The organism is Actinocorallia populi, assembly GCF_002995495.1.
GTDB lineage: Bacteria > Actinomycetota > Actinomycetes > Streptosporangiales > Streptosporangiaceae > Actinocorallia > Actinocorallia populi.
In genome coordinates, this window is sequence record NZ_PVZV01000005.1 from 570,878 (window position 1) to 628,113 (window position 57,236).

At 68.9% G+C, this 57,236-nt stretch carries 49 protein-coding genes and 9 pseudogenes; 30 read left to right on the forward strand and 28 right to left on the reverse strand.

The window, feature by feature from the left end; genetic code table 11:
• Nucleotides 1–237: 237 nt before the first annotated feature.
• Genes C2865_RS22725 through C2865_RS22745 form a run of 5 tightly spaced genes read right to left on the reverse strand, consistent with a single transcriptional unit; the run spans nt 238 to nt 5,554 of the window.
• Complete coding sequence (locus C2865_RS22725; RefSeq protein ID WP_106400562.1) at nt 238–996, reverse strand: SDR family NAD(P)-dependent oxidoreductase; 759 nt, start codon at nt 994–996, stop codon at nt 238–240.
• A 38-nt stretch (nt 997–1,034) separates the two neighbouring features.
• Nucleotides 1,035–1,442 (reverse strand): nuclear transport factor 2 family protein, encoded by a 408-nt coding sequence (locus C2865_RS22730; protein ID WP_106400563.1) that lies wholly within the window; start codon nt 1,440–1,442, stop codon nt 1,035–1,037.
• A complete protein-coding gene (locus C2865_RS22735; RefSeq protein WP_106400564.1) occupies nt 1,439–2,596 on the reverse strand; it encodes a serine hydrolase domain-containing protein in 1,158 nt (385 codons plus the stop codon). Before C2865_RS22735 ends, C2865_RS22730 begins: the two co-directional genes overlap by 4 nt.
• On the reverse strand, nt 2,593–3,567 hold the full coding sequence (locus tag C2865_RS22740) for an alpha/beta hydrolase (protein ID WP_106400565.1): 975 nt from the start codon (nt 3,565–3,567) through the stop codon (nt 2,593–2,595). The genes C2865_RS22735 and C2865_RS22740 overlap by 4 nt, the downstream gene beginning before the upstream one ends.
• A 25-nt stretch (nt 3,568–3,592) precedes the next feature.
• Complete coding sequence (locus C2865_RS22745) at nt 3,593–5,554, reverse strand: flavin-containing monooxygenase (protein ID WP_106400566.1); 1,962 nt, start codon at nt 5,552–5,554, stop codon at nt 3,593–3,595.
• A gap of 167 nt (nt 5,555–5,721) precedes the next feature.
• On the opposite strand from C2865_RS22745, the gene C2865_RS22750 reads away from it, so the two are divergent.
• The 6 genes from C2865_RS22750 to C2865_RS22775 all read left to right on the forward strand — a co-directional run bounded on the left by C2865_RS22750 (nt 5,722) and on the right by C2865_RS22775 (nt 11,526).
• Nucleotides 5,722–6,867, forward strand: coding sequence for an acyl-CoA dehydrogenase family protein (locus tag C2865_RS22750; protein WP_106400567.1), 1,146 nt, complete (start codon nt 5,722–5,724; stop codon nt 6,865–6,867).
• The gene (locus C2865_RS22755) at nt 6,864–7,985 is read left to right on the forward strand and encodes an acyl-CoA dehydrogenase family protein (RefSeq protein WP_106400568.1); all 1,122 of its coding nucleotides are present in this window, start codon (nt 6,864–6,866) and stop codon (nt 7,983–7,985) included. Before C2865_RS22750 ends, C2865_RS22755 begins: the two co-directional genes overlap by 4 nt.
• A gap of 9 nt (nt 7,986–7,994) precedes the next feature.
• Nucleotides 7,995–8,852, forward strand: coding sequence for an enoyl-CoA hydratase-related protein (locus C2865_RS22760; RefSeq protein WP_106400569.1), 858 nt, complete (start codon nt 7,995–7,997; stop codon nt 8,850–8,852).
• Nucleotides 8,849–10,015, forward strand: coding sequence for a CaiB/BaiF CoA transferase family protein (locus C2865_RS22765; RefSeq protein WP_157963873.1), 1,167 nt, complete (start codon nt 8,849–8,851; stop codon nt 10,013–10,015). The genes C2865_RS22760 and C2865_RS22765 overlap by 4 nt, the downstream gene beginning before the upstream one ends.
• A gap of 63 nt (nt 10,016–10,078) precedes the next feature.
• Nucleotides 10,079–10,762, forward strand: coding sequence for a GntR family transcriptional regulator (locus C2865_RS22770; protein ID WP_198653509.1), 684 nt, complete (start codon nt 10,079–10,081; stop codon nt 10,760–10,762).
• 167 nt (nt 10,763–10,929) lie between these two features.
• A complete protein-coding gene (locus C2865_RS22775) occupies nt 10,930–11,526 on the forward strand; it encodes a TetR/AcrR family transcriptional regulator (protein WP_106400571.1) in 597 nt (198 codons plus the stop codon).
• Between the two features lie 43 nt (nt 11,527–11,569).
• Here C2865_RS22775 and C2865_RS22780 read toward each other — a convergent pair.
• Nucleotides 11,570–12,806: pseudogene (locus C2865_RS22780) on the reverse strand (IS256 family transposase).
• 380 nt (nt 12,807–13,186) lie between these two features.
• Between C2865_RS22780 and C2865_RS22785 the strand changes: the two are divergent.
• A pseudogene (locus C2865_RS22785) lies at nt 13,187–13,423 on the forward strand (hypothetical protein); the annotation flags it as partial.
• Nucleotides 13,424–13,447: 24 nt separating this feature from the next.
• On the opposite strand, the gene C2865_RS22790 reads toward C2865_RS22785, so the two are convergent.
• The 4 genes from C2865_RS22790 to C2865_RS22805 all read right to left on the reverse strand — a co-directional run bounded on the left by C2865_RS22790 (nt 13,448) and on the right by C2865_RS22805 (nt 16,869).
• The gene (locus tag C2865_RS22790; RefSeq protein ID WP_106400572.1) at nt 13,448–14,269 is read right to left on the reverse strand and encodes a MerR family transcriptional regulator; all 822 of its coding nucleotides are present in this window, start codon (nt 14,267–14,269) and stop codon (nt 13,448–13,450) included.
• Between the two features lie 320 nt (nt 14,270–14,589).
• The gene (locus tag C2865_RS22795) at nt 14,590–15,723 is read right to left on the reverse strand and encodes an IS701 family transposase (protein ID WP_106400702.1); all 1,134 of its coding nucleotides are present in this window, start codon (nt 15,721–15,723) and stop codon (nt 14,590–14,592) included.
• Between the two features lie 76 nt (nt 15,724–15,799).
• On the reverse strand, nt 15,800–16,390 hold the full coding sequence (locus tag C2865_RS22800; RefSeq protein WP_232835759.1) for an IS630 family transposase: 591 nt from the start codon (nt 16,388–16,390) through the stop codon (nt 15,800–15,802).
• Nucleotides 16,351–16,869: a helix-turn-helix domain-containing protein gene (locus C2865_RS22805; protein ID WP_232835760.1), complete on the reverse strand. Its 519-nt coding sequence runs from the start codon at nt 16,867–16,869 to the stop codon at nt 16,351–16,353. Before C2865_RS22805 ends, C2865_RS22800 begins: the two co-directional genes overlap by 40 nt.
• A 240-nt stretch (nt 16,870–17,109) precedes the next feature.
• On the opposite strand from C2865_RS22805, the gene C2865_RS22810 reads away from it, so the two are divergent.
• Nucleotides 17,110–17,739, forward strand: a complete 630-nt coding sequence (locus C2865_RS22810) for a class I SAM-dependent methyltransferase (protein ID WP_106400705.1) — start codon at nt 17,110–17,112, stop codon at nt 17,737–17,739.
• A 14-nt stretch (nt 17,740–17,753) separates the two neighbouring features.
• Here the strand turns inward: C2865_RS22810 and C2865_RS22815 are convergent.
• Nucleotides 17,754–18,655 (reverse strand): IS5 family transposase gene (locus C2865_RS22815; protein WP_408608329.1). Its coding sequence is split into 2 segments (ribosomal slippage): nt 17,754–18,305 and nt 18,308–18,655, totalling 900 coding nucleotides; the frame shifts between segments, so codons are not numbered across the junction.
• 133 nt (nt 18,656–18,788) lie between these two features.
• Between C2865_RS22815 and C2865_RS22820 the strand changes: the two are divergent.
• A pseudogene (locus tag C2865_RS22820) lies at nt 18,789–19,768 on the forward strand (IS5 family transposase).
• Between the two features lie 430 nt (nt 19,769–20,198).
• Here C2865_RS22820 and C2865_RS22825 read toward each other — a convergent pair.
• Both C2865_RS22825 and C2865_RS22830 read right to left on the reverse strand, forming a co-directional pair.
• Nucleotides 20,199–20,423, reverse strand: coding sequence for a hypothetical protein (locus C2865_RS22825; RefSeq protein WP_106400573.1), 225 nt, complete (start codon nt 20,421–20,423; stop codon nt 20,199–20,201).
• A gap of 89 nt (nt 20,424–20,512) precedes the next feature.
• On the reverse strand, nt 20,513–20,962 hold the full coding sequence (locus C2865_RS22830) for a DNA-binding protein (protein ID WP_106400574.1): 450 nt from the start codon (nt 20,960–20,962) through the stop codon (nt 20,513–20,515).
• Nucleotides 20,963–21,120: 158 nt separating this feature from the next.
• Here C2865_RS22830 and C2865_RS22835 point away from each other — a divergent pair.
• Nucleotides 21,121–21,642, forward strand: a pseudogene (locus C2865_RS22835) (IS5 family transposase); the annotation flags it as partial.
• 289 nt (nt 21,643–21,931) lie between these two features.
• Here the strand turns inward: C2865_RS22835 and C2865_RS22840 are convergent.
• Together C2865_RS22840 and C2865_RS22845 are read right to left on the reverse strand one after the other, a co-directional pair.
• The gene (locus C2865_RS22840; RefSeq protein WP_106400576.1) at nt 21,932–23,263 is read right to left on the reverse strand and encodes a NucA/NucB deoxyribonuclease domain-containing protein; all 1,332 of its coding nucleotides are present in this window, start codon (nt 23,261–23,263) and stop codon (nt 21,932–21,934) included.
• 167 nt (nt 23,264–23,430) lie between these two features.
• Nucleotides 23,431–24,687, reverse strand: coding sequence for a hypothetical protein (locus tag C2865_RS22845; RefSeq protein WP_106400577.1), 1,257 nt, complete (start codon nt 24,685–24,687; stop codon nt 23,431–23,433).
• Nucleotides 24,688–25,408: 721 nt separating this feature from the next.
• On the opposite strand from C2865_RS22845, the pseudogene C2865_RS22850 reads away from it, so the two are divergent.
• A pseudogene (locus C2865_RS22850) lies at nt 25,409–26,185 on the forward strand (transposase family protein).
• Between the two features lie 308 nt (nt 26,186–26,493).
• Here the strand turns inward: C2865_RS22850 and C2865_RS22855 are convergent.
• Together C2865_RS22855 and C2865_RS22860 are read right to left on the reverse strand one after the other, a co-directional pair.
• Nucleotides 26,494–28,989, reverse strand: a complete 2,496-nt coding sequence (locus C2865_RS22855; protein ID WP_106400578.1) for a DUF4153 domain-containing protein — start codon at nt 28,987–28,989, stop codon at nt 26,494–26,496.
• A complete protein-coding gene (locus C2865_RS22860) occupies nt 28,986–29,645 on the reverse strand; it encodes a response regulator transcription factor (protein WP_198653510.1) in 660 nt (219 codons plus the stop codon). The genes C2865_RS22855 and C2865_RS22860 overlap by 4 nt, the downstream gene beginning before the upstream one ends.
• Nucleotides 29,646–29,968: 323 nt before the next feature.
• Here C2865_RS22860 and C2865_RS22865 point away from each other — a divergent pair, with 323 nt between their 5' ends.
• The 4 genes and pseudogenes from C2865_RS22865 to C2865_RS22880 all read left to right on the forward strand — a co-directional run bounded on the left by C2865_RS22865 (nt 29,969) and on the right by C2865_RS22880 (nt 32,544).
• Nucleotides 29,969–30,715: a transposase gene (locus C2865_RS22865; protein WP_106400580.1), complete on the forward strand. Its 747-nt coding sequence runs from the start codon at nt 29,969–29,971 to the stop codon at nt 30,713–30,715.
• 86 nt (nt 30,716–30,801) lie between these two features.
• Nucleotides 30,802–31,884, forward strand: a complete 1,083-nt coding sequence (locus tag C2865_RS22870) for an IS110 family RNA-guided transposase (protein WP_198653511.1) — start codon at nt 30,802–30,804, stop codon at nt 31,882–31,884.
• Between the two features lie 7 nt (nt 31,885–31,891).
• Nucleotides 31,892–32,036 (forward strand): annotated as a pseudogene (locus C2865_RS22875) (IS3 family transposase); the annotation flags it as partial.
• Nucleotides 32,037–32,355: 319 nt separating this feature from the next.
• Complete coding sequence (locus C2865_RS22880) at nt 32,356–32,544, forward strand: DUF397 domain-containing protein (protein ID WP_106400582.1); 189 nt, start codon at nt 32,356–32,358, stop codon at nt 32,542–32,544.
• Nucleotides 32,545–32,592: 48 nt separating this feature from the next.
• Here C2865_RS22880 and C2865_RS22885 read toward each other — a convergent pair whose 3' ends face one another.
• The 8 genes and pseudogenes from C2865_RS22885 to C2865_RS22915 form a co-directional block, all read right to left on the reverse strand.
• Nucleotides 32,593–34,542, reverse strand: a complete 1,950-nt coding sequence (locus tag C2865_RS22885) for a WD40 repeat domain-containing serine/threonine protein kinase (RefSeq protein WP_106400583.1) — start codon at nt 34,540–34,542, stop codon at nt 32,593–32,595.
• Between the two features lie 175 nt (nt 34,543–34,717).
• Entirely contained in the window at nt 34,718–34,924 is a 207-nt protein-coding gene (locus C2865_RS40130) for a hypothetical protein (protein WP_198653512.1), read from the reverse strand.
• 78 nt (nt 34,925–35,002) lie between these two features.
• Nucleotides 35,003–35,311 (reverse strand): recombinase family protein, encoded by a 309-nt coding sequence (locus C2865_RS40135; RefSeq protein ID WP_198653513.1) that lies wholly within the window; start codon nt 35,309–35,311, stop codon nt 35,003–35,005.
• 131 nt (nt 35,312–35,442) lie between these two features.
• Nucleotides 35,443–36,462, reverse strand: a complete 1,020-nt coding sequence (locus C2865_RS22895; protein ID WP_157963876.1) for a TolB-like translocation protein — start codon at nt 36,460–36,462, stop codon at nt 35,443–35,445.
• 14 nt (nt 36,463–36,476) lie between these two features.
• Nucleotides 36,477–37,457, reverse strand: a pseudogene (locus C2865_RS22900) (Tn3 family transposase); the annotation flags it as partial.
• A 22-nt stretch (nt 37,458–37,479) separates the two neighbouring features.
• Nucleotides 37,480–37,746, reverse strand: a pseudogene (locus C2865_RS41855) (DUF4158 domain-containing protein); the annotation flags it as partial.
• Nucleotides 37,747–38,051: 305 nt separating this feature from the next.
• Nucleotides 38,052–38,399 carry a DUF6069 family protein gene (locus tag C2865_RS22910; RefSeq protein WP_198653514.1) on the reverse strand — a complete coding sequence of 116 codons (348 nt, stop codon included), beginning with the start codon at nt 38,397–38,399 and terminating at the stop codon, nt 38,052–38,054.
• Between the two features lie 100 nt (nt 38,400–38,499).
• On the reverse strand, nt 38,500–39,339 hold the full coding sequence (locus tag C2865_RS22915) for an MBL fold metallo-hydrolase (RefSeq protein ID WP_106400708.1): 840 nt from the start codon (nt 39,337–39,339) through the stop codon (nt 38,500–38,502).
• Between the two features lie 277 nt (nt 39,340–39,616).
• On the opposite strand from C2865_RS22915, the gene pdxR reads away from it, so the two are divergent.
• Nucleotides 39,617–41,029, forward strand: coding sequence for a MocR-like pyridoxine biosynthesis transcription factor PdxR (gene pdxR, locus C2865_RS22920; protein ID WP_198653515.1), 1,413 nt, complete (start codon nt 39,617–39,619; stop codon nt 41,027–41,029).
• 9 nt (nt 41,030–41,038) lie between these two features.
• Here the strand turns inward: pdxR and C2865_RS22925 are convergent, their stop codons facing one another.
• Nucleotides 41,039–42,394 (reverse strand): FAD-binding oxidoreductase, encoded by a 1,356-nt coding sequence (locus tag C2865_RS22925; protein WP_106400587.1) that lies wholly within the window; start codon nt 42,392–42,394, stop codon nt 41,039–41,041.
• A gap of 448 nt (nt 42,395–42,842) precedes the next feature.
• On the opposite strand from C2865_RS22925, the pseudogene C2865_RS22930 reads away from it, so the two are divergent.
• From C2865_RS22930 to C2865_RS22940, 3 genes and pseudogenes are all read left to right on the forward strand, one after another.
• A pseudogene (locus tag C2865_RS22930) lies at nt 42,843–43,148 on the forward strand (transposase family protein); the annotation flags it as partial.
• Between the two features lie 221 nt (nt 43,149–43,369).
• The gene (locus tag C2865_RS22935) at nt 43,370–43,573 is read left to right on the forward strand and encodes a hypothetical protein (RefSeq protein WP_106400589.1); all 204 of its coding nucleotides are present in this window, start codon (nt 43,370–43,372) and stop codon (nt 43,571–43,573) included.
• A 590-nt stretch (nt 43,574–44,163) separates the two neighbouring features.
• A complete protein-coding gene (locus C2865_RS22940; RefSeq protein ID WP_157963877.1) occupies nt 44,164–44,475 on the forward strand; it encodes a hypothetical protein in 312 nt (103 codons plus the stop codon).
• Between the two features lie 495 nt (nt 44,476–44,970).
• Here C2865_RS22940 and C2865_RS22945 read toward each other — a convergent pair whose 3' ends face one another.
• The gene (locus tag C2865_RS22945; protein WP_106400591.1) at nt 44,971–45,573 is read right to left on the reverse strand and encodes a TetR/AcrR family transcriptional regulator; all 603 of its coding nucleotides are present in this window, start codon (nt 45,571–45,573) and stop codon (nt 44,971–44,973) included.
• Nucleotides 45,574–45,957: 384 nt separating this feature from the next.
• On the opposite strand from C2865_RS22945, the gene C2865_RS22950 reads away from it, so the two are divergent.
• The 11 genes from C2865_RS22950 to C2865_RS23000 are packed head-to-tail and all read left to right on the forward strand — an operon-like array spanning nt 45,958 to nt 55,580.
• Entirely contained in the window at nt 45,958–46,989 is a 1,032-nt protein-coding gene (locus tag C2865_RS22950; RefSeq protein WP_106400592.1) for a ferredoxin--NADP reductase, read from the forward strand.
• Nucleotides 46,990–47,008: 19 nt separating this feature from the next.
• Complete coding sequence (locus C2865_RS22955; RefSeq protein WP_198653517.1) at nt 47,009–47,758, forward strand: SDR family NAD(P)-dependent oxidoreductase; 750 nt, start codon at nt 47,009–47,011, stop codon at nt 47,756–47,758.
• A complete protein-coding gene (locus C2865_RS22960) occupies nt 47,755–48,378 on the forward strand; it encodes a carboxymuconolactone decarboxylase family protein (RefSeq protein WP_106400594.1) in 624 nt (207 codons plus the stop codon). Before C2865_RS22955 ends, C2865_RS22960 begins: the two co-directional genes overlap by 4 nt.
• A 2-nt stretch (nt 48,379–48,380) precedes the next feature.
• The gene (locus C2865_RS22965; RefSeq protein WP_106400595.1) at nt 48,381–49,646 is read left to right on the forward strand and encodes an aromatic ring-hydroxylating oxygenase subunit alpha; all 1,266 of its coding nucleotides are present in this window, start codon (nt 48,381–48,383) and stop codon (nt 49,644–49,646) included.
• On the forward strand, nt 49,643–49,975 hold the full coding sequence (locus tag C2865_RS22970; RefSeq protein ID WP_106400596.1) for a hypothetical protein: 333 nt from the start codon (nt 49,643–49,645) through the stop codon (nt 49,973–49,975). The genes C2865_RS22965 and C2865_RS22970 overlap by 4 nt, the downstream gene beginning before the upstream one ends.
• Nucleotides 49,976–50,017: 42 nt before the next feature.
• Nucleotides 50,018–50,860 carry a TauD/TfdA dioxygenase family protein gene (locus C2865_RS22975; protein ID WP_106400597.1) on the forward strand — a complete coding sequence of 281 codons (843 nt, stop codon included), beginning with the start codon at nt 50,018–50,020 and terminating at the stop codon, nt 50,858–50,860.
• A 43-nt stretch (nt 50,861–50,903) separates the two neighbouring features.
• Nucleotides 50,904–52,184 (forward strand): aromatic ring-hydroxylating oxygenase subunit alpha, encoded by a 1,281-nt coding sequence (locus tag C2865_RS22980; RefSeq protein ID WP_106400598.1) that lies wholly within the window; start codon nt 50,904–50,906, stop codon nt 52,182–52,184.
• Nucleotides 52,181–52,513 (forward strand): hypothetical protein, encoded by a 333-nt coding sequence (locus C2865_RS22985; protein ID WP_106400599.1) that lies wholly within the window; start codon nt 52,181–52,183, stop codon nt 52,511–52,513. Before C2865_RS22980 ends, C2865_RS22985 begins: the two co-directional genes overlap by 4 nt.
• Complete coding sequence (locus C2865_RS22990) at nt 52,510–53,763, forward strand: metal-dependent hydrolase family protein (RefSeq protein ID WP_106400600.1); 1,254 nt, start codon at nt 52,510–52,512, stop codon at nt 53,761–53,763. Before C2865_RS22985 ends, C2865_RS22990 begins: the two co-directional genes overlap by 4 nt.
• A 19-nt stretch (nt 53,764–53,782) precedes the next feature.
• A complete protein-coding gene (locus C2865_RS22995; protein ID WP_106400601.1) occupies nt 53,783–54,103 on the forward strand; it encodes a hypothetical protein in 321 nt (106 codons plus the stop codon).
• A gap of 28 nt (nt 54,104–54,131) precedes the next feature.
• Entirely contained in the window at nt 54,132–55,580 is a 1,449-nt protein-coding gene (locus C2865_RS23000) for an aldehyde dehydrogenase (RefSeq protein ID WP_106400602.1), read from the forward strand.
• A gap of 95 nt (nt 55,581–55,675) precedes the next feature.
• Here the strand turns inward: C2865_RS23000 and C2865_RS23005 are convergent, their stop codons facing one another.
• A complete protein-coding gene (locus C2865_RS23005; RefSeq protein ID WP_198653518.1) occupies nt 55,676–57,001 on the reverse strand; it encodes a GDSL-type esterase/lipase family protein in 1,326 nt (441 codons plus the stop codon).
• Nucleotides 57,002–57,236: the final 235 nt, after the last annotated feature.

A 57,236-nucleotide genomic window follows, 5' to 3' on the forward strand; every position in this document is an offset into this window, starting at 1 on the left:
GCCGGTCGGTGAGGAGCTCCAGCCACTGTCTGACCTCCGGCTCGATCTCGATCCGCCACCATGCGCTCACGTTCTGATTATACAGAAATTCATATGCCTGAGGTGGTGGGCGGGAGACCGCCCCGGCTTTCTGGGTCCCCCGTGACGTGCCAGGGGTCCGGCAGCCGGGGGCAATGGCGAAGGCCGCTCATCTTGAAAGATGAGCGGCCTGTCGGAGTTCCGGACGGTGCGCTGATGTCAGGAGGTGGTGGTGCCTCCGTTGAGGCCGAGGGTCTGGCCGGTCATCCAGGCGGATTCCTCGGAGGCGAGGTAGACGGCGAGGGCGCCGGCGTCCTCGGGGGTGCCCAGGCGCTTGACGGGGATGGGGTCGGACCACTTCTTGACGAGTTCGGGGTCCTTGACGTTGCGCAGGACCATGCCGAGGGCGACGGTGTTGGCGGTGACGCCGTACGGGGCGTTCTCCATGGCGAGGTGGCGCATGAAGCCGATCGCGCCGGCCTTGGCGGCGCCGTAGGTCGAGACGCCCATGTCCAGGCCGACGTTTCCGGCGCCGGACGCGATGGTGATGAGTCTTCCCCAGCCCTTCTCGACCATCGGGTCCAGGGCGGCCTTGCAGCAGTTCAAGACGCCGAAGAGGTTGACGTCGATGATGCCGCGCCAGTAGTCGACGGACATCTCGCGGAAGGGGGAGACCTTCATGGTCTCGTTGGGGCCGGCGGTGCCGGCGTTGTTCACCAGGATGTCGACGGTACCGATGTTCGCGGCGACCTCGGCGAAGGCCTTGGTGACGGCGTCGAGGTCGGTGACGTCGAAGGGCGCTGCGACGGCCTTGCCGCCCTTGGCGGTGATGTCGTCGGCGACCTTCTGCGCGCGGTCGGCGTGGTAGTCGTTGACGGCCACCGTAGCGCCCTGCCTGGCGAGGGCGTGGGCGATGCCTTCGCCGACGTTCTGGCCCGCGCCGGTCACCAGCGCGATCTTCCCGTTGAGGTCGAACACTTTCTCTCCTGCTCTCGTTCTCTGCTCGGGCCGCGGATTCAGGCGGTTCCGACGACGACCTCGCGGCGGCTGATCCGCCAGCCGTCCGGGGTGCGCCGCAGCGTGTCGCGGTACTCGCCGACCATGCGGCATTCGGTGGTCTCACCTCCGGCGACCAGCAGCCAGTAGCTGCGGGCTGTTGCCGCGTCCTCCCCGGTGGGGACGACCTCCAGGGTGGTGATGAGGTGGCGGGTGCCCGAGCCGGGTCCGGCCACGCCCGCGGCCCGGCTGCCGCCCAGGCGCTCTCCGATCGCGGCACGTCCGGTCGTGGCGGTGCCGCCGACGACCCATTCGGCGTCCTCGGTGAGCAGATCCAGGAGGGGGCCGAGTTCAGGCGAGCCGTCGGCGAGGAAGGCGAACCGGGCCATGAGGTTGCGGATTTCGTCGACGGGGGACAGGGCGGTCACGAGAACGCTCCTTTCCGTTCGGCGGCCAGGCGGCGGACCGCCGTGACGACGGGGGCGAAGGGGTGGTCGGCGGGGGCAGGGGGCGGGCCGGAGTGCATGCGGTTGTGGCAGATGGCGACCGCCAGGCCGGTGTCCAGTTCCGCCCAGCCGATCGAGCCGCCCGCGCCGGGGTGGTGCAGGACCTCGGGGCACTCGCCGAGAAGCGGGTAGGCGGTGGGGCCGGTGCCGGCGAGCCAGTAGCCGTAGGCGCTGACGTGGTTCACCTTGCCCAGGTACCGATCGGGCTCGTGGTCGTCGTCGCGCGGCGTGGTGAAGGACTTCACGAGCTCGGCGGGCAGCAGGCGCACGCCGTCGAGCTCCCCGTGGCAGGCGAGCATCGCGAACAGCCGGGCGTAGGAACGGGCGGTGCCGATCGAACCCGCGCCCGGGTTCACCGTGGTCCGCGCGAGCGGCTCGTTGTAGACGCGCGCCGACGGGTAGACGGCCCGGGGCATGCCCTTCAGCAGCAGCTCCGGGGCCTCGGCCGGGGCGTCGCCGCCGACCAGGGTGGCGACGCGGCCGAACTCCGACTCCGGAAGCCCGAAGTACAGGTCGTCGATCCCGAGCGGCTCGAGCACCTCCTCCCGGACGAAGGCGGCGACGTCGCGGCCCTGCACGTCGGTGCGGCGGACCAGCTCTCCGGCGATCCAGCCCCAGATCAGGGCGTGGTAGCAGTTGGCGGTGCCGGGAGGAGTCTCCGGCTCCATCTCCTCGATCCGGCGGATCATCCAGTCCCAGTCGGCCTGCAGCTCAGGGGTGATCCCCTCGGGCATCCACGGGATGCCGGCGCGGTGGCTCAGGACGTCCCGGACGGTCGTGGCCTCCTTGCCGTTCGCGCCGAACCCCGGCCAGTACGCGGTGACCGGCGCGGCGTAGTCGATCAGCCCGCGGGAGGCCTGGACGTGCAGTGCCGTGGCGGTGACCGCCTTGGTGACGGAGAAGGGGTTGAAGAGGGTCGTGGTCGTGACGGGGTCGCCGGACGGCCCGTCCAGGCCCGCTGCGGTGTCGACGATGAGCTCGCCGTCGAGATATGCGGCGACCTGCAGGCCGAGCTCGCCTCGCGCGAGGGATTCTTCGAGGGCGAGGGTGACCTCGGGGGTGGTCAGGTTCGTCATCGTGGGGTCCGGCCTTCCTGCTTCTCGCCCGTCTTCGGGAGGGCGGCGGTGAACTTGGCCCGGGTGAGGGCCCCGATCTCGGCGAGGGCGATACCGGCTCGGCGCTGGCGGGATCCCCGGGAGAGGAACCCGTGGCAGACGCCCGGGTAGCGCAGCAGCGCCGTCTGCACGCCCGCCTCGCGGAGCCGCCGCCCGTAGTCCTCGATGCCGTCGCGGATGGGGTCGGCCTCGGCCGTGACGACGACGGCATCGGGCAGGCCGGAGAGGTCCTCCGCCAGGGCGGGAACGTCGTAGGGGGTGTCGGCCGCCGGGTCGGGGCCGAGGTACTGCGCCTTCATCCAGACCACGTCCGCGCGGGTGAGGAGTGGACCTTCGGCGAACTCGACCATGGAGGGACGGTCGACGGCCCGCTCCAGTCCCGGGTAGAAGAGCAGCTGGGCGACGAGGGCGGGGCCTCCCTGGTCCCGGATGCGCAGGGCCGCGCCGGCGGCCAGCGATCCGCCCGCGCTGTCCCCGGCGACCGCGATGCGGGAGGCGTCGACGCCCAGTTCGCCGGCGTGGTCGTGGACCCAGCGGACGGCCGCGTACGCCTCGTCGCCCGCCACGGGGCGCCGGTGCTCGGGAGCCAGCCGGTACTCCACGCTCACCACGACGGCGTCGCAGGAGGCGGCCAGGTTCCGGGCGAGCCCGTCGAACGAGTCGAGAGAGCCCATGATCATGCCTCCGCCGTGGAAGTACACGATGACGGGCGCGCCGGGCCCGGGGCCCGGCCGGTAGAGCCGGAGCGGCACGGCGCCGTGCGGGCCGGGGAACGCCAGGTCCCTCACCTCGGCCATCTCGGGAGCGGGCGGCTGCGGAGCCGACTCCATCAGGTTCCGTGAACCCTCGACACCGAGCTCGCGGTACGGCCTGATCCCGGCTGCCTTCATCGCTTCGAGCGAGGCGGCGACATCGGGGTCGAACAGGACCATGGGGTCTCCTGTCGTGTCGGCGCGGTCAGCGGATGACGAACTTGGACTCGTCGGGGGTGCGCGACATGCGCCAGTAGTCGACCATCCGCCAGGGGTTGGGCAGCATGACGCGGCCCGACGCGTTGCGGTAGTAGGTGTGGGCCTTGGGGGAGTTCCGCCAGATCGAGCCCTCCATCTGGGCGTCGACCGCCGCGACGAACTCGTCCTGGGCCTCCCGGGTGACCTCGATCGAACGCGCGCCCCGCTCCACCAGCAGCCGCAGGCACTGGGTGATGTAGTGCACCACCACCTCGGTCATGAAGTTGTGGCCGCCGCCGTGCCCGCTGCTGCTGTTGGGGCCCGAGGTCACGAAGAGGTTGGGGAAGTTCGGCACCGTCCCGCCCAGGTAGGAGCGGGGGTCGGTGCCTCCGGCCCACTGGTCGGCCAGCCGGGCGCCGCCGCGGCCGACGATCTCCACCGGGGAGAGGAACTCCAGGGTGAAGCCCGTGGCGTAGATGATGACGTCGAGTTCGACGAGGGTGCCGTCCTCGGTCTCGATGCCCTGCGGCACCACCCGGGCGAGCCGGTCGGTGACCACGTCGGCCCGGTCGCTCGCGAGGGCCGCGTAGTAGCCGCCAGGGTCGCGGACGATGCGCTTGCCGTGCACGGGGAAGTCCGGTGTCATCTTCCGCCGCAGCTCGGGGTCGTTCCCGAAGGAGGCCTCGAGGTGGCCCAGGCACATCTGCAGGACCCGGTCGTTGGCCTCGGAGATGGACAGGGGGTGGGAGGCCATCCACTCCTTGTCGGCGCGGACCCCCGGGTAGAGGGTGTCGGTCGTGTACCAGTAGCTCTTGGCCCGCAGCCAGCGGCCGTAGAACGGCAGGTGCTCCTTCAACCAGCGTTCCTGCTCGGAGACCAGGCCCTCGCCGAGGGTGTTGGGCAGCACCCAGTGCGGCTGGCGCTGGAAGAGCGTCAGGTGCGCGACGTCCCCGGCGATCGCGTCGACGACCTGCACCGAGGTCGCGCCCGCGCCGATGACGCCCACGCGCTTGCCCGCCAGATCGAGGGAGTGGTCCCAGGCCGCCGTGTGGATGCTCGGTCCGGCGAAGGTCTCGCGGCCGGGCAGGTCCGGGTACTTGGGGGAGTTGAGGAAGCCGGTGGCGGTGATGACGGCGTTCGCCCGCGAGGTGACCGTCCCGCCGTCGGCGGTCGCGCAGGTGACCTCCCACTCCTGGGAGCCGTCGTCCCAGACCAGGGACTTGATCTCGGTGCCGAACCGGATGTTCGGCCGCAGGCCGTACTTGTCGACGACGCGCTGCAGGTAGCGCTGGTACTCGTCACCCACCGGGTACTGGCGGGACCAGCCGGCCTCCTGCTCGAACGAGAGGGAGTAGTAGACGCTGGGGGTGTCCACGGCGATGCCGGGATAGGTGTTGATCCGCCAGGTGCCGCCGATGTCGTCGCCGCGCTCGAAGATCTCGTAGGAGAAGCCGTTGTCGGCGCAGGCGATCGCCGCCGCGATCCCGGTCATGCCGGCGCCCAGGACGGCGACCTTGAAGTCCGCCGGCGGGTCCGTGCGGCACTCGACGGTGTGCCTGCTCGGCTCGAAGCCCGCCTGCTCCCTGATGGAGCCGACGAACTCCTCGCCCACGTCGGCCCCGGTGGCCAGGCGGACCATCCGGTGGAACAGGGCGTCGTCGGGCACCTGGAGGTACTCGCCGTCCGGTTCGCGGGTGAGCGCCTCGACGAGGAGCTTCTTCAGCTCGGCGAGGTCCTCCTCGGGGAGGCGGCCCACGGGGTGCGCCCGGCTGTCGCCCTTCCTGCCGGTCTGCTCGTAGCGCAGGCGCGTGCCGAAGCGGTCCAGGAGCGAGACGTCGCCGGTCACCTGCACCAGGCACAGGAGCAGCAGCGGTGTGTCCGCGGCGGCGAGGCTCCGTTCGAGCTCGTCCGCGGGCAGACGCCGCGGTGCGACGCGCAGATCGATCAGGCGGTGGGGGTTGGAGGTCATCTTCGCGGCTCCCGGAGGGCTGGTTCGGCGGGCACGGAGGGGACTCCGTGATCCGGGTCACCCATTGAAACCGCAGGTAGAAAGTTTTGTCAACGATATTGCTTTCCAGGATTGGATCCAACTATGAATAACCATGACGCTGTCGGATCGTGCGGAGGAGCGCTGACGTGGCACTGACCCTCAGGGCGGTCGAACGACCGCCCGCGGCACTGGACGGGCTCCGGCTCGAGGTGCGCGAGTTCCTCGAGCACGAGCTCGCCGCCGGTGGATTCACCCCCGAGGCGGACGCGTGGATGTCCGGCATCGACGTCGCGTTCAGCCGGAGGCTGGCCGGGCGCGGCTGGGTCGGGATGACCATCCCCGCCGAGTACGGAGGACACGGCCGTTCGGCGCTCGAACGCTACGTCGTGACCGAGGAGCTCCTGGCTTACGGGGCGCCGGTCGCCGCGCACTGGATCGCCGACCGCCAGATGGCGCCCGGCATCCTGCGCAACGGCACCGAGGAGCACAAACGCCGCTACCTGCCCGGCATCGCGCGGGCCGAGCAGTTCATCGCCATCGGCATGTCGGAGCCCGACTCGGGCTCCGACCTCGCCTCCGTCCGCACCAGGGCGGTCGAGACGCAGGACGGCTGGCGGATCACCGGCACCAAGGTCTGGACCAGCGCCGCGCACATCGCCACGGCGATCGTCGTCCTGGCCCGCACCGACGACGGCGGCGACCGGCACGCCGGACTCTCGCAGTTCATCGTCGACCTGCCCCACCCGGCGGTGACGATCTCACCGATCATCACCATCGACGGCGCCCACCACTTCAACGAGGTCGTCTTCGACGACGCCCTGGTCCCGTGCACCGCACTTCTGGGCGAGCGGGGCGAAGGCTGGCGCCAGGTCACCGCGGAGCTGGGCAATGAACGATCCGGTCCGGAGCGGTTCCTGAGCGTGATGCCGCTGCTGAGGGCGTGGACGGCCACCGGGTGCTTCACCGAGGACCCGCTCGCCCGGGCCGAGCTCGGGCGGCTCGTCACACGGCTGGCCGTCCTGCGCCAGATGTCGCTCGCGGTCGCCGGCCGCCTGGCCGCCGGGGAGAACCCCGCACTGGAGGCCGCTCTGGTGAAGGACCTGGGCACCGGGTTCGAGGGGGAGATGGTCGAGGTGATCCGGCGCCATGTCGACCCGGAGTCCGGCGGGGTGCACGAGGACCTGGCGGCGATGCTCACCAAGGCCGTCCTCCACGTCCCCGCCTTCACCCTCCGCGGAGGGACCAACGAAGTCCTGCGCTCCATCGTCGCGAAGGGGTTGAGCCGCCGATGAGCGAGCACCTCGAAGAACTCGCCGCCGCGGTCCGCGGAGTGCTGGCGTCCCGGACACCGGAGGACTCCGCGGCTCCGGAGGGAGGCGACACCGTGCTGTGGGAGGAGCTCGACAGGCTCGGGTTCACCTCCCTTTCCACGCCCGAGGAACTGGGGGGAGGCGGCGGCACGCTCCAGGACGCGGCCGCGGTGGTGCGCGAGATCGCCGAGGCATGCGCCGCCGTGCCCGTCGCCGAAGCGCTGCTCGTGGCGGCCCCGCTGCTGGCGGCCGCCGAGGCTCCCCTGCCCGCCGGACCGCTGACCGTGGGGGTGGGCGACCTGTTCGCCGAGCCGACGGCCGACGGCGAGTGGGAGATCACGGGCTCCCTGCCCCGCGTGCCGTGGCTGCGGTCGGTGGAGTACGTCGTCGCTCTCGTCGACACGGCGGAAGGCATGGCCGTCGCGGTGGTCCCCGCCACCCATCCCCGGCTCCTGCTGAACGAGGGGACGAACCCGGCCGGCGAACAGCGTGACGACGCCGTGCTGGACGGAGTCGTGACGAACAGGGTGTACCGGCTGCCCGAGCGGGCATGGCTCCGCGAGATCGAGATGTCCGGCGCCGTCGCCCGCACGGTGCAGATGGCCGGCGCGGCTCGCGGGGTGCTCAAGGCCACCCTCCGCCACGTACGGGAGCGGGAGCAGTTCGGCCGCCCGCTTCTGGGGTTCCAGGTGGTCCAGCACAGGCTGGCCTCGTTGGCGGCCGACGTGGTGACGGTGGAGGTGGCGGCGGACGCCGCGATCCTCGCCTTGATGCACGCCGACTCCGGGCGGGAACTCGCGGTGGCGTCGGCGAAGGCGCAGGCGTCCGCGCTCGCCCGGCCGATCGCGGACGCGGGACACCAGCTCCACGGCGCGATCGGATTCACCATGGAGCACCGCCTCGGCGCCTACACCCGCCGCCTGTGGTCGTGGCGCGACGAGTACGGCAACGAGCTCCTCTGGCAGGAGAGGGCCGCCCAGCTGGTCGTGGATCGGGGCGGCGACGTGTGGGGGCTGGTGACCGGCGCGGACCTGTCGGGAGAACCGGAGGCCGGAGAGCACCGGGCGCAGGTCCCTGACGCCCGTATCGAGAGCATCTGAGGAGTTCGCATGGAATCGCAAGAACCTTCCCGGCCCGGATACGACGCCCTCCCGGCAGCCGTCAAGACCGAGGCCGAGCAGGACCCCGTGCGCGTCTCCTTCACCGGCGGCGTCGCCCGGCTCACCCTGAACAGCCCGAAGCGCAAGAACGCCATCAGCCTCGACATGGCGACCCTGATCGAGGGCTTCTGCGACCGCGTCCACGCCGACATCTCGATCGGCGCCGTGATCGTGGACGCCGAAGGCGGTTACTTCTGCAGCGGCGCGGACACCCGGGACCTCGCCGCCTCCTCGGCCGACCCCGCCTCGCCGGAGGCGGTCGCCCGGACCTCGGCGGTCTACAACGCCTTCGTGAGCGTCGGCTCCCTGCCCGTGCCGAGCGTCTCGCTCGTCGCCGGGGGAGCGGTCGGGGCCGGGCTCAACCTCGCCCTGGCCACGGACCTGATGCTCGTCACCCCGGACGCGGTGATCGACAGCGGATTCCTGGCGCGCGGCATCCACCCCGGAGGAGGACACCTCGCGCTCCTCGGCCGCGCCGCCGGATACCGGCAGGCCATCGCCCTCGGAGTGCTCGGCGCCCCGCTGTCGGGCACCGAGGCCGTACAGCGCGGACTGGCCTGGTCCGCCGCGGCCCCGGAGGAACTGCTGGAGACGGCGATGCGGCTGGTCGGGTCGGCCGCGGCCGACCCGGAGCTGGTACGCCGCGTCAAGAACAGCGCCGTCCTGGAACTCGGCCCGCCCGGACTGTCCTGGGCCGCGGCGGTCGAGGTCGAACGAGGGGTGCAGATGTGGTCGCTGGGACGCAAGGGCAGGGCCGGCTGGGACCGCAAGCCGGCCAAGCCGCAGGTCGACGGGGGGAGACCGTGACGGGCCGGGGGCCGCTGGCCGGGATACGCGTCCTCGATTTCAGCACCACGTTCTCCGGGCCCTACTGCACGCACCAGCTGGCGGACCTCGGCGCCGACGTGATCAAGGTGGAGGCGCCGGGCGGCGACATCACCCGCGGGCTCGGCACCTCCCGCTCGCCGGGAATGGCCAGCGTCCACGTGGCCACCAACCGCAACAAGGCCGGCATCGAGCTCGATTTGAAGCAGCCGGAGTCGCGCGAGCTGGTGCGCTCCCTCCTCGAACGCGCAGACTGCCTCGTGCACAACATGCGCCTCGACGCGGCCCGGCGGCTCGGCCTCGACCCCGAGACGGCCCTGGTGGTGAACCCGCGGCTGGTGCACGTCGCCATCACGGGGTACGGGAGCGACGGCCCGTACGCCGGCAGGCCCGCCTACGACGACATCATCCAGGCCATGTCGGGGCTGGCCTGGCTCCAGAGCCCGAAGGACGACACCGCTCCCGCGGCGTACGTGGCGACCGCGGTCGCCGACAAGGTCGCTGGCATGGCGGCGGTACAGGCTGTCCTCGCCGCCCTGCTCCGGCGCGAACGCAGCGGCCGCGGCCAGGCCGTCGAGGTGCCGATGTACGAGACGCTCGTGGGCTTCGCGCTCATGGAGCAGTGGGGCGGGAGGGCCTTCGTCCCGGCACTCGGACCGACGGGCTACCGGCGGCTGCGCTCGGCCTACCGTCGCCCGTACCGCACGGCCGACGGCCTGATCTCCGTGGTCGTCTACCACGAGGGCCATTGGCGCCGGTTCCTGGAGTTCGCGGGGAGAAGCGCGCTTCTGGAGGAGGAGAGGTTCCGCACGGTCGAGGCGCGCAACGACAACATCGACGAGCTCTACGCGATCCTGGCCGGCATTCTCGAGGGCCGGACGACGCAGGAGTGGCTGAAGGTCTTCGAAGAGATCGACGTGCCCGCCATGCCCGTGCTCACCCTCGACGACCTCTTCGAGGACGAGCACCTGCGGGCGGTGGACTTCTTCCACGAGGTCTCCCACCCCGAGGAGGGACGCTTCCTCGTCGCCCGCCACCCCGCCAGGTACAGCGAGTCGCCCCCGGCTCCGCCCTCGGAGCAGAGGCCGCCCGACCGGCTGGGCGGCGGCGCCGGAGCGGTGGCCCGGTGGCTCGGAACCGGATAGATCCCCGCCGCGTGGGCGGATCCTTTATCGTTATCGCATTCGTCGCAGGGAAGGAAGGTCTCGGTGCCAGCCCAGAAGACGGCCGCCGGCGGGCGGGCGCAGGCGGCTGAACGGGTGGTGCGGGAACTCCGGAAGATGATCATGTCCGGGGAGCTGCTCCCCGGACAGCAGATCCGCCAGGAGAGCATGGCCGAGCGGCTGGGCGTGAGCCGGCTGCCCGTCCGCGAGGCGCTGCGCCAGCTGACGGCCGACGGCCTGGTCAGCCATGTCCCCAACGTGGGCTTCGCGGTCGCCCGGCTGAGCCAGGCCGAGTTCGACCAGATCTACCTCATGCGCCGGCTCCTCGAGACGGAGCTCATCCTCCGCCTTCCCCGCCCCTCCGAGGAGCGGCTGCAGTGCGTGGTCGACCTGGGCGCCGAGGTCACCGCCGCCGCCGAACGGCTGGACCTCGTCGAGATGCGGCTGCGCAACCACGACTTCCACTTCGAGATCTTCCGGCTGAGCGGCCTCGGCCTGGTCATCGACGAGCTGGAGAAGCTGTGGAACTGGGCCGCTCCCTACCACACCATCTACCTGTACTCGGCCGACAGCCGCCGCACGATCCTCGAAGAACACGAGGCGATGATCCAGGCGCTGCGCGACGGCGACAACGCCCGCCTCGCCGAACTGATGCACCAGCACCGGCACGGTTCGGAGACCCAGCTCGGCGCCATGCTGGGCGGCGGCCCCGTCGTCCGCCCCGTCTGAGGGCTGCCCAGCCGCCTGGAAGCCCGTCGTCGATCTTCTTTGGACGTACCCAGGCGGTCTCTCGACTTCGGGAGAGGACTTTCGGTTCCCAGGGTGGGCAGATACCGAACGAATCGGGTGAATGTGCAGGGACTCACCCCGAGGCGGAGGGCGAGGGAGTTTCCGTGATGGACGGAACCGGCGAGGACGAACGGGTCCTCGCCGCGGCGCTGCGGCTGTTCGCCGGCCTGGGTTACGACGGCACCACCACCGAGATGATCGCCGCAGCGGCGGGCATCCCCCCTTCGTCCATCGCAGGCGGGAAGAGCGCGCTCTATCAGAAGATCTTCGAGAACTTCCACCGCGCGCAGATGGACCTTCTCGAAGAAGTGGAGGCCGTCCACGCCGCAGGAGGAGACCTGCACCAGACCCTCGACATGATGATGGACTTCTACCTGGACCACCGGCAGGAGCTGACGGTCTGGCAGTACAGGGGTCTGTCGGATGCCGTGGACGTCGCGGACATCGACGAAAGGTTCCGCCTGCCGGTCACCTGGCGCCTGTTCGAGGCCGTCGGATCGCTCGAGGACCTTTCCGACCCGGACCTGTGGATCAGCGCCTTCAGCTGGTGCCTCACCGGTTTCATCAACGGCGGGATCGTCTCCCGCGACCCGGGCCCCACCACCGCCGACGACCTCATGGCCCGCCGCCGTTTCCGCGCCCTTCTCCATGACCTCACCGACGCCTGGATACGATCTTCCACCGAACGTTCTTCTGAGCGGTGAGAGGGTGTGTTTAGCGAACGGTGGGACAGGTTGTTGTCGCTGTTCAGTGATGGTGTCGGGTGAGGCGGCCGTCGAAGGCGCCCAGGGCGTGCTTCCAGCGCCGGCCCCAGCGGGCCCGGCCCGTGCCTGTCGGGTTCAGGCTCATCAAGGCGAGGTAGACGCACTTCAATGCGGCTTGCTCGTTGGGGAAGTGGCCTCGTGCGCGGAAGGCTCGGCGGATGCGGGCGTTGACGGATTCGATGGCGTTGGTGGTGCAGATGACTTGCGGATCTCGATGTCGAAGGCGAAGAACGGCACGAACTCCGGCCAGGCCCCCTCCCAGAGCCGAACGATCGCCGGATAGCGGGCGCCTCACGTCTGGGCGACCTCGCCCCGGCGCTCGAGCGCGGCCGCTTCGGTCGGGGCGGTATGGACGGGCCGCAGGGCGTCGGCGAGCTTGGCCAGTGCTGGCGGGGCACGTAGCGGAACGTGTGCCGCAGCAGGTGCACGATGCAGGTCTGCACGACCGTCTGCGGCCAGGTGCCGTTGATCGCCTCGGGCAGTCCTTTGAGCCCGTCGCAGACGGCCATGAGCACGTCCCGGATCCTGCGGTTCTTCAGCTCGGTCAGCACATGCGCCCAGAATTTGGCGCCCTCGCCGCCGTCGCCGGCCCAGATGCCGAGGATGTCACGCCGGCCGTCGGCGGTGACGCCGCTGACCAGTTAGATCGGCCGGTTGGCGACCTTGCCGTCACGGATCTTCACGTGGATGGCATCGATGAACAGAACGGCGTACATCGGGTCGAGGGGCCGGTTCTGCCAGTCGGCCATGCCTTCCAGGACCCGGTCGGCGATCGCCGTGATCGTCGCTTTGGGCACCTCCGCTCCATAGACCTCGGCCAGATGAGCAGAGATCTCACCATGGGTGAGGCCCTTGGCCGACAGGGACAGCACCATCTCGTCCACCCCGCCTAGGCGGCGCTGGCGCTTGCGCACGATCTGCGGGTCGAAGGTGGCGTTGTGGTCCCGCGGCACCTGGTTCTCGACCGGCCCGACCTCGGTGACGACCGTCTTCGATCGGGTTCCGTTGCGGTGGTTGACCACCTCGCCGTGGCCGCGGCCGAGACGGGCGTTCGTCTCGCCCTGCAGGGCGGTCTCCAGCACGAGCTTGACCAGCCCGGTCAGCATCCCGTCCCGCCCGACCAGCTCACGCCCGTCGGCCTGAGCTGCCTCGACCAGCCGGCCCACCAGGGCCCGCTGCTCCTCCTGCACTTTCTGCTCGTCCTGCTGCGAACCGGACAGCCCGGCCTCCGTGCTCTCGGGGGATTCTGCACTCAAGGTGTCTCCTCAGATCCTCTGGGTCACACCCTTCGCTGAACACTCCCAGTTGAGAAGCAGAGCGGAGGGCCGGGAAGGGCGGACGGCGCGATCCCAGTGAGGCTCCTCGCGGGTGTTGATGATGCCCCCGAATAAACGCCCTTGTTGTCGGTGTTGTCGTGGCCCGTCTCTTACATCGGCCGACTGCGCCACCCCGCCACCGTTACCCACATCGGAACGACCAGGTGACACTAAGACGATCTCGCCGGGCTCCTTAACGCCACTGGCCGTTCCGTTACTGCTCCAGCCCCGCGTACTTCTCCGCCGAGCACCTCGCCTGGCTGCGAGACCGGAGCGTCGTCCCCCGCATCGCGCGGCCGGGGATCGAGTCAAGCGAGCGGCTCGGCCGGCACCGCTGGAAGATCGAGCGGTCCATTTCTTGGCTGTTCGGCTACCGCCGACTCACCGTCCGATACGAGCGCAAGGGCTCACACTTCCTCGCCTTCCTTGGCCTCGCCGTCACGCTGACCTGCTACAAGAAGCTCGCGAGACTGTGGTCGGGCAGCCGTGGGACACTGCGGCCGCCGACTGCCCGACCATGACGACCGGGCCGGTGCCCTTGGGCGTCAGGGTTTGGCTACCGGCACCTGGAGTTCGGTCACCCAGTCGTCGCGGTTGTCCGGGCACTCCAGGCTGATCTCCCGCGGGTGTCCGGCCGACCGGTAGCCGTTGCCGTCGATCCAGCGGGCCAGGGCCTGAGCCGTGGGCAGGACCGTGTCCATCGAGCCTCGGTGCACGATCGTGGCCGCCTGATCGACGGGCGGCAGGTCGAGCACCCGGAAGGCGCCGTCCTGGAGGGGCGCCGCGACCTGGACTGCGGCGTGGACGATGATCCTGCCGCCGCCCTCCGGAGCGTCCTCGTAGTAGGCGACACCGGGCCCCGCGGGCGTGACGCCCGCCGCGTCCAGGCGCCGGAACAGCTCGTCGTAGAGCGGCCCGATGACCGGGCCGATGTCCTCGGGCTCGAAGCTCGCAGCGGTCGCGGTGAGCTCCGCCACCCGGATCGCCGGGACGTTCTTGATGACGACGTCGTTCGTGGGCATGTGCCCCTCACTCTCGATCGACCGGAGCCTCGCCTCGACCTGGACCAGCCGTGCTGCCGCGGCGGCCATCGTGGCCTCCAGCTCTGCTTGCCGCAGCCGCAGCATGCCGCGCAGTTCCTTGGTACTGATCCTCTCGTCCACGATGTCCCGCACCTGCTGGAGGGTGAAACCGAGGTCCTTGAGCGCGATGACGCGGTTGAGGCGGGTGAGCTGGGCCGCCGTGTAGTACCGGTAGCCGGTGGCAGGGTCGACGTGGGCCGGGCGCAGCAGGCCGGTCGCGTCGTAGTGGCGCAGCATCCGGACCGATACACGGCCGTGCCGGGCGAAGTCTCCGATGGTGAACATGACGTCTCCGAGTTCAGCACCTGACATGGTGTGAGGGTCAACAAGCCACCTCGCCCGACTCCCAGGCGACCACGCCGACGGTAGCTCAAGCACCCCTCATGCGAAGTACTCGCCGGGAGGAGTCACCACATGAGACATCCTCTAATACTGCAACGACAGGTTGTGTCTTTCGCGTCTGCGGTAATGGCTGTCCCTGGCTCGCTGCTGGACGCGTCTTCGCCATTCAGACCATTCCATAACGTGGTCGATGGAGCGTGTGGTGCGCGCGACGACGCGGTTCCACAGACGGCGGATCTCGTTGATGCTCAACGGGACCATACCTACCGGAAGGTATCCACCATCTCCCCTTTTTGCTCTGCCTTCTGGAGTCGGAGTAGGAAAGCAGAGGCAGCCATGGACAACGTGATGTGCCGGTACCAGGCCTGGTAACCGCGGACCTGGTAGTGATCGAGCCCGGTCTCGTTCTTGGCGGCTTGGAAGCATTCCTCGACAGCCCATCTGCTGCCCGCCACCCGCACCAATTCCTCCAAAGAGGTCTGTGCCTCGGCGAAGCAAATATAGTAAGCGATTTCCGTGGGGTCGCTGATGCTTCTGCGGGCCAGTAGCCAGTGCCCGACTCCGGGTTCGCGCAAGGGCCGGATATCGACGGCCGCCCAGTCATAAAAGCGTGGCCCGTGGGCCCCGTCTCCGCAGCTCAGCCGCTGCCACATGCCTGGCTCCACCTCGGCAATCATGTGGTGGGCGCGTTCCTGGGTCAGCTTCATCGAGATCACCATCTGCGTTTTGGGAACAGCGACCACATGCGCGATCCTGTTCTCTTCCATCCACCACCGAAACCGCCACACCTGACCATACGCCTCGTCCGCGGTGACCCACCGAAAAGGGATTCCCGAGGCGACCACTCGTGCGAGCATGGCCTGGCCCAATTCGGGTTTGGTGGCGAACTCCACATCGTCGCCGATGCCGGCCTGGCGGCACCGTTCACGGTCTGAGGTCCATGCTTTGGGGAGATAGAGCTCCCGGTCGATCAGCGCCCTGCCCTTCGGGCTCGCATAAGCGCAGAACACACCGATCTGGCAGTTCTCGATCCTGCCAGCCGTCCCGGAATACTGACGGGCCACCCCCGCCGACCGCAGCCCTTTCTTCAAGAATCCGGTGTCATCAAGGATCAGCACGCCCCGCTCCGGATCCCCGATGCATTCAGCCACCATGGAACGGACATCATCACGCAATCCATCCGTATCCCAGGCATAGAAGTTCAGCAGGCGCTGAAGACGCTCAGGACCCTTCTCGCCCGACACCTCAGCCAGGGTCCAGCCGTTCTTGCGCTCCAGCTCGCTCAGGAGTCCGCGCAGGTAGGAGGCCGCCTGGCGGCGCGACTCCACCCGAGGAAAACGATGGGCGAACACCGCCAGAAAGTCCGAGAACTCCCGTGACCAGGCTTCGGCATCGATCGTGACCACCCGACATCATCTATCACCCACAGCGACAAGGTCACAACCTGTTGTTGCAGTACTAATGCTTCGTTCCTTAAAGGCAGTACGTGAAGTGGCGGCGGTGGATGCGGGGGTGGGGTGGTGGCCGTCCCCAGATCCAGGGCTGGGCGTGGGCGTTGAGCTGGGCGGTGGCGATGCGGGTGGCGTAGGTGATCTCGTCAGGATCGGCGAAGGACACGCCGGCCAGAGCGGTCTTGCGGAAGATCCGCCACCAGCCTTCTTGCAGGTTGAGCCAGCAGGCGCCCACGGGGATGAACACCTGCCGGATACGGGGATGGTCTTGCAGCCACTCGCGGGTGCTCTTGCTGTTGTGGCTGGAGAGGTTGTCGGTGACGACGATGATCTGACCTTCGGGGTTGGCGTCCTCGATCAGTTGCAGGAAGTCCTGGTAGCGGGCGCTGTTGCGAGAGGAGGCGCACAGGGTGACCGCCTGGCCGTCCCGCACGCGCAGCCCGCCGTAGACCCAGGTCCTCTCCGGCCCGCGGGCATACTCCAGAGTTTCCTTGATCCGGTGCCCGTCGGCCGACCAGCCCGGCGCGGGCGCGAACGAGCGTGGAAGAACGGGGCCGAGTTCGTCGGCGCAGATCACCGTGGAGCCCTCCGGCGGGCTGGTGTAGAGCTCCACGATGCGGGTCCTTTTGGGGCGAACTCGGGGTCCTTGCTGGTGGTCCAGGTCCGGGTGCGGCGCCACCGCACCCCTTCGGCCAGCAGGATCCTGCGGACCTGGCTGCGGGCCACCGCGATCCCGGCCTGCCGAGCGGCCAGAGTGAGGGAGTCCAGCGTCCACTCACCCGGCCCCGCCTCCCCGGACGCCTCCAGCTCCCCGCTGGGAGTTCGGACCGGTTTGCCGGGCGGCACCGAGCGGGCCAGCGCCACGACGGCCGACCGCTCGGCCTCAATGATCCGGCTTTTGCGCCCGCAGCCGGGCCGATCGGCCAGCCCGTCCAGGCCGTCGGCGTTGAACCGGTGCAGCCACCGCCGCACCCTTTTCTCGTGGCAGCCGACCTCGGCCGCAATCGCTGCGACCTTTTGCCCGTCCCAGCTGAGCACCACGATCCGCGCCCGATCGATCCAGTCGGCCGGAGCATGCCGGGCCCCGGCCAACCGACGGATCCGCCTGTCCTCACGCCCATCCTGCGGCGGACGAGCCCGCACCAACCTCGGCACCGCCCTCACCCCTCCTACAAGCAGGCCAAAAACACCCAAATAGGATCTACCCACCCTTTAAGGAACGAAGCACTAGGGGCTGTCCCGCGATCATGTGACGGGACGGTCAGTCTCAGGTGCGGCTGTCGGCACGGGCCCGGAGAAGCTGTGGACGCGCGGGTGTTAGCTTCCTTTCCCATGATGGAGTACCAGGACCAGACCAGGGCGGCCTACGATGGGGTCGTCGAGCTGTATGCGTCGATGTTCGCTAATCGGTTGGAGGCGCAGCCGTTCTCGCGGAACATGATCGGTACCTTCGCCGAACTGGTGCGCGAGACGGGGAATCCGCGCGCGGCCGACGTCGGCTGCGGGCCCGGACATCTGACGGCCATGCTGCACGACCTGGGGCTGGACGCTTTCGGGCTCGACCTCTCACCGGGCATGGTCGACCACGCCCGGCGGGCCCATCCTGCGCTGCGGTTTGACGAGGCGCGGATGGAGGCGCTGCCGGTCGAAGACAGCGCGCTCGGCGGCGTGCTGGCCCACTACTCGATGATTCACACCCCTCCTGGGGATTTGCCCGCGCTGCTCGCCGAGCAGGTGCGTGTCCTGGTGCCGGGGGGCTTGCTCCTGGTCTCGTTCTTCGCGACCGACGGATCAGAGCCGGTCCACTTCGACCACAAGGTGACGTCCGCCTATAGCTGGCCGGTGGACCGGTTCGCCGAGTTGCTGGCCGGGGCCGGGCTCGTTCCGTTCGCCCGGCTGCTCCACGACCCGGCCTCCGAACGGGGCTTCCTCGACGCCCACCTGCTGGCCCGCCTCCCCTAGGCAGTATTAGGTGATCATGTGGCGGGGTGGCGGAGCCGGATGCGGATCGAAGCGACGTCGATGGTGCCCTGGTAGATGCGTTCTCGCTTGTCGTAGCGGGTAGCGACGGCACGGTGCTGGCGCAGCTTGTTGACGCAGCGCTCGACGGTGTTGCGTTCCTTATAGGCATCGCGGTCAAAGACCGGTGGCCGTCCGCCTTTGGAGCTGCGGTTGACGCGGTGGGCGGCCTGGTCCTTCTTGACCGGGATGACGGCCTTGATGCCGCGTCGTCGCAGGTAGCGGCGGTTGGCTCGGGAGGAATAGGCCTTGTCGGCCAAGGCGCGGGCTGGCTTCTTGCGTGGACGGCCCACGCCTCGTCGTGGGATGCGGATGGACTCCATGAGCGGGATGAACTTGGGACAGTCGGCGTGCTGGCCGGGCGAGGTGAGCCGGGCGATCGGACGGCACCGCCGGTCGGCGACCAGGTGGATCTTCGTGGTCAGGCCGCCCCGGGACCGTCCAAGCGCTTCACGACCACCTTTCGTCACCCGCTCGTGATCTTTACCGGCCCCTTTTGAGCGATGTCGACGGCCGGGGCATGCCGCGCCCCGGCCGCATGCTGATGCGCCCGCACGATCGTGGAATCGGCACTGACCGTCCAATCCTCACCCTCGGCCGCGTCGCACCCGGCGCGCAGCCCGTCCAGGATCTGTTCCCACGTCCCGTCCAGGGACCAGCGACGATGCCGGTTGTAGACGGTCTTCCACTTGCCGTAACACGGCGGCAGGTCCCGCCAAGCACAGCTCGCTCGGGTCCGAAAGAACACCCCGTTGATCACCGTCCGATGATCGCTCCACCGCGCCCCATGCACGTTCTGCGCCGGCAACAGCGGCGCCGGCCGCGCCCACTCCTCATCCGTCAGATCATGACGCTTCAGACGTTCATCACCCACGCAGATGATCTACACCAAACTGCCAACAAAGATCACGGGACACGCCCTAGGGCCTGTTCGTAGTTGAGATCATCGGGTTTCGCTGCGCGGTGTGTGTACTGCTGGTAGTCCGGTGGTCATGGCGCGTGGTGATGTGACGGACGAGGAATGGGCTTTGATCGAGCCGTATCTGCCGCTGGGTGAACGGGGCCCGATCCCGGACCTGCGCAGGCAGTTCAACGCGGTGGTCTGGCGGTTTCGCACCGGCAGTCCGTGGCGGGACGTCCCCGAGCGCTACGGGTCCTGGTCGACCGTCTATGACCGGTTCCGCGCTTGGGCGGTGCAGGGCGTGATGGAGCGCCTGCTGGAGCAGATGATCGCGCTGGCCGCCGCCGGAGGGCAGGCGGACCTGGGCCTGGTGAGCGTGGATTCCACCTCGGCCCGTGCCCATCACCACGCGGCAGGGATGCGGCTGGATCCTGAACTGCTCCAGGAGGTGGAGAAGGCGGCCGAGGAGGAAAAAGGGGTGCGGGCCAGGCACAAAAGCCGCCTCTCGGCCAGGGCGAGTCCGCAGACCTCGAGCGCCGAAGCACCCGGCGCAGGCGTCGCCTGCGGCTGAAAACTGCGGCTTTGGGCCGTTCGCGCGGCGGGCTGACCAGCAAGGTCCACCTGGCCGCCGACCCGCGCTGCCGCCCGTTGTCCTTCGTGCTCACCCCGGGCCAGGCCGGGGACAGCCCTCAGTTCCGTGCCGTGCTCTCGCGTATCAAGGTCCGCGGACCGGTGGGTCGTCCCCGCACCCGGCCTGCTGCGGTGGCCGCCGATAAGGCCTACTCCTCCCGCACTAACCGCTCCTACCTGCGAGGGCGCGGGATCAAGGCCGTCATCCCGGAGAAGGCCGACCAGGCGGCCAACCGCAAGAACAAGGGCAGCAAGGGCGGGCGACCCGTCTCCCACGACCGTGTCCTCTACCGGGAGCGCAACACCGTCGAGCGCTGCATCAACAAGCTCAAGCAATGGCGCGGGCTGGCCACCCGCTACGACAAATCCCCCGAGAGCTACCTGGCCGGCCTGCATCTGTGCGGAGCCCTTCTCTGGCTCCGTAGCCTTCAACCCGGCTGAAGATCCGAACTACGAACACGCCCTAGACGAGCGAATGCCACGCCCCGTGCGCGTCTCGTGCTGCGGCTCGATCTGGTCCCTGCTTCGTACTTCGTCTGCGAGCATGGCGTGCACCGTCGCCCGGACCATAGGCTGAATGTACTCGTTTGGATGCCGGAGGGAGCCACGGGCAGAGTCACCATCAACAACGACGGCAGCCCCCTCCGCGTCACCGGCATTCAGAACGCAAACCTCTCCTGCACACTTGCGATCAATCAGTCGAAGGCGTTCGACCTCGACCGTGACTGCAGTAGGCCCGAGAAATAGAATCCCGTCGCTGCTGGCGCGCTGGCGGTACTGGCAGCAGGGCTGGAGGACGGCCAAACAGCTGGCCGCCTCTCGCACAACCGACTTTAGTCATCACACTGATTTATTTAGCCCTTGGGCGTAGCTAATGCGACTCCGAAACTGGCAGGAGTCGTTGATCGAGTGATCTGTATTCGGGCCGGTTGTTCTGTGAGTGGGCAAGAACGCAGACATGCAGCGGGTCGCCTTGCTCACCGCCGATATCGTCCCAGATCTGCGCGAACAACTCGCGAGCGGCTTCACGATGGCCTTGGTGGTGATGCAACTCCACCCCTTGTCCGATCCGGGTCATCGTTGGGTCGAAGGTCATGAGCGTCTCCTTCACCGTCGCAGGCGCCGGTAGCGCCGACCGCTGTCCGCAGGTTCCTCACCCCCGTATGCGGGCTGGATCCCTTCTGTTCAAGATTGATCGTCCTGCGAGGCGGTGGTCCGCCTGGCCAGTCGTTCGTAGCGCTGCCTGGCGGCCTGCGGGGTGCCGAGCCCGAGGCCGAAGGCGATTTCCTGCCAGGTCATGCCGCGGCCTCGCGCCATCTGGATGAGTCCGGCTTCCAGGTCGTCTGCCTGCGCACGGGCCTGGGGGATGAGGCTCAGGGCGGCGACGATGTCGGCCTGATCCACCTCCGGCTCGCCGACGTCGGGCAGCACTGTTCCGCTGAGCAGGAACGAAACGATCCTGACGGCCTCGTGCGGCCCAAGGACCGAGGGGTGGACTTGTCGCTGCCGTTGCGCGTCGGTGGCTGCGTGCCGCTCGGTGATGCGCAGCAGTGACGTGTATTCGCGGTGTGCTCGCGCTTGTCCCGGGTGCAGGGGCGTGAAGGGATCAACGGGCTGTTCGGAAGTCGACGACATGGGGCCATGGTGGCCGACACACGATTCATTGTCAACTTTTAGTTGTGAACGAATTGTTCACTCCTTGGGGTGGTGTCGGTGAGAGCCGGATCGGCCCGCGAGGAGGATCGGAACTCGGATTTTGGCGGTAACGGGCGGGGCGCGAAAAAGGGGGGTGCCAGGCGCTCGGGCGTTCGCGGGGCGGTCTGACCTCCAAGATCCATCTGGCGTGTGACGGGCGGGGTCGGCCGCTGGCGTTCGTGCTGACCGGCGGGAACGTCAATGACTGCACGCAGTTCACGCGACTGATGGCTGCGATCCGGGTGCCCCGACTCGGGTCTGGTCGGCCTCGGGTGCGGCTCGGTCATGTGATCGGTGACAAGGGCTACAGCACCAAGGCCATCCGCGCCCACCTGCGCAGACGCGGAATCACCGCCACCACCCCCGAACGCAGGGACCAGGTCCGCAACCGGCAGCGGCGCGGCCGCCGCGGTGGTCGGCCGCCGGTCTTCGACAAGGACGTCTACCGGCAGCGCAACGTGGTGGAGTGCTGCTTCAACCGGCTCAAGCAGTGGCGGGGCATCGCCACCCGCTACTGCAAGGCCGCCGACTCCTTCCAGGCCGCGGTCACCCTGTTGACGCCACTGGCCGTTCCACTGCTGCTCAAGCCCCAACACCTTCATGAAACGGGGTGTCGGTAAGAGTCGTGCAACGGCGTACATTCCAGCCTTGTTGCAGCAGGTCACGCGAGGTGCGAGCAGGTGCACTCGGGTCGGGTTCTTGGCCGTGGGCAACGCCTCCCCGGTCGGACCGGATCGGGGCGCGGGTAGCAACCGACGTGCTGAACTGCGGTGGAGCATGTGGGAGGCCGGACGGTATCGAGATACTGCCGGGTCGGCTTCCCGGTGCACCGCATAACAAGTTCCTTACCCGCACCCCAGGCGGGACGGTGGCCGCACTTGTGCTATCGGCGGCCGACCGAGCGTGACGTCAGTTGACGTTCACCCAGAACGGGTCCTCTTCGGGCCAGGCCAGGATCCGGTCGTCGACATAGAAGTTGCCGAGATCGGTGCCCGCCCCCCGGTTCTCGCCGAGCACGATGTTGCGCACCGAAAAGTCCCATTCGATCGACGATGCGCCCTCATAGGTGGAGCTGAAGGGGTATTCGTCGCAGTCGTCGACGTTGGTGTTGTACGGCGGAAGGCCGGTCGCGGCGTTGTAGTCCGGGCCCCACGGGTTGAGCCCGCCCTTCTGCCCGCATGCCGCCTTCTTCACCGTCTCGTTCGCCAGGGCGATCGCGCCGCCCTGGCCCCGGCTTACCACGCGGTGCAGTGGCGCGCCCCGAGACCCGGCGTCCGGCGACCACTTGCCGGGGATCTTCTTGGGGTGGTTCTCCTTGGGGTAGGTGACACCGTCGGTCGCCGGGGCGTTCTGCGCGTCGCGGATGTGCTGGCGAATGTTGGGGCGGTTGCTGTCGTAGGTGATGAAGGGCAGCGCCCCGGTGTAGATGCAGGCGTGCGGGTAGGACGCTCTGCCATTGACGAAGTAGTCGGCTGAGTCGCAGCGGATACCGATCGGGGCGCCCTCACCGCTGGAGATCTCCTCGTATCCCTGGCCCGGGCTCGCGCCGTTCGCCTTGAGGCGCCACTGGTGGACGGCGACCATGTCCAGGCCCTGGCCACCGACGGAGGAGACGTCCCAGTAGACCCAGGTAGTGGAGTTGCTCCACTGGGCCCATTCCATCCTCGCCGGAGACCGCCCGACGCCGCACGTGGCAGTGGAGGGATGATCGGCGCCGGGCACGCATTCGACGTCGATTTCCAGCTTCAGGTTCGGGGCGACGAGCCGCCTGTCCACGATGTTCCACCCGTCGTAGCTGACCGACCCGGTTTTGGCGCGAAAGAAGACGCGGGTGGCACGGGAGTCGTTGTAGCCGATGGCGGCGGCCTGGAACCTGATCTTGTTGGTGCCCTTATGGGCGAGTGTGCCGTTCTCCTCCCTCTTGTAGTACTTGCCACTGATTTCGTATTCCTGGCACCACCTGAACCGGTTGTAGACGCGGCCGTCGGGGCCTTGGGCGTCCGAGGAACTGAGACAGTCGTTCAGCCACTCGGTGCCCGCGGGGTTGTCGGGGGATATCGGCATCGCCGCCGTCCCTAGGCCGTTGTTGCTGCGCTGAGTACCGTCGCCGGGCTCGACCGTGTCCTCGATGCCCAGGGCCGACGCGGGGGCCTTGGGGCTTGCGGCGGCAGCGGGGGCGGTGAGCCCAGCGCTCAGTGCCAGGGCCGCGACCAGCGTGCCGACCCGTCTGATGTTGATCAAGTGCTCTCCTGAACGGTGTTGTCTCGCAAGGACGACCAAGGAGCATGAACGCGGTTGTCGGCGGCCAGAGGCACCCCGGCCCCGAGAAAGCTCGAAATCACTCTCGGGGCGGGGGCTCTGGGTGGCCGGAGTGCTGTCACGTGGGGCTGCTCACGGGATACGGCCCGTCAGACTTTGATCTGGGAGAACGTGCCCGAGCCGTCCTGCCTGCCGCTGGAGTACTGGCGGAGGTGCTCACCGTCGGCGTACCGGTCGTAGCCCATCATGGAGCCGGTGTACTTGTTCTGGACGCCGATCTTGTCGGAGCCGGGTACGTCGCGGTAGATGTAGAACCGCTGGAGGTCGTCCTCGGCGCAGGAGGCCGTCATGAGGATCGCCCGTTCATCGGCTGCGGTCTGCGGAGGGACGGCCGCGCACCAGCCGCTGCCCCAGTTCCACAACGTGGCCTCCAGGACCCCGTTGTTCTCCGCCACGTTGCACAGCCGCCAGTGGTCCAGGTGGGCGCTGAAGAACGTCGAGGGCCGCAGGCGGACGCCGTCGTTCTGCAGGAGCGGCGCGCCCCAGGACAGCGGCTTGCCGGGCACGGCGATCTTGTAGGCGTCGGCACTGCAGCTGAGAGCGGCCCGCGCGCTGGACCCGGTGGCCTTGGGCTTTTCGGTGGAGGTGCCGCTGGGCTGCGCGCTGCGGTCCTGGAGCTGCTTGGCCGTGGGCTCCACCGCGCCCGCCGGGTGCTCGGCCTGCGCGGCGGCGCTGCCGCAGTCCAGGAGGCTCTGAGCCTTGGCCATGATGCTGGTGGGCGACACGGTGTCCTGGCAGCGCACCGCGCCCTCTTCGAGGGTGGTGTAGGTGGTGAAGCTGCCGCTGTCGGGTCCCTCGATCCACTTCAGCGCCCAGCTGCCGTCGCCCTGCTGGACGCGATTGCAGTTGAGGCTTCCGTAGGTGCCGGTGACCTTCTTGGTGCCCTTGTAAACGCCGTAGTAGCCGGGCTCGTAGAAGTCCCAGCTGACCGAAGTCGACTCGCTGCTGGTGGAGGAGTAGTTGACCTGTACGTTCAGGCCCAGCGTCGCGCCGACGGTGCCGAGGAGCTCGACGGCGAATTCGCCCCCGATCTCGCCGTCGAGGCCGACGGAGACCGAGATGGTGGTCTGGGTGCTGGTGGTGACGTTCTGGTAGCCGGCCGTGCCCTGGGTGACGTACCAGCCCTTGAAGTGGGTGATCGTCGGGGCGACCTCGGTGCTCTTGATGATCGGGTGGCGCTTGCCGAGATCGGCCGCGGTACAGGCCTGACCAGGTGCGGCCGCCGGCTGGGCGGCGGCCGGTGTGACCGTCAGGCTCAGGGCGGTGACCGCGCAGGCGGCCGAGGCGGCGGCGACCCTCACTGCCGTGAGTGCCCTGCCCGTGCGGGCGGGTCTGATGAAGCGCATTGGCTGGTTTCCCCTTTCGTCTCTAATAGACGATCATGTCTACATGAAAATGAAACGAATGGGAAGAAGGGGATAGGGGGCAGGGGTGTGGGTAAGGGGCTTGTTATGCGGTACGCCGGGGAGCCGATCCGGCAGTATCTCGATACCGTCCGGCATCTCACGTGCTCCACCGCAGTTCAGCACGTCGGTTGCTACCCGCGCCCCGATCCGGTCCCGACCGGGGAGGCGTTGCCCACGGCCAAAAACCGGACCCGAGTGCACCTGCTCGCACCTCGCGTGACCTGCTGCAACAAGGCTGGAATGTGCGCCGTTGCACAGCTCTTTCCGGCGCCCCGAATGGCGGCGAACAGGTTCTGAATGTGTTGGATATCACTAATGCAAATCCTTGCCTAGGTTGCGGGCTTGATCAAGCTAACAAGGGCACGGTTCAGAATCCACTCTCTATTGGCGAGAAAACGAGCTCTCTCCTGGATCGTTCTAATGAAATATTCCCAGGTCGGCACACATGTTTTTGACATGGATGCTGACCAAGGAAGTGGCCGGATAAGGCAGCATGGTTGACAAATTCCGGCTGGTCTGAACAGTGAATCTTTTCCACCATCCCGGGCGGGCATAGCTGATCACAGCATGGTCGCAGGCGGTGTGGCGGGCTGAGAATGTGAAGAAACCCCTGGTAGGGCGGTTGATCTCCCACAACCCTCCGCCCCACCAGAGGCTTCGGATGCTTTTCCATCGTGCTTCGCTGCCGTTGTCGCGCTCGACGCTGAACTACGTGACCGGTCTGGTCCGACGGCACCGCAGGTCCATCTCCAGCAAGGGCCGGGCGCTGCCGCCAGGCGCCCAAGCGCTGATGACCCTCGCCTATCTGAGGAAGGGCGAGACGTTCGCCCAGCTCGCAGCCGGTTTCAACGTGGGGACCACCACTGCCTGGGCGGTGCGTCAACGAGACCGTCGCACTGCTGTCGGCTGTCGGCCCGCTCTCCCAAGCTGCACCAGGCCCTGCGCAAGGTGAAGAAGGACCAGGTGCAGCACCTGATCCTGGACGGCACCCTCATCCCCATCGACCGCGTACGCGCCGACCGGCCGTTCTACTTTCGGAAAGCACAAGAAGCACGGCGTCAACCTGCAGGTCATCGCCGGTCCCGACGGGCAGATCGTGTGGGTGTCCGGGGCGGTGCCCGGCTCGATCCACGACCTTAAAGCCACCCGCAACTGGGGCATCATCCGCGCTCTGGCCGCCTGCGGGCTGCTGGTCCTGGCCGACAAGGGCCACCAAGGAGCCGATCCGGCGATCCTCACCCCGTACAAGGGCCGCAACAAGCCGGAGCCGCAAAAGCAGGCGAACCGCTCGCACGCCAAGCTCCGCGGACCTGGAGACCGTGCGAATGCCCAGCTCAAGCAATGGAAGATCCTCGCCAGGCTACGCTGCTGCCCTTTGCGCGCCGACCACTTGGCCAAGGCCATCAGCGTCCTGCAGAACCGTGAGGCCATCGCGTGATGGAAAAGGTTCAGGGGACATCAAGGTGGCCGTGCTGCGGGGGAAGCTCAGACTGGAGAAGACTGAGGGACATACGGAGCTTTCGCTCCGTGTAGGAGGCGCAACAGCAGCGTTAGACCAGCCAGAAGGCCGCCGGGGCGGAAGGGCCATGTTGAAGCGGCCCAGGTCTGATGGAGGCTCGATCCTCTCGGGGAACATCAGAGCCTCCACTAGACCCGGAGCACTTCGATCCCGCATGGGGAAAGGCTGGGTGGCGACCGCCGCGCGAAGCGAGAGCCGTGGGCGGGGACGGTCCGACTACGGTCGGTTCATCTGCAGGGCAGGACGGGGCGTTGGGCGAGGATGCGGCGGGCTCGTTCTCTGGAGAGGTTCTTCGAAGTCCAGCCATCGGGCTTTTCCAGGTCGCGGGCGATGTCTTGGAGGGCGCAGGAGCGGAGAGGTTCGGGGAGGCGGTCCAGGGCGGGGACGGCGTCGGCGGAGAGGCCGTTGAGGTAGGGCACGACGACACGTTCGGAGTGGGCGAGACGGTCGACGTTGCGGGAGGCGATGAAACCGTCGGGGTTGATCAGGCCGAGGATCAGGAGGCCGGCGGCGCCGGTGGCGGCGACCGCGCGGGGCAGCCAGTCCGCCTTCATCCGGATTCCGGCGACGGCGATCATCACGATGACCAGCCCGAGCCAGAGTTCGAAGGCGTGGACCCACAGGCGCAGACGGGTCCAGCCGGAGGACTCCTCGTAGAGGTAGAGGCGGCGCAGGGCGACCGCGACGACGACCAGGGTCAGCACGCACAGGGCGCCGAGCAGGAGGCGGACCAGGGCCGGGGAGGAGACGGGGCGGTGCCGGACCGCGACGGCGATCACGGCGAGGACCAGCACGGTGACGACGACCAGCTGGAAGAAGCCCTGGCGGGCGTAGGAGGAGTAGGACACTCCGGCCGGCAGGGCGGTGTGGTCGAGCAGGACCCGGGCCTGCACCGCGCAGAAGGCCAGGAAGAGCAGGTTGAGGGAGATGAGCGGCACGGCCCAGGCCCAGCGGCCCGCGGGGGTGCCGGGCGCGGGGGCCAGTTCCCTGAGCCGGGGCGGCGTGATCGCGAGGTAGGCGAAGGCCAGCACCAGGCTGGTGATGATCAGGAACCAGAAGGTGCGCGCCAGGATCGAACCGAGGCCCAGGTCCGGGAGGAGCGCCGAGACCATCTCGCTGAAGGCCGCGTCGGCGCTGGTCAGCAGGGCTCCGAAGACCACGAGCAGCAGACCGGCCAGGCCCGCCGTGCGCAACGCGGCCGTGCCCGTGCCCCGGCCCGCTTCGGCCGCCGAGGCGATGCCCCGGCCGGACCACGGAAGCATGGACACCAGTGCGCCCGGCAGGGTCAGCCCTCCGCCGATGACCTCGAACCAGCTCCGGCCGCCGACCAGCGCGTACGAGAGCAGGGGCAGCGCCAGCGCCGTGGTCAGCGCGAGCAGCCAGGGCGCGTCGCGCAGGACGGGCATCAGCACCAGGCCGAGGCCCAGGGCCGCGAAGACCAGTCCGGTGCGGTTGCGCGGGGTCAGCCGGCCGCGCAGGACCGGCAGGAGCGCGAGCACCATGGCGACGGCCGCCAGGGCCGCCCCGATGCCGGGCTTGCCGTCCAGGAAGGTCGCTCCGGCGATTCCGGCCGCGCCCGCCGGCAGGAGCACGCGCGGCGCGGCCGGACCCGAAGGGGCGGGCCAGGCACGGGCGACCCGTTCGTCGGTATCGTTCATGAACGGGGTCAGGGCCGGCGCGAAATCGCCGGGGCGGGGTCCCGGCGCGGACGGTTGCGGCGCGGGTGTGATCCAGTCGGCGGGCATGGCGGTTCTCCGGTGGTGAAGGGGGATGGTCACACGGATGTGGCAGCCGGTGTCGGTGTCGAGGACGGCGATGGTGCCCTGGTGGAGGTCGACGGCCCAGCGGGCGATGGCCAGGCCCAGCCCGGTGCCGCCGTCGGAGGAGCCGCCCCGGACGAAGCGCTCGAAGACCCGGGGACGTTCGGATTCGGGGATGCCGGGCCCTTCGTCGATCACCTCCAGGACCAGATCGGTGAGGGCGATCGAGGCCCGGACGGTCACGGTGCCGTCGGGTGGACTGTGCCGGCGGGCGTTGTCGACGAGGTTCGCCACGACCTGGAACAGCCGGTCCCGGTCGGCGTGGGCCGTCAGCCCGGGCTGTACCGCCAGGGCCACGGGCGTGGAGGCGCAGACCTCGGCCAGGAAGTCCCGCACGTCGAAGTGCGTGAACTCCAGCGGGACCGCTCCGGCGTCGACCCGTGACAGGTCGAGGAGCTGGGTCACCAGGCGTCCGAGCCGCTCGGTCTGGCCGACCGCGCCCTCCAGGACCGCCGGCGTGGCCGGGGTCACGCCGTCAGCGACGTTCTCCAGCACGGCCCTGAGCGCGGTGATGGGGGTGCGTAGCTCGTGGGAGACGTTCGCGACGAACTCGCGCCGCTGCCGGTCGACCTCGGCCAGGTCGGCGGCCATGGTGTTGAACGCCTCTCCCAGCTCGCCCACCTCGTCGTTAGAGGTGACGCGGACCCTCCGGTCGTACCGGCCGCTCGCCATGGAGCGGGCCGCCGCCGTCATCTCCCGCAGCGGCGCGGTCATCCCGTGCGCGATCACCTGGGTGACGGCCATCGACCCGAGCACCGCGACCGGCAAGGTGATCCGCCCCCTGAAGCCGATGTAGTAGCCCCATTTGACGAGCAACGCCGAGGTGAGCGCGGTGAACATCGCGATCACCCCAAATTTGATCTTGATCGACCGCAGCGGGTCGAGCGGGCGCGGCCAGCTCACTGCCTCTCCAGCGCGTAACCGACGCCGTGCGCGGTCCGGATCCAGGAGGCGCCCAGCTTGCGCCGCAGCGTCTTCACATGGGTGTCGATCACCCGGGAATCCGACGAACCCGCCCAGTTCCATACCGCTTCCAGCAGGACGGACCGGGTCATCACGGTGCCGGGGTTACGGGCCAGGCAGGCCAGCAGGTCGAACTCCATCGGCGTCAGATGGATCTCGGTCCCCTCCAGATGGACCCGCCGCGCGGCTTCGTCGATCTTGAGTTTCTCGGGGGCGACGGCGGCCGTCACGGCCGAGCGGCGCAGCAGGGCCCGGATCCGGGCGACCAACTCCCGCATGCTGAAGGGCTTCGTCACGTAGTCGTCGGCCCCGACGCCGAGGCCCACCAGAAGATCGGTCTCGTCATCGCGAGCGGTCAGCATCAGGACGGGGACCGGCCGGGCCGCCTGCACCCGGCGGCAGACCTCGAGGCCGTCGAAACCGGGCAGCATCACGTCGAGCACCAGGAGGTCGGGCAGGAAGGAGGCCGCCACGGCCACCCCGGCGGGACCGTCGGCGGCCGTCGCGACCTCGAAACCCTCGACGATCAGCCGTTCGGCCACTGCCTGGGCGATGGTCGGGTCGTCCTCGACGAGAAGAATGCGCTGCGCTGTCACGGAGGTGAGCGTATGAGACCCCTGCGGGGGCTTCGTGTGCCGAATGTGGAGATTTGGTGAAGCCCCACGCCCTACGGGGTCAGCGGCGTGGCACCAGGGCGGCGGTGAGGGTGGCCGCGACGGCCAGAAGGGGTGCTGACGGTGCCCGGTGAGGACAGAAGGCGGCTTGTTGCCGGGAGCCGACGGCCGAGTCGACCACCTGGCGGGAGCAGGCGTCCTGAGGTTCCCCCTGGTCAGCGGACACTTTGATGTTCCCCCGGTTTGACGGGCACCGAGGTTGAGAGAGATACGGTTCGACGACCATCTGAAGGAGATCGTTCGTCGTGCCCAAGCCCTATCCGCCGGAGTTCCGGCGGCGCGCCCTGGACCTGCTGGAATCAGGCCGGCCGGTGTTGGAGATCGCCGCGTCGCTCGGCATCGCGGAGTCGTGTCTGCACCGCTGGAAGCGGCTGGATCTCATCGAGCGGGGCCTGAAGGCCCCGAGCCCGGCTGCGGTCGAGTCCGCTGCTCTGGCCCAGGCCCAGGCCCAGGCGCGGATCGCAGAGTTGGAGAACGAGGTCAAGATCCTGCGCAAGGCCGCAGCGGCCGTCGAGCCGGTGGTGCCCCCAAAAGTCCGCTTCGCCCTCGTGGCCGAACTGGCCGATGAGGGCGTCCCGGTCACACAGGCCTGCCTACTGCTGCGTCGTCCCGGGGCGCCTACTCCCGCCGGGTGGTCGGCTGGGCCATCGACTCACGCCAGCGAGCAGACCTGGCCACCAGCGCGCTTGGCATGGCGATCGACGCGCGAGGCATCGCCGGCCAGGTCCCGGGCGGGATCACCCCGCGCCGATCACGGCACGCAGTTCACCTCGTGGACCTTCACCGAACGCGCACGCAAGGCAGGCCTGCTGCCCTCGCTCGGCACCGTCGGCGACCCTTACGACTGTGAGACTGTCGTTCGTCGCCTGGTGGCTGGTCTGACCCTTGCTACGATCGGCCCGCTGGAGTGCCTTGGCGTTGATCTGTCGGCCGGTCACCAGGCGGCACCGCCCTCATGGAAGGTGCGCGCCGAGCGGGCAGTGACCTCATAGGAGCCTGATTCCGGCAGGTCCCATCACAGTCCTGTCCGCCCGCACGGCCGCGCCGACCACGCCGCCTTGGGAAGGACAGGCAGTCGTTGACCAGCATCTCTCACCCTTGCTGCGAGCGCATCACCGTCGGAGTCGACACCCACAAGCACGCCCACGTCGCGGTCGCCCTCAACGAGATCGGCGGACGGGTCGCCGAGCTCACCATCGAGGTCCACCCCGACGGCTACCGGCAGCTCGAGCAGTGGGCCCTGGCGTTGGGCGGCCGCGCCGTCTTCGGCATCGAGGGGACCGGCTCCTACGGCGCCGGCCTGGCCTCCCACCTGCGTAGACAGGGTCACCGCGTCATCGAGGTGATGCGCCCTGACCGCCAGCAGCGCTATCTGCGCGGCAAGAACGACGCCCTGGACGCCGAGAACGCCGCCCGCGCCGTCCTGGCCGGCACCGCCACCGCCATTCCCAAGACCGGCGACGGCTGCGTAGAGATGATCCGGCAGATCAAAATAGCCAAGGACACCGCGGTCAAATCCCGCAGCCAAGCAATGATCACTCTCAAGACCATCATCGTGAATGCGCCCGCACAATTGCGCGAAGAACTCGAGCGGCTCTCGGATCGGAAACTGATCGACCGATGCGCCGATCTGACCTACGCATCGATGACGAACCCCGCGGACGCGGCCTGCTACACCCTGCGGACCCTGGCCCGCAGATACCGCCACCTCAGCCAAGAGATCGACATCTCCGAACGCATCCTGGCCACCCTCACCGAACGCGCCGCACCCCAGCTGACCAGCATCATCGGCATCGGAGCCGATTCCGCGGCCGAGCTGCTCATCGTTGCCGGCGACAACCCCGAACGAATCAGGAACGAGGCCGCATTCGCGAAACTCTGCGGCGTCTGCCCCATCCCCGCCTCCTCAGGAAAGACCAACCGGCACCGGCTCTATCGCGGCGGCCACCGCCAGGCCAACGCCGCCCTGCACCGCATCGCCCTCAGCCGGATGCGGTTCCACCAGCCGACCATCGAATACGCCGCACGACGCACCGCGGAAGGCAAGTCGAAACTCGAGATCATGCGCTGCCTGAAGCGATTCATCGCACGGGAGATCTACCATTTCCTGCTGGCCGACTTCAGAAAACAGCAATCGGCTCTGCCTCTTGACGAATCATAGGAGCATCAACGCCGTGGCCGAGGCATTCTGGGGACGCATGCAGACCGAACTCCTCGACCGGCAACGCTGGAAGACCCGCGTCGAACTCGCGAACGCGATCTTCGAGTACATCGAAGGGTTCTACAACCGCCGCCGACGCCACTCCGCCCTGGACTGGATGAGCCCACTACAGTTCGAAACCACCCGCTCGCCGAGCCTGATCTCCTCACCAGCGAGTCCGTGAAACCGGGGGAACATCACGCTGTCCGTGCCGCAGGGGGAACCTCACGGGTCTCACCTGTTCGTTCGTCCTGCTGACCCTGTCCGACGGGCAGACCCTCGCCTGCAGTGAGGATCGGTCCGGAGGACGATTCATGGACAAATCGGCAGAGGTTCGATGGTAGACCGCCATTGACGAGGCCATCAAAGGCAAAGCTCTGCCCGTCCGAGCATCGGCGGACTTGATCCGCCGGATTCCGGGAGAGTCGAGTCATGTCGGATCTTGAAAAGCTGCACTGGCGCAAGAGCAGCCGTAGCAGCGGCAACGGTGGTGCCTGCGTCGAACTGGCGCAGACGCGGACGGGTGTCGCCGTCAGGGACTCGAAGAGCCGCGAGCGCGGGGCCCTTCGCGTATCCAGGCAGACGTTCGCGCAGTTCAGCGAACATATCCGCCTGTCCTGACAGCGCCGCGCCCGTCGCCTTGAACGCCTTCGGCGGCGGTCACGACCGTCACCAGAGAATCTGCCACAGCCATACCGACTTGTCCTCGGTACCGACGGCCAGGGTCTTGCCGTCGGGGCTGAAGGCCGCGGCATAGACCTCGGCGGAGCCATGGTCGAGGGCAGTTCGCTCGGTGCGGGTGACGACGTCCCAGAGGCGGACCTTGCCGTCGAAGCAGCCGGTGGCCATGAGGGCGATGACGGGGTTGAAGGCCAGGGCGGAGACGGCCGCGGGGTGGGGGATGGCCGGGCCGGATGCGGACGCCCTGTGGCCGGTGACTCCCCAGAGGCGGACGGCGTTGTCGAAACCGGCGGTGGCCAAGAGGGTGCCGTCAGGGGTGAACGCCACTTCGGCCACCATGCCATCGTGGTCGAGACGGGGACCTTCGGCGGAGTGGTCGTCCACATCCCATAGCTGACCCCACCCCGACTCCTCGGAGCCCTCCGAGACGCCGCTGGCGAGGACGCCGTCCGGGCTGAAGGCCAGCGCATAAACGCGCTCTCCGTGGTCGAGCGCCTCACCGTCCTCGATGAACGACTCCACTTCCCACAGGCGCACCGTGGAGTCGCCGCCGACGGCCACCAGATCTCCTGTGCGATTGAAGGCCAGCGAGTATGTCGATTCGAAGTCGGCCGCCGCATGGAGAATGGCTCCGGTGGTGGCATCCCACAGGGTCAAGGGGCTTTCTATGCCCCCGGTGGCCAGGAGAAGGCTGTCCGGGTCCGGGCTGAACGCCACCGCGCGGACCGCGCCGTTGTGCTTGAGGTTTTTGCCTCTCTGGTCTCGGGTCTCCAGATCCCATATCTGCGCCTGGCCGGCATTGGTGCCGCTTCCGGTGGCGAGAAGACGGGAGTCGGGGCTGAACGCCACGGCGAAGACGGGGTACTTATGGGGCAGTTTGCCTATCAGTTTGGCTGTGACGGACTCTGTGCTCTTTTCCAGGTAACCGCCGTCATCGGTGCCTTTGAGCTGTTCCGCGGCATAGTACGTCGCGGGCAGAGCGACGAGCGTGCCGGCGGCCGCTCCCAGACCGAGCAGGACCTTCCGGCGGCTGGGAGCGGGCGGCTCCTGCCGGGCGGGGGTCGCGATGGTCGCCGTGGATGCCGGTATCAGGGGCACCGCGTTCGGCAACGTATCGGGTGGAGGCGGGGGAGCGAGGAGCCGGGTGGCGGCCTGATCGGCGGTGGGCCGCAGCGACGGGTCCTTGGTCAGCAGTCCGTACAGCAGCGGCTGAAGGGGCCCGGCGTGGACCATGGGCCGGGGCTCGCCGCGGCTGACGGCCAGAAGCATTGCGGCCATGGTGGGCGCGGAGAAGGCGGGCCGTCCTTCGACGGCGTGGTAGAGGGTCGCGCCGAGAGCCCACAGATCGCAGGCGGGCGCCGCCTCCTGCCCGTTCAGCTGCTCGGGTGCCATGTACGCGGGAGTCCCGATGATCACCCCGGTCGGCGTCAGGGTGGTGGTGGCCCCGTCCAGTGCGGCGATGCCGAAGTCGGTGAGGACGGCGCGCTCCCCGTCCAGCAGGATGTTCGCCGGCTTGACGTCCCGGTGCACGATGCCCGCCGCATGGGCCGCGGCCAGGGCCGAGGCGACCTGCGCCCCTATCGCCGCCGCCCGCCCGGGACGGAGCCTTCCCTCGTCCCTGATCAACTGGCCGAGGGACCGTCCCGGAACGAACTCCATGACGATCCACGGCAGCCCGTCCTCGTCGAGGAACTGGTCGTGAACGGTGATGATCCCCGGATGCTGCAGCATCGCGGCCGCCCGCGCCTCGCGTTCCATCCGGGCGACATGACGTCGCGCCACCGCGTCGGTCCCCGCAGGTATCTTGAGCTGCTTGAGCGCCACGTTCCGCTGGAGCCGCTCGTCCCTGGCCTTCCAGGCGGTCCCCATCCCGCCCGCGCCGAGCAGTTCCACCAGCAGATACCGGCCGAGGACCAGCGCCCCCGTTTTCGCTTCCATGTCTCCGCACCAAACCACGCTGGTCGGTCTGCCTGAAGTGTCGCGAGATGATCGTAATGCGTTCGAGTCTGGAGGCCCCCGACAGACGTGGGGGTGTTCACGCCGCAGGAGGATGGCGACCCGGCCCGAAACTCCTGCAGCTACGGCGAGCCGCAAGGTAGGCGTTGATCTGCGTCTACCTGGGGGTTGCTGCACCCCCGTGGATGATGCGGTGGATGGTGGAGCAGCCGACGCTGCACTCGGTGGCCAGGTCGGCGAGGGAGACCTCGCCTTCGGCGTAGCGGCGGCGGATGGAGCGGCGGGCGGGCTCGGGCGGCTTGGGCTGCTTGCCTTTGGGCTTGCCGTTCTTCTTGGCCAGGGCCATGCCCTCGCGAGCGCGCATGTGGCCGAGGTTGGCTTCGAACTCCGCGACCATGGCGAGGGTCTGGAGGAACAGCCCCGGCCGAACGGGTCGCTCCAGTCATGGATCGTCGCGCCGACCCCGAACAGGGACACCCCGGCCGGACAGCCCCGTCAGGATCTCGTTCGCCTCGGCCATGTTGCAAGCGAACCGATCGAACTTCGTCACGGTGAAGACGCTGCCGTCCCACACCGCCGCGAGGGCTTGGTCGAGACCGTTCCGGTTGCGGCGGGTGGTTCCGGAGAAGCCGCAGTCGATGTAGATGCGGTCGGCGGGGACGCCGAGCGCGAGGAGCTGCTCGGTCTGGATCTGAACGTCTTGCTCATCGGTGGTGCAGCGGGCGTATCCGACGCGTCGGATCTCGGTCACGCCCTCCAGCGTTCCGCAGGACCCCCTTCACCGGAACGGAATCCGGAACACCTTGACCTGGGGTTCTGTTCGGGTCGGCTGGTGTTCCGGTGGAGGATCTCCTTGCGGAACAACTCATGATCTTGCCTGTGTCAGAGCGGAGGGAAGGCGCCGGGAGCGAGGGCCATGTTGCTTGCTGTGCTCTTGGCGGACCGGAGTGTGAACAGCGGGCGGCGATCGGTCCCGTCGAGAGCGACGGTGGAGTAGACGATCGGTCCGTTCTGGATGGATCTGATGATCAGACGTCCGTGGATCGTGGCATGAACTTGGAAGGCGTCAAGGTCTGGGCCTACGGCCATTTCCCTGGTGTCGAGGTTGCGGAACCAGATCTTGTCGTCGCCGTCCTCGGTCCGGCCCTCGTGCACGACGGTGTGGTCGTCCAGCCAGGTCCCGTTCGACCATCCGAGGAGGGCCGTCCATGGAGTGTCGGCCAGCACGGTCCCGGTGGCGGCGTCGACGACCACGGTCGACCAGTCCTCGTCGTCGATCTCTTCCTGCCATTCGGTGTAGGTTGCAGCGATCTTCCGTCCGTCGGGCGACCAGCCGAGACCGAAGCCGTCGCCGGTGCCGGTCTTCGCCCAGATCCTTCGGCGTCGGCCGTCGGCGAGGTCGATGAGCTCGATCACCGCCTGGACGGGAGGGTCTCCGTCTTCGGTGTTCGGGTCATCGATGCCCATCACGGCGAGCACGGTGCCGTCGGGCGAGAGCACCGCCGTCTGGTCCTGCTGGTAGTCCGGCGTGCTGAACCAGCGCTCCTCACCGCTGGCCAGGATCCGGATACCCACCCTGGTCACCTGCGGATGGACGCCGAGGCCGCGGTCGATCAGCACCAGGCGCGTCCCGTCGTAGGACAGCGAGTCGATCTCGGCGTCCGGCCGTCCACCGGGGATCCGGAGGAAGGCATCGGCATCGGCGTCGAACACCACCGCCAGCTCATCTCGAACACCAGGGCCCGTCTCCAAGATCAGACTCGCTCTGCGGACCAGACGTACCGGCAGGTCATCAAGGTCGACGACTTCTGGAAAGACCGTCATGGCTAGCTCCTCACGGTGGGGGACAGCGTGGCGAAAGGTCTCACACGCCGCTGACACAATCACCGGTCGAGCGATCATGGATGCGCAGCCGGTCAGGCCGCGAGGTCGAGACGGCTTTCCATGTCGAGGAGAAACCGGCCGTAGGGGTTGACGTGGGCCCAGAAGAGAGGAGAGAGCGTGCCGGTCTTCGTCGTTGAGCTTGCCTGCCCAGGTCGGATCGCGCAGGACGGCTTGCAGGAGGTGGAGGGCGAGCATGGAGACTCGGCGTGCTCGCGGTCGGCCCCGGTGGTGGTGCCCTCACGGCCGTAGAAGATCTTGTCGTTGGCGCCGTTCCAGTTCTCGACGACCTGCAGGCCATTGTTGATCTCGCGACGGAGGCCTTCGTCGGCAAGGTAGTCGCAGGCGAAGATAGTGCGGACCACACGGCCGAGTTCCTCCAGCACCAAGTAGACGGGCTGTTCGGGGCCGGTGCCCTTCATGAACCGGCGCAGAACCTGCTCGGTCTCGTTGGTGCACAGCCGCAGCGCGGTCGCATATTTGATCATCTGGTCGTAATTGCGGGTGATGAGGTCCCAGTCGATCGGCCGCTTCTTCAGCTTGGGCCGAGGCGCCTGGTTCGCCGAGGGCGCATACAGCTGGATCGTGCCGATGTTCTTCAATCTGGGCAGCAGCTTGAACCCGAGCAGTTCGGTGAAGGCGAACCCGACCAGGCTGGCGCCGTGCGTATCGGTGTAGTTGGCGTCGATGTCGGCATCGGTGCCGTGCCGCAGCAGCCCCTCGATCATTGCCGCGACCTCGCTGGAGGAGCAGGACTTGAGCTGGGAGCAGATGCACAGTCGGCCCTTATCGACGTGCCAGTAGATCATGACGCCGTGGCCGCCGTACCGGGCATGGAACTCGGTCATCAGGTTGGAGTCCTGGGAGGCGAACCGCTTGGAGTCCGACGCTGTGCTGGTGGCCGTCCCCCACCATTTCGGGTCGCGGGCCTCCAGGGTGGCGTTGACCACCGCCACGATCGCGGCTCGCAGGTTCTCCCGGGTGATGTAGGTCTGCCGGACGTGCCGCAGTTCGGCCTCCGAACGGCCATTTCAGATCTGCTGTCTGCAGCCCGAGTTGCTCGGCGACGTAGTCGACCACCGCGGCGGGGACGTCCTCGGGATCGTCCGAGAAGCAGTTCAAGAACCGTGCGGTGCCGAGCTGCACGGACCAGCCGAGCTGGTTGCGGGCGCCGTTGGCGGCCGTCGCCCGGCGCCGGTCATCGGCATCGAGGTGGAAGAAGGCACCCAACTGAGCGATGTCGGGCACGGCGTTGTAGGCGCCGTATCGGCTGCGTTGCTCGGCGGTGAGGAAACTGACCGGCATGAGGGCCTCCAGGCATGCCAGGGCGCCCCCGGATATCAGCAGCGGTCAAGCCAGATGATCGACGTGACCGATTACGTGCTGAATTGTGGCAGTCGCACGGCAGCCATGACCACCGTCGTCAGGTTCATGACGGTCGGGTTGCACGCGTGTGTGAAATACCGCCACTCGCGTCGGCGGGAACCCGTCCTACTCGGTGACCGCTCGCCCGCCGGTGCGCTCGACCACCTCATCGAAGAACCCGGCTTAACCGAAGTTGAATTGGACGGCCAGCAGGTACTGCATCATGGCGAACTCCTTGGAAAGGATCAGGCGGACAGGCGGCGGGCGATGGCCGGGACCACGATCGCGGCGGCGACCACGTGCGTCAGCATCAGCAGCACCCTCGTGGCCGCGGACGCGTCCACGAGCACATCCGGCACCAGCGACAACACAGTGAGCACAACCGTGGTATGGACGAACACCGTGCGCGGACGGCGAACCAAGCGAGCCAGCACCAACCCCACCACGGAGAAGACAACGCTCAGCACGGTGAACCCGGACACCGGGCTCGGCGCGCCGCCGACAACAAGGCTGATCCCGGCGAACTCACCCACCGCGGCGAATCCATCCACGCCATCGCCGTCGGAGTAAAGGTCTCCGTCGGCGTTGTCCACAAGCCCCTCGCAGACGCCCAGCTCGCCGCCGCAGAGGGCAATCCCCGCTGACCAGCCCGACTGGCGACCCGCGCGTACCGGCTGTGTCGCACACCGATCGCTAGCGGGACGTCCCGACGCGCTCGCTTCTTTGGGCGAGGCTCTGGAGTTGCCCTGTGTGCACGTCGCTCACCCATTCCCAGCCGGGCTTAGCCGACGGGCCGATCCGCGGGTCGCCGGGATCCCGGCCGTCACACAAGGCGTGCACATACGCCCGATCTTGATTGATCCGTGCCTGTACCTGATCGGCTCCGCCGACGGATCCGTGACCCGGGACGACGACATCGACGTCGCCCGCCACTCCTTCGAGCAGCCGCAGCGCTGCGAGGTAGTCCTCGATCGGGTCATTGATGCTGTTCAAGTCGCCGAGCATCGGAATCAGGACATCAGAGAGCATGTCGCCGGCGACGAGAACCCCGCGTTCTTCGATCAACAGCGCCGCGTGGCCCGGGGCATGCGCTTGATGCTCGATGATCCGGACTTGAGGGCCGTCCCAAGGAATCCGCGCGGTTTCGGCGGGCAGGCCGGTAATGAGGCCGAGCAGGTCCAGCGGGACCTGTCCGGTGATTTCCGTCTCGAGCAGGTGGTCGGCGATGCGGGCCTTCGCACCTGCGTCCGACAGCAGATCTCGCATAGCAGCCGCGCAACGGTCAGTACCGTAACGGGGCGCCTCACCGAGCTCGGCGTGCCAGAGCACGTGATCCCAATCGGGATGCGTCGAGAACCCTGCCACAACGGTCTGGCCCAACTCGTGAAGGTCGTTCGCGAGGCAGTCGATCTCGGAGCCGGTCACCCCGGGGTCGATGAGCAGCACGCCGGCCCGGCCCTGCACGACAACGGCGTTGCTCTGCACGAACTCGCTCTCGTGGACCAGCACACTCTCCGCGACCTGCCTCAGCACGAGCTCGCCTGCACTTTCCACCCTGCGGTCTGCGGCTCGGCGCCGTTCATTTGTCGCCTCCTGTGATCTGTTCGCGGGTTTGTGACATTGTCGAAGAGAGATGGCCCCGCCTGTCGCTTGGCCAAAGTGCCAGTCCCCGTGCCCCGGTCGGGAGCTCATCTGGATGGTTCGCCACCGAGGAACCCGGCAGGTCACTCAGCTTGGCAGGAATTGGTACACGCCGGTAAGGTCCGATCCTGTGGGGCGATCGGGGACCAATTCCGGGCCGGCCGAGGACTTGCTCATCGAGCTGGACCGCGACGCCGGGGTGCCGTTGCACCGGCAGATCGAGGCGTCCATCCGCGCAAGCATCCGGGACGGCCGGCTGCGAGCGGGTGCGTCGCTGCCGCCCACCCGCACCCTCGCGGCCGGGCACGGGGTTTCCCGCGGGGTGGTCGTGGAGGCCTACCAGCAGCTCGTGGCCGAGGGCTACCTCGTCAGCCGATCGGGCGGTTATACCCAGGTCGCCGCATCGATGCCGCCGGCCGACGCCGACGCGGGCTCCGCGGCTTTGACGGCGGTCTCGACGGCGCAGCCGGTCGCACGCAGCGTCGGCTTCAAGGTCGACTTCGGGTACGGGCGCACCGACGTGTCGCAGTTCCCGCGGGCCGCCTGGCTGCGCTCGGTCCGTACCGTGCTCGCCACCGCGCCCAACGACCGGTTCGCCTACCTCGACGGGCGTGGCGTGCCGGAACTGCACCAAGCCCTGTGCGACTACCTCAACCGGGTACGCGGCACGCTGGCCGTCCCCGGCAACGTGGTCGTCTGCAACGGCTACGGGCAGGGCATCTTGCTGCTGATCCAGGTGCTCGCGCGGCGCGGCGCCAGGCGGATCGCCTTGGAGGACCCGTCGTCCGACGACGACGCCCGGGTGCTGGCCGGGGCCGCGGGACTGGACGTGGTCGGTATCCCGGTGGGTCCGGACGGCGTACAGGTCGACGCTCTCGATCTGGCCGACGCCGACGCGGTCGTGCTCACGCCGTCGCACCAGTGGCCGACCGGCGGGGTGCTGTCGGCGGAGGCCAGGGCCGAGGTGATCCGCTGGGCGAGGCGCCGCGGCGCGATCGTGATCGAGGACGACTACGACGCGGAGTACCGCTACGACCGGTCGCCGGTGGGCGCCATGCAGGGCCTGGCGCCCGATCACGTCGTCTACTGCGGCACGGCCAGCAAGACGCTCGCGCCGGGGTTGCGGCTCGGCTGGCTGGTAGCGCCCGCCCACCTGGTCGCCGACGTCGCCGCGGCCAAGGTGCTCGCCGACCGCGGTTCGTCGGTCATCGACCAGCTGACGTTCGCCGACTTTCTCGGCCGCGGCGAGTTCGACCGTCACCTGCGCCGGATGCGTCCGGTGTACCGGCGCCGCCGCGACGCGCTGCTGGACGCGCTGCGCACCCATCTGCCGGATCTGCGACCGGCCGGGATCGCCGCCGGGCAGCACGTGGTCGCCTGGCTCCCGCCCGACCTCGACGAGGCGGCGGTGGTGGCGGCAGCCGCCCGGCACGGGCTCGGCATCCAGGGCGTCGGGCCGTTCCGGATCGCCGGCGCCGGGCCCGGTGGCCTGATCTTCGGCTACGCCACCCTCAGCGAGAGCGCCATCGCCGAAGGGATCGCGCTGCTGGCGACGGCCATCCGGGAGGTAGGGGGATCCTGACGCGGCCCGTCACAGTGCCGGACGGATGTTCTGGTTCAGATGGAACACGTTCGCCGGGTCGTAGGTGGTCTTCAACGCGGTCAGCCTGGCCAGCTTCGCGGCCGAGTACGCCCGACGCAGGCCGCGCTGCCCGTCGGCCAGCTCGTCGGTCGTCAACGAGTTGACGTACACCCCACCGGCGTACGGCTCGAGCGACGCACCGGCGGCGCGGGCGGCACCCATCCTGGCGTCATCCTCGGCCGGGTCGGTCCACCGGGAGCCGGCACCGAACTCGAACATCGTGCCGCGGTGACTGAACGCTGCGTCCGCCTCCGGGACATCGGCGATCGCGCCGCCGTGCGCCTGCAGGCCGACGCCCGGCAGGTCCGGACTCGCGCTCAGGTCGGCGCCGCCGCGCAGCAGGAACGCCTCGATCGCCGCGGTGGGAAAGCTCCGCAGGTAGTGCCCCTTGGAATAGCGGCGGTATGCGTGGCCGCCGGTGGAGTCGTCGCATTGCTGAAGTTCGAGGTAGGACGGTGTGGTGACGCGGGAGGCGACGGGACGCCCGAGCGCCCGCATCGCGGGCAGCAGCAGGCGGCCCTCGGCCGGGTCGCCGACCCACACGAACCCCAGCGTGGCGATCGGGCCGGCGGGACGACCGCCGACACTGGCGGTGAACGTCGCCTGCCGGGGCGCGACGGCGTTCAGGTCGCGCCAGCCCTCGATGACCGGCACGGCGTCCTCGGCGCGGAAATCGAACTCGGCGATCAGCGTCCGCGTGCCGGTGCGATGCAACTGGAACTCGAACTCGGTGACGATGCCGAAGTTGCCACCACCGCCGCGCAGACCCCAGAACAGGTCGGGGTTCTTGGTGCGGCTCGCGGTCGCCACGTCCCCCTCGGCGGTGACCATCGTGTAAGAGACGACGTTGTCGCAGGCCAGGCCGTACTGGCGGGCCAGCCAGCCCATGCCGCCGCCGAGCGTGAGCCCGCCGACGCCGGTGTGCGAGACGTTGCCGGCGGTGGTGGCCAGGCCGTACGCCTGGGACGCCCGGTCCAGCGCGCCGAGCAGCGCACCGCCCTGCACCCGGGCTCGGCGACGGGCCGGGTCGATCCGGACACCGCCCATGGGCGTCAGATCGATCATGAGTCCACCGTCAGGCACGGCGAAGCCGGCCGCGTTGTGGCCGCCGCAGCGCACGCCGATCTCCAGGTCCAGTTCCCGCGCCAGCCGCACGGCGGCGACCACGTCGGCGACCCCCGCCGCACGGACGATCATGCGTGGACGCCGGTCGACCATGGCGTTCCAGACAGTGCGGGCGGTGTCGTAACCGGCGTCGCCAGGCGTGAGCACCTGGCCGTCGAAGCGGGTCCCTGTCGTTGCCATGCCACTCAGCGTGGCAGGAATCGGTACACGCGATGGGGTCCAAATCCGTAGGCAAATTGAGGACCAATTCAGGGTCGGTCAAAGATCTGCTCATCGATTTCGCACCCGGCTGTCTGCCGGGTCTGCGTGCCCGGCGCGCCGGGCACCGCGGGAACCGAGGGCCCGCGAACTCCAGGCCCCTGGTCCAGGCGCCGCGGCCAGGGCAGTATCCATGCTTGCCACGAAATGCCCAGTCTGATGCCCAGAAAAGACCAGGCTTGGATCACCGGTGGCTGCGGCGGTCTGGCATGTCGTTCACGGCCTCGGGTGGTCTTCGGGCCGTCTCACCAGCCGGTGAGGTCGACCACGCAGGAGCAGCGCGGGTCGGTGTCGTCCTGCGTCCGGCGTTCCTCCTCGGTGATCAGGGAGGGCAGCGCCGCCAGGAGAGCAGTGCTGGGGTCCGACGGTCGTACTGGTCCTGGACGGCACGCTGATCCGCACCGACCGGGTGAAGGCCGACCGGCCGTACTACTCCACCAAACACCGTTTCCACGGGATGAACGTCCAGGTCATTGCCGCACCCGACGGCACCATCGTGTGGACCTCGGGTGCGATGCCGGGCAAGCCCCACGACCTGACCGCCGCCCGGGCGTGGGGGATCTCGCGCGAGTCGGACAGGACGGGGATCCTCACCCTGGCGGACAAGGCCTACCAAGGGGTTCGGGGCCGCCGTCGTCCTCACCCCGTACAAGGGCAAGGGCGAACCTGCAGCTGAAGTCATGGAGGATCCTGCGCCGACTGTGCTGCAGCCCCTGCAAAGCCGGACACCTCGTCAAGGCCATCGCCGTTCTGCAGAACCACCGGGTCACTCAAGCAGCCCGAGGATGAAAAACGCTCATTGCAGAGACAGCCAGAGTTTCCGCTAAAGGTCCTTATAGGGATATGGGAGACTGCTATGCTCGCGGCCGATTACCAAGGTGAGGAGCCTGCCCCCCGATGTTCGAGTTCGCTTCCATGGAATGGATCTGGACCGACCGCTCCATCCGGGTCAACCTGCCCGGAAATCAGGAGTACATGTACACCGGCTACTTCGACGAGGTTGTCGCCATTCAAAACGACCTTGGCGCGCAGGGCTGGGATGTCGCCACCAGTGTCGCCAGCGCCAATTGGATCTACTGGACTCTGCGCCGCAGCCGTTGATCCTCCGCCGTTGCGGACTCCCGCCGGCGGCGAACCCTAAGAACGATCAAAAGATCTGCACGTCAGCGGATCGCCCAGCGGCTACGACTTTCGAGCTCTTGACAGTGCGGCACGCCTGTTCGAGGCGGCTGTAGTCGTAGCCGGTCGGAGTGCCGCGCAGCTCGCCGGGGCATTGCGCTCCCCTGATGGGGTGCAGGGCGCGTCCCCCTCCGCGGCGGCCTTGATGACCTTCCGGTCGAACGCCGGGTCCAGGTGGCGAGGTGTCGTCGGCCATGGGAAGAGTCACCGCGTCCTGTCCCGTGCGGGACGGGACGGGTGTCCCGGGACATCGCGCGGCCGGGCATCTAGCGTTCGCCGGGACGCAGGTTCCGCGCGGACGGCGCGGCGGCCCGGAGAAGGGATGAGGCGCGGGCATCGCCGGGCCCGCGGGAACGGCATCTGCGGATTACCAGCCGAACGTTCGGTTCTACGACCACGTGCTGTACCGGCTGCGTGACTTCTCGGGCCGCTGCCTCGGCATGCATCCCCTCGGGGGCTTCACCCCCGCCGTCACCTCGTGCACCGGTAACACCGACCAGAGGTGGCGGGCCGTGTGCGGCAGCGGAAACTCGACGACAGAGTGCTCTTTCATCTGGGGACTCGTTAATGAGGAGAACGGCCAATGCCTGACCCGCAACCCCTCCGGTAATTTCGCCATCTACGCCTCCTGCGGCGGCTACCGCCTACGGGAGCAGCTGCTGAGGCAGCGATGGATCTCCTCCCTCGACCGCTACCAATTCACCCTCGGAGACACCTGGGATCTCCTGGCGCCCGTCTCCCTTTCCGGCCCGTTCTCACCCGTCGCCTATGTCAACGAGGACTACACCGAACGCACCCGCTGGATCGTCCACGCCATCAACTGACCGAACCAGGATCTGCGTTCGAGACCGGCTACAGCCTGCGGTATCGCCCCGCGGGTCACGCTCCGCTGTCCAACCTCCACAACTTGGCCGCGTACGACGCGACCACCGGCGTGATCAGCTCGGGAGAACCCCTCCTCGCCCCAGGCGAGCACCGGACCAGCCGCGGCCAAAGCCGCGTCTCTCAGCGCCCCGTGGCGTTGTCCCCTCCGGGAGATGCTCGCACTGCTCGTCCTCGGCCTGGTCTTCGCCCTGGACGCCGCGCCTGCCGTCCGTCACCCGAACCCAGTGCGACCGTCTTCTCGGCGACCGGCCCCGCATGCGGGAAGCCGGGCAATTGCCCTCCTGCCCATGCCGCCCGCATGACCCGATCCCCACGCCGGCCGCCCAGTCGGCCTTTGTCGGCCCATTCGTAGGCGGTGAGGCACGCCGGCCAAGAGTTCGCGATGCCTCAAGTCGAATGAGACGGGACGGCTGCGCGAGCGGATCCTCGGCGGCCTACCGAGGGGGCGGGGACTGGCGTTCGCCTTCGATCCGCCGCAGGTAGTCCTCGACGACGGCGGTCATCTGGTCGTGGCCGACGGAGATCTCGAACGACTGCTCCATGAGCAGGAACCGGGAGACGCTGGACAGGAAGAGGATCAGGGCCAGTGGCGGCCAGGTGTCGGACGCGACCCCGCGTTCTCGGAGGACGCGGGTGACCGCTTCCTCCTGGAGGCGGCGGAACCTGCTGGAGGAGTCCGCGATGACGCCGCGGATCGCCTTGCGGTGGTTGGCCAGGGCCACGAATTCCATGGTGAGGGCGCTGTGGGACTGGTCTTGCATCATGTCCCACAGCGCCCAGAGCGGCTGGGGAGAGGCGAGGGCCTCGGCCTGGCGGCGGAAGGTCTTGTCGGCGCCCCGCTGGAACAGCTCGGTGAACAGGTCGTCCATGACGCCGAAGTGGTAGTAGACCATTCCCTGGTTGACGTCGGCTCGGGCGGCGACCTTGCGTGTGGTGACCCCCGCGTAGCCTTCTTCCAGCATGATCTGCTCGGCCGCGTCGAGAATGGCTTCGCGAGTCCGCGTGCTTTCGGCTCTGCTGGTGCGACTCGGCCTCATGGCCTTCCTCTCAGATTCGGAGACGCTTGTTACCGAACCGGATCGCTCATCATCCCATGTCACGCTCCGCGCGGGTCGAGACTATCGCGCGCCGGTGGCGGTGATCGTCCCGGTCACGGCATGGCCCCGCCGCGGCCTTCCGACACCATCATGACCTGCGGCAACAGGGGAATGCGTCGGTCCACGACGCGGGACATCTCACGCACCGCATGCGAATCGGCACGCTGCGGATCAGGCCGAGCACCCCTTGACATCCCCTGCGGCTGCCTCTAACAATCATTCTAGTCAGTCGACTAATTACCGCCTGGTGATGCCTTGCCGCCCCTGGGCGGAAGGAAACGAGATCGTCATTCTGTGCTTTTTGTCTTCTGAATTGGGGCTGAGATGATCGGCGGAGGCCCACCCCCCGACAGGGGGGTTCATTCGTTGAAAATCGCCGCTGTCCTCCGTGAGACGGCGGATGCCACATCGTTTGTCCTGGACGTTCCCGATGGATTGGCGGAGAGCTATTCCTACCGGGCGGGCCAGTTCCTGACGTTCCGGGTGGAGCTCGACGGCGTTACTCATGCGCGGTCGTATTCGATGTCCTCCTCGCCGTTGCTGGACGAGCGGATGAGGGTGACGGTGAAGCGGGTGCCGGGCGGGGTGGTGTCGAACTGGATGAACGACGTGTTGGCGCCGGGCGATGAGATCGCCGCGACGGTGCCCGCCGGGTCGTTCGTGGTCGGCGGGGATGACGGCGAGGTCGTGGCGTTCGCCGGCGGCAGCGGGATCACGCCGGTGCTGTCGATCGTCAAGACGGTGCTGGCCGGTTCGGGCCGGCGGGTGCGGCTGCTGTACGCCAACCGGGACTGGGATTCGGTGATCTTCCGGCGGGAGCTGGAGGAGCTGTCCGGCCGGTACGCCGATCGGCTGGCGGTGGAGTTCCACCACGACGACGAGCGCGGGCTGCTGGGTCCCGAGGCGGTCCGGGCGTTCGCGGACGGGACCGGGCCGGGGGAGTTCTTCGTCTGCGGGCCGGAGCCGTTCATGGACTGCGTGCGCAAGGCGTTGGCCGATGCGGGCGTGGCGGAGGCGAGGGTCCGTTTCGAGCGGTTCACCCCGGAGCCGGAGTCGGCGGTGGAGCCGCCGGGGCAGGCGCCGCCGGTCCGGGTGTCGGTTCGGCTCGGCCGTCAGGACGTCTCGGGGGAGGCGCGTGCCGGTTCCACACTTCTCCAATGCGCGCGGGCGCTGGGGCTGCGGGCGCCGTCGTCGTGCGAGAGCGGGAGCTGCGCGACGTGCATGGCGCGGGTCGTGGAGGGCTCGGCGCGGATGCGCAACAACGAGGCGCTGACGCCCGAGGAGGTCGACGAGGGCTGGGTGCTGACCTGCCAGGCCGTACCGACGACCCCGTCGGTGCGCGTGGTCTATGAGTAGGAGAGCCGTGGATCACCGTGTGAGCACGAGCAGGACGGCCGTCGTGACCGGCGGCGCGTCGGGGATGGGCCTGTCGATCTGCCGGCGCCTGGCCGCCCAGGGGCATCGGGTCGCCGTCCTGGACCGCGACGGGCCGGGCGCCCGCCGGGTGGCCGAGGAGCTGGACGCGGCCGGTCACTCCGGCATCGCGTGCGAGGCCGACGTGACCGACCGGGCTGCGGTCGAGCACGCCCTGGGCGAGGTCCGCGACCGGTTCGGGCGGGTGGAGGTCATGGTGACCAGCGCCGGGCTGGTGGCGTTCGAGGCGTTCGCCGACATCCCGCCGGAGTCCTGGAACCGCGTCGTCGAGGTCAACCTGACGGGGACCTTCCACTGCGTCCAGGCCGCCATCGGGGACATGCTGGAGGGCCGGTGGGGGCGGATCGTCACCATCTCCTCCTCCAGCGCGCAGCGCGGCTCGCCCCGGATGGTCCACTACACCGCGTCCAAAGGGGCGGTGATCGCGATGACGAAGGCGCTGGCCCGTGAATACGCCGCGTACGGGATCACGGCGAACACGATCCCGCCGTCGGGGATCGACACGCCGATGTCCCGCGCCTCGCAGGCCTCAGGCGACCTTCCCGGCAACGACGTCATGGCCCGGGCGATCCCGGTCGGCCGGCTCGGCAGCGGTGAGGACATCGCCGCGGCGTGTGCGTTCCTGTGCTCGGACGAGGCGGGCTACATCACCGGCCAGGTGCTGGGGGTCAACGGCGGAGCGGTCATATGAGCACCGAGCCGGCGACCCGGGGGCCGCGGCTGGCGCCGCTGGCCGCGCACCTGTGGGACGAGGGCGCGGTGGCGATGCTGCGCGGCCGGGTGGCGAGCGCCGACCGCTACCTGTCCGGCGGCGCGGATGCTCCGCGCCTGCCGAACGTGCTGGGGATCCTGGGGCATCATCCGCGGCTGGCCGCCGCCTGGCTCGGCTACAACGGGGTGCTCCTGGACGGTCCGGCCCTCGATCCGCGGCTGCGCGAGCTGCTGATCCTCCGCGTCGCCTGGCGGACCCGCTCGCAGTACGAGTGGATCCAGCACGCTCGGATCGGCAGGTCCGTCGGCCTGTCGAACGCGCACCTGGAAGCTCTGGCCGAAGACGGGCAGTCCGTGGCGTGGACGCCGCTGGAGCGGCTGCTGCTGGACGCGGCCGACCAGCTCCTGACCGCCCACCGCATCGACGACGCCACCTGGGACGGGCTGGCGGCCCGCCTGGACGCCCGCCAGCTCCTGGAGGCGGTGTTCGTCGTCGGCAGCTACCTGTGCCTGGCGATGGTCTTCGGCAGCGCCGGCCTGGAACTCGACCCGGACATGGACCCCGCTTCCGCACCCCCGCTTCCCGGAATGGAGGAATGAACGTGGCACGCTGGCCCAAGCCCCCCGAGGGCAGCTGGACCGAGCACTACCCCGAACTCGGCACCGCCCCGATCTCGTTCGAGGACTCGGTCTCGCCGGAGTTCTACGAGCTGGAACGTGAGGCGATCTTCAAGCGGGCGTGGCTGAACGTCGGCCGCGTCGAGCAGCTCCCGCGCAAGGGCTCCTACTTCACCAAGGAGATCGAGGTCGCGGACACCTCGCTCGTCATCGTCCACGGCCTGGACGGGCAGATCCGCGCCTTCCACAACATGTGCCGGCATCGTGGCAACAAGCTGATGTGGAACGACTTCCCGCGGGAGGAGACCTCCGGCACCTGCCGCCAGTTCACCTGCAAGTACCACGGCTGGCGCTACGACCTCCAGGGCCGGTTGAACTTCGTCCAGCAGGAGGGTGAGTTCTTCGACCTCGACAAGGACGCCACCGGCCTGGCTCCCGTCCACTGCGAGGTGTGGTCGGGGTTCGTCTTCGTCAACCTCGCACCCGAACCGGAGCAGACCCTCACCGAGTTCCTCGGCCCGATGATCACCGACCTGGACGGCTACCCCTTCGACAAGATGACCGAACGGTACGTCTTCCAGGGCGACAACCACAGCAACTGGAAGCTGTTCGCCGACGCCTTCCAGGAGTACTACCACGTGCCGTCGCTGCACCCGCAGCAGGTCCCCGCGCCCGTGCGGACCGGCGCGGGATTCGAGTGCGCGCACTTCCAGCTGGACGGCCCGCACCGGCTGGTGTCCACCGGCGGCGCCCGCCGCTGGACGCTGCCGCCGGAGTACATGTACCCGATCGAGCGGACCACCCGCAGCGGCCTGGTCGGCCCGTGGGAGTCGCCCGACATCGGCGAGCCGCCCCCCGGCCTCAATCCCGGCAAGATCGACCCCTGGGGCATCGACAACTTCCAGATCTTCCCCAACGTGGAGATCCTCATCTACCGCGGCTGGTACCTGATGTACCGGTACTGGCCGACCTCTCCCGGCAGCCACCGGTTCGAGGGGATGCTGTGCTTCCAGCCGGCCACCACGGTGCGCGAGCGGATCGAGCACGAGGTCGCCGCCGTGGTGTTCAAGGAGTTCGCGCTCCAGGACGCCGGCATGCTGACCGGCACCCAGACCGCGCTGGAGTCGGCTTACGCCAACAAGATCATCGAGGGGTTCCCGGTCAACGACCAGGAGGTCCTGGTCCGCCACTTCCACCATGTCGTCGCCGCATGGGTCCGGGACCACCAGCGCAAGGCGGCGGCGTCATGACCGCCGTGCTGCCGCCGGCGTTCGCCGACCTGGAGCCGTACGCCGCGACCTGGTGCCTGGCGACCGAGACCGAGCGCTACGCCCGCCGCCAGGCCTCGACGATGCCGCAGCTGCAGGAGTTCTACGACGCCTGCTTCCCGCGCCTGGAGGAGGCGATCGCCCACTGCGACGCCTTCCCCCTCGACGACCTGCCCGACGACGCCCTGGCTCTACTCCACCTCGTCTACTCCCTCGTCATGGTCGCGATGTCGGTGGAGATCTTCCAGCAGGTCAAGGCGACCGACGCCGCCGACGCCGAGCTGGAACGCATCGAGGAGCCCGTCCCGTGACCACGAACCCGCCCGGACGGACACGACCGAAAGGGGATCCGCATGCCGCCGATCACCGTTGACAGGCTCGGACACCAGGTCGGAGCGGAAGTGCGCGGCGTCGACACCGAACGGCTGACGGCCGACGCCTCACTGCCCCCGCTGATCATGGAGGCGCTGGAGGCCCACGGCGTCCTGGTCTTCCGCGGCCTCCACCTCGACCCCGAGACCCAGGTCGCGTTCTGCCGCAGGCTCGGCGACATCGACATCTCTCCCGGCCACCACGAGGTGGCGGGGATCTACCGGGTCAGCCTCGACACCGCCAAGAACTCCGCCGCCTCCTATCTGCGCGCCACCTTCGACTGGCACATCGACGGCTGCACCCCCGAGGACGACGCCTTCCCGCAGAAGGCCACCGTCCTCACCGCCAAGCAGGTCGCCGACCGCGGCGGCGAGACCGAGTTCGCCGGCTCCTACGCCGCCTACGAAACGCTGACCGACGAGGAGAAGCGCCAGTTCGCCGCGCTGCGGGTCGTGCACTCCCTGGAGGCCTCCCAGCGGCTCGTCACCCCCGATCCGACACCTGAGCAGCTGGAGGTCTGGCGCCGCCGTCCCGCCAAGGAGCACCCCCTGGTCTGGACCCACAAGTCCGGACGCCGCTCCCTCGTCCTGGGGGCCTCGACCGACCACATCGTCGGCATGGACCGCGATGCCGGCCGCGTCCTCCTGGACGGGCTCCTGGCCCGCTGCACCACCCCGGACCGGATCTACCGGCACGAGTGGACGGTCGGGGACACCGTCATCTGGGACAACCGGGGCGTGATCCACCGCGCGGCGCCCTACGATCCCGCCTCCCCCCGGGAGATGCTCCGCACCACCGTCCTGGGCGACGAGCCCATCCAGTGACACCGGTCTGAACCGCACCCGCCCCATTCCCAGGAGGAACCCCATGGCCCGCTGGCCCAAGCCCCCCGAGGGCAGCTGGACCGAGCACTACCCCGAACTCGGCACCGCCCCGATCTCTTATGAGGACTCCATCTCGCCGGAGTCCTTCGAGCTGGAACGCGAGGCGATCTTCAAGCGGGCGTGGCTGAACGTCGGCCGCGTCGAGCAGCTCCCGCGCAAGGGCTCCTACTTCACCCGGGAGATCGAGGTCGCCAAGACCTCCCTGATCCTCGTCCGCGGCACCGACGACGTCGTGCGGGCGTTCCACAACATCTGCCGGCATCGCGGCAACAAGCTGGTGTGGAACGACTTCCCGCGGGAGGAGACCTCCGGCACCTGCCGCCAGTTCACCTGCAAGTACCACGGCTGGCGCTACGACCTCCAGGGCCGGTTGAACTTCGTCCAGCAGGAGGGTGAGTTCTTCGACCTCGACAAGGACGCCACCGGCCTGGCTCCCGTCCACTGCGAGGTGTGGTCGGGGTTCGTCTTCGTCAACCTCGCACCCGAACCGGAGCAGACCCTCACCGAGTTCCTCGGCCCGATGATCACCGACCTGGACGGCTACCCCTTCGACAAGATGACCGAACGGTGGCAATACCGGTCGCAGGTCGGCGCGAACTGGAAGCTGTTCATGGACGCCTTCCAGGAGTTCTACCACGCGCCCGTGCTGCACTCGAACCAGACGCCGGACGCCTTCTCCGCCGCCGCCGCCCAGGCCGGGTTCGAGGCGCCGCACTACCGGCTCGAAGGCCCGCACCGCCTGGTGAGCACCTCCGGCATCGTGGCGTGGGAGCTCGCCCCGGACATGCGCAAGCCGATGGAGGACATCACCCGCAGCGGCCTGTTCGGTCCGTGGGACAAGCCCGACCTGGGCGTGGAGAAGATGCCCGTGGGCCTCAACCCGGCGGGCTGCGACCCGTGGGGGCTGGACTCCTTCCAGCTGTGGCCCAACTTCACGATCCTCATCTGGTCGAGCGGCTGGTACCTCACCTACCAGTACTGGCCGACCTCCTACAACAGCCACACCTTCGAGGGGAACCTCTACTTCGTCCCCTCCCGCACCCCGCGCGAGCGCGTCGCCCGCGAGATGGCCGCCGTCACGTTCAAGGAGTACGCCCTCCAGGACGGCAACACCCTGGAGGCGACGCAGACGATGCTCGAATCCCGGGCCGTCACCCACTTCCACCTCAACGACCAGGAGATCCTCTGCCGGCACCTGCACAAGGTGACCGCCGACTGGATCGCCGACTACCAGGCCGAGAACGAGAAGGGCACGACTCGATGACCGCCCTGCTGCCCGCCGCGTTCGCCGGCCTCGAACCGTTCGCCGCCGCCTGGTGCCTGCCGACCGAGGCCGAGCGGTACGCCAAGCGCCTGGCCACCCCGATGAGCGACATCCAGGCGTTCTACGACGCGGCCACCCCCCGCGCCGAGGCCGCGCTCGCCCACTGCGACGCCTACCCCCTCGACGACCTCCCCGAGGACGTCCTGCATCTGATGCACCTGCTGTACTCGCTGGTCGCCATCTCCTTCTGCGTCGAGGCGTGGAGCCAGCAGCGCGTCCCCGACACCGGCGCCGCCGCCCTCGACTGCCTGATCGAGCCCGTCCCGTGACGGGTCCGATCGTGCTGACCGCCGACCGGTGGATCGACGCCGACAAGGGCGAGGTCCGCTCGGCGGCGGTCATCCTCGTCGAGAACGGCCTCATCACCGCGATCGACCCGCCCGCGACGCCGCGTGACGCGACCCGCGTCGACCTGGGCGACATGACGCTCCTGCCAGGCCTGATGGACATGGAGATCAACCTGCTCATCGGCGGCCCCGACACCCCCAGCGGGCTGCCCAAGCCGATGCACGGCGTCCAGGACGACCCCGTCTACCGGACCCTGCGGGCCACCGCCAACGCCCGCACCACCCTGCTGGCCGGGTTCACCACGGTCCGCAACCTCGGGCTGATGGTGAAGACCGGCGGCTACCTCCTGGACGTCGACCTCGGCCGCGCCATCGACGAGGGCTACGCCGAGGGCCCCCGCATCGTCGCGGCCGGCCACGCCATCACCCCGACCGGCGGGCACCTGGACCCGACGATGTTCCAGAAGCTCGCGCCGGGCATCATGCCGCTGAGCGTCGAGGAGGGCATCGCCAACGGGGTTCCCGAGGTCCGCAAGGCCGTCCGCTACCAGATCAAGCACGGAGCCGGGGTCATCAAGATCTCCGCGTCCGGCGGTGTCATGTCGCACGGCACCGCCGCCGGCGCCCAGCAGTACTCCGACGATGAACTCGCCGCCATCGTCGACGAGGCCCACCGCGCGGGGATCAGGGTCGCCGCCCACGCCCACGGGGACGCGGGCATCCGCGCCTGCGTCCGGGCGGGCGTCGACTGCATCGAGCACGGGTCCCTCGCCACCGACGACACCCTGAAGATGATGGTCGACCACGGCACGTTCCTCGTTCCCACCAGCTACCTGTCCGAGGGCCTGGACGTCTCCAACGCGCCGCCCGCGCTGCGCCGCAAAGCCGAAGCGCTCTTCCCGCGCGCCCGCGCCACCCTCGGCAAGGCCATCGCCGCAGGAGTCAAGATCGCCTGCGGCACCGACGCGCCCGCCATCCCGCACGGCCACAACGCCAAGGAACTGTGGGCGCTGGTCGACCGCGGCATGACCCCGATGCAGGCGATCCAGGCCGCCACCGTCGTCAGCGCCGACCTCCTCGGCGTCGACGACCGCGGGCGGCTCGCCGAAGGCCTCCTCGCCGACATCATCGCCGTCCCCGGCGACCCCGCCGGTGACATCACCCTCCTGCAGGACGTCCGCTTCGTCATGAAAGACGGCCTCGTCCACAAGACCCCCGCCCCCACGGCCTGACCACCGAAGGAACGCACCCATGCCCCGAGGCATCCTGTACGTCGAATCCCGCCCCGGCTCGCCCGAGGACGCCGACTCCTACCACGCCTGGTACGAGGGAACCCACTTCAAGGAGATGCTCCAGATCGAAGGAGTCGTCTCCGCCCGCAGATACGCCGCGCTCGGCGACGACGCCCCCTACATCGCGGTCTACGAGCTCGACGCCGACGACATCACCGCCGTCCGGGCCCGGATCGCCGAGGCCGCCAAGGCCGGGCGGATGTCGGCGCCCGTCGGCGTCAGCACCGACCCGCCGCCCCGGATGTGGTTCTGCCGCGAGATCGCCGTCCACACCGTCTGACCGGCCCGACCCGCCGGAAGGGATCCCCATGCAGGTAGAAGAACGCGTGTTCATCGGCGGAGCCTGGGTACCGCCGAGCACCGGACGGACGATCGAGGTCATCTCCCCGCACACCGAGCAGGCCATCGCCCGGATCGCCGCACCCGCAGCGCAGGACGCCGACGCCGCCGTCGCCGCAGCCCGGGCTGCGTTCGACCAGGGGCCTTGGCCCCATCTGCCGCCCGCCGACCGGATCGCCGCGATCCGCAGGCTCGCCGACCTGTACGACCCGCGCCGCGAGGACATCGCACGTCTGATCAGCGCCCAGATGGGCGCACCGATCACCTTCGCCCGCTCCGCCCACGCCGCCCTGCCCGGCGTCATGATGCGGGCCTTCGCCGACATCGCCGAGACCATGGACTGGGAACAGGTCCGGCCCGGCCGCTACGGCAGCGACATCCTGCTGCAACGCACCCCGGTCGGCGTGGTCGCCGCGATCGTCCCGTGGAACATGCCGACCCTGCTCGCGGTGATGAAGCTCATCCCCGCACTCCTGGCGGGCTGCCCCGTCGTCCTCAAACCCTCTCCCGAGACGCCGCTGGACGCCTACCTCCTCGCCGGCCTCACCGAACAGGCCGGCTTCCCGCCCGGCGTGATCAGCGTGCTGCCCGGCGACGGCGCACTCGGCGCGCACCTGGTCGGCCACCCCGGCGTCGACCGCGTGTCCTTCACCGGTTCCACCGCCGTCGGCGCCCAGGTCGCCGCCGCATGCGGCGCCGCCCTCAAACGCGTCAACCTGGAGCTGGGCGGCAAATCGGCCGCCATCGTCCTGGACGACGCCGACCCCGCCACGACCGCCGCCGGCATCAAGGTCGCCGGCCTGATGAACAGCGGCCAGGCCTGCGTCGCCCAGACCCGGATCCTGGTCCCGCGCTCCCGGCACGACGAGCACGTCGACGCCCTCGCCGCGATGATGGACGCCCTCGTCGTCGCCGACCCCGCCGACCCCGCCACCGAAGTCGGTCCCCTGGTCAGCCGCCGCCAGCAGGAGCGGGTGCGGGCCTACATCGAACTGGGGGAGAAGGAGGGCGCCGCCCTGGCCACCGGCGGGGCCGCGCCCCCGGCCGCGGCGGGCTCCGGCTGGTACATCCGCCCCACTCTGTTCGCCCGCGCCGACAACGGCAGCCGCATCGCCCAGGAGGAGATCTTCGGACCGGTCCTCACCGTCATCCCCTACGACGACGAGGACCACGCCGTGCACCTGGCCAACGACACCCGTTACGGCCTGTCCGGCTCCGTCTGGACCCCCGACACCGACCACGGACTGGCCGTCGCCCGCCGCGTCGCCGCCGGAACCTTCGGCGTCAACCAGCCCTACTCCATGGACCCCGCCGCGCCGTTCGGCGGCGTCAAGGACAGCGGCATCGGCCGGGAACTGGGCCCCGAGGGCATCGAGGGCCACCTCGACACCAAGTCCATCTCCGTCGCCGCCCCGTGACCGGCCACCGGCCAGGAGCCCTTCCGACGCCGCGCTGCCGCGCCACCGCCCGTGCAAGGACCGCCGCCGCCTCTCGCTGAACGCACTCCCTCAGGTCAGGGGCAGGGGGCGGTGTCGAGGAGGTCGAGGGGGACGGCGGCGGCCATCTTCTTGTAGCCCTCGAGGCTGGGGTGGAGGTCGTCGGGGCTGGCGTAGGCGGGCAGGAGCTGGGAGGGCTCGGCGGGGTCCCGGACGGCGGCGTCGAAGTCGACGACGCCGTCGGCCAGCGTCTGGTCGCGGATCCAGGTGTTGACCTGCTGGCGGTGCTTCTCGCTGTCGGGAGCGGTGGCGGTCCCGTCGATGAGGGCGTTGGCGGCGGGTGTGAGCGTGCCCAGCCAGATCTTCTTGCCGGCTGCGTGGGCCTGAGTGATGAGCCGGATGTAGCCGTCCTGGATCTCGGCGGGGGTGACGCCGATGCGCAGGCCGAGGTCGTTGATGCCCTCCAGGACCAGGACGCCGGTGGCACCGGGGATGTCGAGAGCGTCCTTGCGGAAGCGGGACAGGCCGCTGGGGCCGTCCATCAGGCCGAGGCCGCCCAGTAGCTGGTTGCTGCCGATGCCCGCGTTGACCACGGAGATTCCCAGGTCGGCGGCGTCGAGGCGGCGCTGGAGTTCGTCGGGGTAGCGGCCGTTCTTGTCGGCCACCGAGGCGTCGGCGGGGATGCTGAGCCTGCCGCCGCCGACGAATCCGTCGGTGATGGAGTCACCGAACGCCACGACTGCCCGGGCGTTGGACTGAACGTCCAGGCCTGCGACGAACAGCCAGCTGAGCGTCTTGTTCGCGAAACCGTCCGCGGTTGCACGGCCGGTGAGGTCGCCGGTGTTCTTGCCTGCGTAGAACGACGTGGCGTTGGCGTTCCAGTGCTTGGTCGCCGCTTCGGTGCGCCGGGGCAGGAAGATGCTGACGGACAGCGGGGTGAACGCCGCGAACGTCAGCGAGGCCGCGTCGCTGACGACGTCCTGGCCGGCGGGAACGGTGACCGACGCCGAACCGTCGAAGGCCAGCGGCACCGGAGTGCCGATCGCGGCGCCCTGGGTCTGCGGTGCGATCGTCACCCGCCCGAACGTCACCGGTTCGCGGCCGAACCGGTTGCTCAGCCGCACCCGCACCGAGGAGCCGCCCAGATGCGGTGTGATCACCATGCGGACGGTCTGGCCGGTGAGCGTCGTGGGGACGCCGCGCAGAGAGGCGTCGAAGGGGACCACCCCGTCGCTCGGGCTGGCCGCCCAGCTCGCCACCCATCCCTGTGCCGTGCATGGGAGGGCCGCCCGCCTGTGCTCCGGAACAGCCTGCACCCGCGCTGCGGGCAGGGCGGCCGCCACCAGCGCGCACGCCGCGATGGCTGTTCGGCAGACCTGTCTTCGGGTTTCGATGCGCATCATGGTCCCCTCAGGATCATCCTTGTGCCCGCATGCCGAGCGAGACCGCCGTGGCCTTGCGGATCAGTGCGGTGGATGAAGATCGGTGTGAAGTAAACAGACGCAGAAACCGGTCTCGCCATTCATCGCCATGACAGTCCGAGTGTCCCTATTGTGCGGAATGCTACAAAGAAGCCTGCTTTCGGTAATCTGCAGAGACCTGCCGGATAGCGCCTGGCCTGGAGCTTTCGCAGCGCGG

What these genes read in the sequence shown, in the direction of transcription:
- C2865_RS22735 (WP_106400564.1), bottom strand. Translation starts at nt 2,596, where the DNA reads ATGACGAACCTGACCACCCCCGAGGTCACCCTCGCCCTCGAAGAATCC.
- C2865_RS22740 (WP_106400565.1), bottom strand. Translation starts at nt 3,567, where the DNA reads ATGGTCCTGTTCGACCCCGATGTCGCCGCCTCGCTCGAAGCGATGAAG.
- C2865_RS22745 (WP_106400566.1), bottom strand. Translation starts at nt 5,554, where the DNA reads ATGACCTCCAACCCCCACCGCCTGATCGATCTGCGCGTCGCACCGCGG.
- C2865_RS22755 (WP_106400568.1), top strand. Translation starts at nt 6,864, where the DNA reads ATGAGCGAGCACCTCGAAGAACTCGCCGCCGCGGTCCGCGGAGTGCTG.
- C2865_RS22760 (WP_106400569.1), top strand. Translation starts at nt 7,995, where the DNA reads ATGGAATCGCAAGAACCTTCCCGGCCCGGATACGACGCCCTCCCGGCA.
- C2865_RS22775 (WP_106400571.1), top strand. Translation starts at nt 10,930, where the DNA reads ATGGACGGAACCGGCGAGGACGAACGGGTCCTCGCCGCGGCGCTGCGG.
- C2865_RS22790 (WP_106400572.1), bottom strand. Translation starts at nt 14,269, where the DNA reads ATGTTCACCATCGGAGACTTCGCCCGGCACGGCCGTGTATCGGTCCGG.
- C2865_RS22810 (WP_106400705.1), top strand. Translation starts at nt 17,110, where the DNA reads ATGATGGAGTACCAGGACCAGACCAGGGCGGCCTACGATGGGGTCGTC.
- C2865_RS22825 (WP_106400573.1), bottom strand. Translation starts at nt 20,423, where the DNA reads ATGACCTTCGACCCAACGATGACCCGGATCGGACAAGGGGTGGAGTTG.
- C2865_RS22830 (WP_106400574.1), bottom strand. Translation starts at nt 20,962, where the DNA reads ATGTCGTCGACTTCCGAACAGCCCGTTGATCCCTTCACGCCCCTGCAC.
- C2865_RS22845 (WP_106400577.1), bottom strand. Translation starts at nt 24,687, where the DNA reads ATGCGCTTCATCAGACCCGCCCGCACGGGCAGGGCACTCACGGCAGTG.
- C2865_RS22880 (WP_106400582.1), top strand. Translation starts at nt 32,356, where the DNA reads ATGTCGGATCTTGAAAAGCTGCACTGGCGCAAGAGCAGCCGTAGCAGC.
- C2865_RS22885 (WP_106400583.1), bottom strand. Translation starts at nt 34,542, where the DNA reads ATGGAAGCGAAAACGGGGGCGCTGGTCCTCGGCCGGTATCTGCTGGTG.
- C2865_RS40130 (WP_198653512.1), bottom strand. Translation starts at nt 34,924, where the DNA reads ATGCGCGCTCGCGAGGGCATGGCCCTGGCCAAGAAGAACGGCAAGCCC.
- C2865_RS22895 (WP_157963876.1), bottom strand. Translation starts at nt 36,462, where the DNA reads ATGATCGCTCGACCGGTGATTGTGTCAGCGGCGTGTGAGACCTTTCGC.
- C2865_RS22925 (WP_106400587.1), bottom strand. Translation starts at nt 42,394, where the DNA reads ATGGCAACGACAGGGACCCGCTTCGACGGCCAGGTGCTCACGCCTGGC.
- C2865_RS22935 (WP_106400589.1), top strand. Translation starts at nt 43,370, where the DNA reads ATGTTCGAGTTCGCTTCCATGGAATGGATCTGGACCGACCGCTCCATC.
- C2865_RS22945 (WP_106400591.1), bottom strand. Translation starts at nt 45,573, where the DNA reads ATGAGGCCGAGTCGCACCAGCAGAGCCGAAAGCACGCGGACTCGCGAA.
- C2865_RS22950 (WP_106400592.1), top strand. Translation starts at nt 45,958, where the DNA reads ATGATCGGCGGAGGCCCACCCCCCGACAGGGGGGTTCATTCGTTGAAA.
- C2865_RS22960 (WP_106400594.1), top strand. Translation starts at nt 47,755, where the DNA reads ATGAGCACCGAGCCGGCGACCCGGGGGCCGCGGCTGGCGCCGCTGGCC.
- C2865_RS22970 (WP_106400596.1), top strand. Translation starts at nt 49,643, where the DNA reads ATGACCGCCGTGCTGCCGCCGGCGTTCGCCGACCTGGAGCCGTACGCC.
- C2865_RS22975 (WP_106400597.1), top strand. Translation starts at nt 50,018, where the DNA reads ATGCCGCCGATCACCGTTGACAGGCTCGGACACCAGGTCGGAGCGGAA.
- C2865_RS22980 (WP_106400598.1), top strand. Translation starts at nt 50,904, where the DNA reads ATGGCCCGCTGGCCCAAGCCCCCCGAGGGCAGCTGGACCGAGCACTAC.
- C2865_RS22985 (WP_106400599.1), top strand. Translation starts at nt 52,181, where the DNA reads ATGACCGCCCTGCTGCCCGCCGCGTTCGCCGGCCTCGAACCGTTCGCC.
- C2865_RS22995 (WP_106400601.1), top strand. Translation starts at nt 53,783, where the DNA reads ATGCCCCGAGGCATCCTGTACGTCGAATCCCGCCCCGGCTCGCCCGAG.
- C2865_RS23000 (WP_106400602.1), top strand. Translation starts at nt 54,132, where the DNA reads ATGCAGGTAGAAGAACGCGTGTTCATCGGCGGAGCCTGGGTACCGCCG.
- C2865_RS23005 (WP_198653518.1), bottom strand. Translation starts at nt 57,001, where the DNA reads ATGATGCGCATCGAAACCCGAAGACAGGTCTGCCGAACAGCCATCGCG.